The 57,671-nt window shown below is 61.2% G+C and carries 50 protein-coding genes (2 of these 50 running past the window's edge); 23 read left to right on the forward strand and 27 right to left on the reverse strand.

What is annotated here, in order from left to right; all coding sequences use genetic code 11:
• A protein-coding gene (locus tag HP556_RS08280; protein WP_175366585.1) for a hypothetical protein crosses the window boundary here: on the reverse strand, window positions 1-101 show its 5' portion. The gene continues 49 nt to the left of window position 1, outside the view; the window shows 101 of its 150 coding nt (coding positions 1-101); it begins with the start codon at window positions 99-101; the stop codon falls past the left edge of the window.
• Window positions 102-487: 386 nt separating this feature from the next.
• On the opposite strand from HP556_RS08280, the gene HP556_RS08285 reads away from it, so the two are divergent.
• Window positions 488-1,438 carry a hypothetical protein gene (locus HP556_RS08285; RefSeq protein ID WP_246297499.1) on the forward strand — a complete coding sequence of 317 codons (951 nt, stop codon included), beginning with the start codon at window positions 488-490 and terminating at the stop codon, window positions 1,436-1,438.
• A 120-nt stretch (window positions 1,439-1,558) separates the two neighbouring features.
• Complete coding sequence (locus HP556_RS08290; protein ID WP_246297501.1) at window positions 1,559-2,041, forward strand: MAPEG family protein; 483 nt, start codon at window positions 1,559-1,561, stop codon at window positions 2,039-2,041.
• Between the two features lie 3 nt (window positions 2,042-2,044).
• Here the strand turns inward: HP556_RS08290 and HP556_RS08295 are convergent, their stop codons facing one another.
• Window positions 2,045-3,913, reverse strand: a complete 1,869-nt coding sequence (locus HP556_RS08295; protein ID WP_246297520.1) for a BTAD domain-containing putative transcriptional regulator — start codon at window positions 3,911-3,913, stop codon at window positions 2,045-2,047.
• A 267-nt stretch (window positions 3,914-4,180) separates the two neighbouring features.
• Between HP556_RS08295 and HP556_RS08300 the strand changes: the two genes are divergently transcribed.
• The 4 genes from HP556_RS08300 to HP556_RS08315 all read left to right on the forward strand — a co-directional run bounded on the left by HP556_RS08300 (window position 4,181) and on the right by HP556_RS08315 (window position 5,839).
• Window positions 4,181-4,372, forward strand: a complete 192-nt coding sequence (locus HP556_RS08300) for a hypothetical protein (RefSeq protein ID WP_120291429.1) — start codon at window positions 4,181-4,183, stop codon at window positions 4,370-4,372.
• A gap of 408 nt (window positions 4,373-4,780) precedes the next feature.
• Entirely contained in the window at window positions 4,781-5,140 is a 360-nt protein-coding gene (locus HP556_RS08305) for a hypothetical protein (protein ID WP_175366587.1), read from the forward strand.
• Window positions 5,141-5,171: 31 nt separating this feature from the next.
• On the forward strand, window positions 5,172-5,351 hold the full coding sequence (locus HP556_RS08310; RefSeq protein WP_175366484.1) for a hypothetical protein: 180 nt from the start codon (window positions 5,172-5,174) through the stop codon (window positions 5,349-5,351).
• A gap of 68 nt (window positions 5,352-5,419) precedes the next feature.
• Entirely contained in the window at window positions 5,420-5,839 is a 420-nt protein-coding gene (locus HP556_RS08315; protein ID WP_175366588.1) for a DUF6647 family protein, read from the forward strand.
• A 113-nt stretch (window positions 5,840-5,952) separates the two neighbouring features.
• On the opposite strand, the gene thiD is transcribed toward HP556_RS08315, so the two are convergent.
• Window positions 5,953-6,753, reverse strand: a complete 801-nt coding sequence (gene thiD, locus HP556_RS08320; protein WP_175366589.1) for a bifunctional hydroxymethylpyrimidine kinase/phosphomethylpyrimidine kinase — start codon at window positions 6,751-6,753, stop codon at window positions 5,953-5,955.
• A gap of 153 nt (window positions 6,754-6,906) precedes the next feature.
• Between thiD and HP556_RS08325 the strand changes: the two genes are divergently transcribed.
• Entirely contained in the window at window positions 6,907-7,143 is a 237-nt protein-coding gene (locus HP556_RS08325; protein WP_068735543.1) for an Lrp/AsnC ligand binding domain-containing protein, read from the forward strand.
• 213 nt (window positions 7,144-7,356) lie between these two features.
• Here the strand turns inward: HP556_RS08325 and HP556_RS08330 are convergent, their stop codons facing one another.
• Complete coding sequence (locus HP556_RS08330) at window positions 7,357-9,741, reverse strand: transketolase (protein WP_175366590.1); 2,385 nt, start codon at window positions 9,739-9,741, stop codon at window positions 7,357-7,359.
• 152 nt (window positions 9,742-9,893) lie between these two features.
• On the opposite strand from HP556_RS08330, the gene HP556_RS08335 reads away from it, so the two are divergent.
• Window positions 9,894-10,355, forward strand: coding sequence for an Lrp/AsnC family transcriptional regulator (locus tag HP556_RS08335; RefSeq protein WP_175366591.1), 462 nt, complete (start codon window positions 9,894-9,896; stop codon window positions 10,353-10,355).
• Window positions 10,356-10,365: 10 nt separating this feature from the next.
• Here HP556_RS08335 and HP556_RS08340 read toward each other — a convergent pair whose 3' ends face one another.
• The 10 genes from HP556_RS08340 to urtA all read right to left on the reverse strand — a co-directional run bounded on the left by HP556_RS08340 (window position 10,366) and on the right by urtA (window position 21,857).
• Complete coding sequence (locus tag HP556_RS08340) at window positions 10,366-12,783, reverse strand: bifunctional diguanylate cyclase/phosphodiesterase (protein WP_175366592.1); 2,418 nt, start codon at window positions 12,781-12,783, stop codon at window positions 10,366-10,368.
• 248 nt (window positions 12,784-13,031) lie between these two features.
• A complete protein-coding gene (locus HP556_RS08345; RefSeq protein ID WP_374725716.1) occupies window positions 13,032-13,985 on the reverse strand; it encodes a DMT family transporter in 954 nt (317 codons plus the stop codon).
• Window positions 13,986-14,172: 187 nt separating this feature from the next.
• Complete coding sequence (locus HP556_RS08350; RefSeq protein ID WP_175366593.1) at window positions 14,173-15,012, reverse strand: aldo/keto reductase; 840 nt, start codon at window positions 15,010-15,012, stop codon at window positions 14,173-14,175.
• A gap of 68 nt (window positions 15,013-15,080) precedes the next feature.
• The gene (locus HP556_RS08355; RefSeq protein ID WP_068735531.1) at window positions 15,081-15,422 is read right to left on the reverse strand and encodes an FmdB family zinc ribbon protein; all 342 of its coding nucleotides are present in this window, start codon (window positions 15,420-15,422) and stop codon (window positions 15,081-15,083) included.
• Between the two features lie 189 nt (window positions 15,423-15,611).
• Window positions 15,612-16,841, reverse strand: a complete 1,230-nt coding sequence (fmdA, locus tag HP556_RS08360; RefSeq protein WP_093756657.1) for a formamidase — start codon at window positions 16,839-16,841, stop codon at window positions 15,612-15,614.
• Between the two features lie 49 nt (window positions 16,842-16,890).
• The gene (gene urtE / locus HP556_RS08365) at window positions 16,891-17,580 is read right to left on the reverse strand and encodes an urea ABC transporter ATP-binding subunit UrtE (protein WP_175366594.1); all 690 of its coding nucleotides are present in this window, start codon (window positions 17,578-17,580) and stop codon (window positions 16,891-16,893) included.
• A gap of 10 nt (window positions 17,581-17,590) precedes the next feature.
• The gene (gene urtD / locus HP556_RS08370; RefSeq protein ID WP_068735525.1) at window positions 17,591-18,346 is read right to left on the reverse strand and encodes an urea ABC transporter ATP-binding protein UrtD; all 756 of its coding nucleotides are present in this window, start codon (window positions 18,344-18,346) and stop codon (window positions 17,591-17,593) included.
• 9 nt (window positions 18,347-18,355) lie between these two features.
• Entirely contained in the window at window positions 18,356-19,501 is a 1,146-nt protein-coding gene (gene urtC / locus HP556_RS08375) for an urea ABC transporter permease subunit UrtC (protein ID WP_175366595.1), read from the reverse strand.
• 36 nt (window positions 19,502-19,537) lie between these two features.
• The gene (gene urtB / locus HP556_RS08380; RefSeq protein ID WP_089265233.1) at window positions 19,538-20,464 is read right to left on the reverse strand and encodes an urea ABC transporter permease subunit UrtB; all 927 of its coding nucleotides are present in this window, start codon (window positions 20,462-20,464) and stop codon (window positions 19,538-19,540) included.
• 133 nt (window positions 20,465-20,597) lie between these two features.
• Entirely contained in the window at window positions 20,598-21,857 is a 1,260-nt protein-coding gene (gene urtA / locus HP556_RS08385) for an urea ABC transporter substrate-binding protein (RefSeq protein ID WP_089265234.1), read from the reverse strand.
• 161 nt (window positions 21,858-22,018) lie between these two features.
• On the opposite strand from urtA, the gene HP556_RS08390 reads away from it, so the two are divergent.
• The 9 genes from HP556_RS08390 to HP556_RS08430 all read left to right on the forward strand — a co-directional run bounded on the left by HP556_RS08390 (window position 22,019) and on the right by HP556_RS08430 (window position 34,287).
• Window positions 22,019-25,393 (forward strand): ATP-binding protein, encoded by a 3,375-nt coding sequence (locus HP556_RS08390; RefSeq protein WP_175366596.1) that lies wholly within the window; start codon window positions 22,019-22,021, stop codon window positions 25,391-25,393.
• Window positions 25,383-26,306 (forward strand): response regulator, encoded by a 924-nt coding sequence (locus HP556_RS08395; protein ID WP_089265236.1) that lies wholly within the window; start codon window positions 25,383-25,385, stop codon window positions 26,304-26,306. The genes HP556_RS08390 and HP556_RS08395 overlap by 11 nt, the downstream gene beginning before the upstream one ends.
• Window positions 26,307-26,502: 196 nt before the next feature.
• Window positions 26,503-27,708, forward strand: a complete 1,206-nt coding sequence (locus tag HP556_RS08400) for an ABC transporter substrate-binding protein (RefSeq protein WP_175366597.1) — start codon at window positions 26,503-26,505, stop codon at window positions 27,706-27,708.
• A gap of 6 nt (window positions 27,709-27,714) precedes the next feature.
• Window positions 27,715-29,442, forward strand: coding sequence for an FAD-dependent oxidoreductase (locus tag HP556_RS08405; RefSeq protein WP_175366598.1), 1,728 nt, complete (start codon window positions 27,715-27,717; stop codon window positions 29,440-29,442).
• The gene (locus HP556_RS08410; protein WP_175366599.1) at window positions 29,442-30,209 is read left to right on the forward strand and encodes an SDR family NAD(P)-dependent oxidoreductase; all 768 of its coding nucleotides are present in this window, start codon (window positions 29,442-29,444) and stop codon (window positions 30,207-30,209) included. Before HP556_RS08405 ends, HP556_RS08410 begins: the two co-directional genes overlap by 1 nt.
• A gap of 26 nt (window positions 30,210-30,235) precedes the next feature.
• Window positions 30,236-31,021, forward strand: coding sequence for an IclR family transcriptional regulator (locus tag HP556_RS08415; RefSeq protein WP_175366600.1), 786 nt, complete (start codon window positions 30,236-30,238; stop codon window positions 31,019-31,021).
• 172 nt (window positions 31,022-31,193) lie between these two features.
• Window positions 31,194-32,516, forward strand: coding sequence for an ABC transporter substrate-binding protein (locus HP556_RS08420; RefSeq protein WP_175366601.1), 1,323 nt, complete (start codon window positions 31,194-31,196; stop codon window positions 32,514-32,516).
• Entirely contained in the window at window positions 32,513-33,472 is a 960-nt protein-coding gene (locus HP556_RS08425; RefSeq protein WP_231079844.1) for a carbohydrate ABC transporter permease, read from the forward strand. Before HP556_RS08420 ends, HP556_RS08425 begins: the two co-directional genes overlap by 4 nt.
• Window positions 33,473-33,474: 2 nt before the next feature.
• A complete protein-coding gene (locus HP556_RS08430; RefSeq protein WP_165826870.1) occupies window positions 33,475-34,287 on the forward strand; it encodes a carbohydrate ABC transporter permease in 813 nt (270 codons plus the stop codon).
• Window positions 34,288-34,409: 122 nt separating this feature from the next.
• Here the strand turns inward: HP556_RS08430 and HP556_RS08435 are convergent, their stop codons facing one another.
• The 7 genes from HP556_RS08435 to HP556_RS08465 form a co-directional block, all read right to left on the reverse strand.
• Window positions 34,410-37,118, reverse strand: coding sequence for a nitrate reductase (locus HP556_RS08435; protein WP_175366602.1), 2,709 nt, complete (start codon window positions 37,116-37,118; stop codon window positions 34,410-34,412).
• Entirely contained in the window at window positions 37,118-38,335 is a 1,218-nt protein-coding gene (locus tag HP556_RS08440; protein ID WP_175366603.1) for an FAD-dependent oxidoreductase, read from the reverse strand. The genes HP556_RS08435 and HP556_RS08440 overlap by 1 nt, the downstream gene beginning before the upstream one ends.
• A 9-nt stretch (window positions 38,336-38,344) precedes the next feature.
• On the reverse strand, window positions 38,345-38,770 hold the full coding sequence (locus HP556_RS08445; protein WP_175366604.1) for a globin family protein: 426 nt from the start codon (window positions 38,768-38,770) through the stop codon (window positions 38,345-38,347).
• An 85-nt stretch (window positions 38,771-38,855) separates the two neighbouring features.
• The gene (locus tag HP556_RS08450) at window positions 38,856-39,281 is read right to left on the reverse strand and encodes a globin family protein (protein WP_089265244.1); all 426 of its coding nucleotides are present in this window, start codon (window positions 39,279-39,281) and stop codon (window positions 38,856-38,858) included.
• A gap of 74 nt (window positions 39,282-39,355) precedes the next feature.
• A complete protein-coding gene (locus tag HP556_RS08455) occupies window positions 39,356-40,150 on the reverse strand; it encodes an ABC transporter ATP-binding protein (RefSeq protein WP_089265245.1) in 795 nt (264 codons plus the stop codon).
• A 27-nt stretch (window positions 40,151-40,177) separates the two neighbouring features.
• On the reverse strand, window positions 40,178-41,071 hold the full coding sequence (gene ntrB, locus HP556_RS08460) for a nitrate ABC transporter permease (protein ID WP_089265246.1): 894 nt from the start codon (window positions 41,069-41,071) through the stop codon (window positions 40,178-40,180).
• 51 nt (window positions 41,072-41,122) lie between these two features.
• Window positions 41,123-42,439 carry a CmpA/NrtA family ABC transporter substrate-binding protein gene (locus HP556_RS08465; RefSeq protein WP_089265247.1) on the reverse strand — a complete coding sequence of 439 codons (1,317 nt, stop codon included), beginning with the start codon at window positions 42,437-42,439 and terminating at the stop codon, window positions 41,123-41,125.
• A gap of 417 nt (window positions 42,440-42,856) precedes the next feature.
• Between HP556_RS08465 and HP556_RS08470 the strand changes: the two genes are divergently transcribed.
• A complete protein-coding gene (locus tag HP556_RS08470) occupies window positions 42,857-43,366 on the forward strand; it encodes a hypothetical protein (protein ID WP_175366605.1) in 510 nt (169 codons plus the stop codon).
• A 28-nt stretch (window positions 43,367-43,394) separates the two neighbouring features.
• Here the strand turns inward: HP556_RS08470 and HP556_RS08475 are convergent, their stop codons facing one another.
• Window positions 43,395-44,306 (reverse strand): intradiol ring-cleavage dioxygenase, encoded by a 912-nt coding sequence (locus HP556_RS08475; RefSeq protein WP_175366606.1) that lies wholly within the window; start codon window positions 44,304-44,306, stop codon window positions 43,395-43,397.
• 152 nt (window positions 44,307-44,458) lie between these two features.
• On the opposite strand from HP556_RS08475, the gene HP556_RS08480 reads away from it, so the two are divergent.
• From HP556_RS08480 to HP556_RS08490, 3 genes are all read left to right on the forward strand, one after another.
• Entirely contained in the window at window positions 44,459-45,712 is a 1,254-nt protein-coding gene (locus HP556_RS08480; protein ID WP_175366607.1) for a serine hydrolase domain-containing protein, read from the forward strand.
• Between the two features lie 621 nt (window positions 45,713-46,333).
• On the forward strand, window positions 46,334-46,705 hold the full coding sequence (locus tag HP556_RS08485) for a helix-turn-helix domain-containing protein (RefSeq protein ID WP_089265251.1): 372 nt from the start codon (window positions 46,334-46,336) through the stop codon (window positions 46,703-46,705).
• A 163-nt stretch (window positions 46,706-46,868) separates the two neighbouring features.
• On the forward strand, window positions 46,869-48,191 hold the full coding sequence (locus HP556_RS08490; protein WP_175366608.1) for a dicarboxylate/amino acid:cation symporter: 1,323 nt from the start codon (window positions 46,869-46,871) through the stop codon (window positions 48,189-48,191).
• A gap of 125 nt (window positions 48,192-48,316) precedes the next feature.
• Here the strand turns inward: HP556_RS08490 and HP556_RS08495 are convergent, their stop codons facing one another.
• The 4 genes from HP556_RS08495 to HP556_RS08510 all read right to left on the reverse strand — a co-directional run bounded on the left by HP556_RS08495 (window position 48,317) and on the right by HP556_RS08510 (window position 54,126).
• Window positions 48,317-49,384, reverse strand: coding sequence for an alcohol dehydrogenase (locus HP556_RS08495; protein WP_093756673.1), 1,068 nt, complete (start codon window positions 49,382-49,384; stop codon window positions 48,317-48,319).
• 124 nt (window positions 49,385-49,508) lie between these two features.
• Complete coding sequence (locus HP556_RS08500) at window positions 49,509-51,836, reverse strand: xanthine dehydrogenase family protein molybdopterin-binding subunit (RefSeq protein ID WP_175366609.1); 2,328 nt, start codon at window positions 51,834-51,836, stop codon at window positions 49,509-49,511.
• A 150-nt stretch (window positions 51,837-51,986) separates the two neighbouring features.
• On the reverse strand, window positions 51,987-52,862 hold the full coding sequence (locus HP556_RS08505; RefSeq protein WP_175366610.1) for a dihydrodipicolinate synthase family protein: 876 nt from the start codon (window positions 52,860-52,862) through the stop codon (window positions 51,987-51,989).
• Window positions 52,863-52,866: 4 nt separating this feature from the next.
• Window positions 52,867-54,126, reverse strand: coding sequence for an allantoate amidohydrolase (locus HP556_RS08510; RefSeq protein WP_175366611.1), 1,260 nt, complete (start codon window positions 54,124-54,126; stop codon window positions 52,867-52,869).
• Between the two features lie 152 nt (window positions 54,127-54,278).
• Here HP556_RS08510 and HP556_RS08515 point away from each other — a divergent pair, with 152 nt between their 5' ends.
• Complete coding sequence (locus HP556_RS08515; RefSeq protein ID WP_175366612.1) at window positions 54,279-54,776, forward strand: nucleoside deaminase; 498 nt, start codon at window positions 54,279-54,281, stop codon at window positions 54,774-54,776.
• 66 nt (window positions 54,777-54,842) lie between these two features.
• Here HP556_RS08515 and HP556_RS08520 read toward each other — a convergent pair whose 3' ends face one another.
• The gene (locus HP556_RS08520; RefSeq protein ID WP_175366613.1) at window positions 54,843-55,889 is read right to left on the reverse strand and encodes a hypothetical protein; all 1,047 of its coding nucleotides are present in this window, start codon (window positions 55,887-55,889) and stop codon (window positions 54,843-54,845) included.
• Between the two features lie 592 nt (window positions 55,890-56,481).
• On the opposite strand from HP556_RS08520, the gene HP556_RS08525 reads away from it, so the two are divergent.
• Window positions 56,482-57,671: the 5' portion of an ABC transporter ATP-binding protein gene (locus tag HP556_RS08525; RefSeq protein WP_175366614.1), read on the forward strand. It continues 379 nt past the right edge of the window; only the first 1,190 of its 1,569 coding nucleotides appear in the window; the start codon lies at window positions 56,482-56,484; its stop codon lies beyond the right edge, outside the window.

Consider the following 57,671-nt stretch of genomic DNA (forward strand, 5'->3'; position numbering starts at 1 on the left):
CGTGGCGACAGCGAGCCCGTTTCAGAGCAGAGTTGCGCGCCGATATCAGAGACCGTCCCGATTTTCTCCACGATATCGGCATCGGCCTGTACGAAGCGCATGCCGAAGCGTCACGGTTTTTCTGGGAGCCTTGGCTACTAAAGCGCCGCTAGTCCAAAATCACAATCCGATTGTTGCGGCGGACCTGCGCTCGACCAAGAGCATAACATTCGTCTTTTCCAACAACGATTGATCGGACGATCTAACGCTCATACTGCACGCATTCTTTTAACAGCACCTCTGCAGCGCCCAACTAAGACTTCGACAGGCTTCAACGGGTGCCACGCGAGGCCTGCGGCCGCACATTCGGGTCGCAAGAGTCTCTACCAGATAGCTACCGATTTCGGACCGATGCAATTCCAATGATTGCGATCGCGATTGCTTCGCGTTCCGCGGAGCACTTGAGAGGCCCGCCAGGGCAAATACGTAAACGAGGCAAGGGGCGCGCATGCAGATGGTTGGCAGGCTATTGTCCGCACTTGGCGGACAAGGACCAGCGCTTTTGGTGATCTCGCTTTGTGCAGGGCTGTTGATCCAACCTCTCGCTCATTTCGGCTACGATCTTTTGCCGTTCTCCGCATTTCTGCTGACACTAGGCTCGTTTCTCGCAGCCGGTCTCGCACCATCCGAAGCCAGGATTCGTCTGCCTCTGATGGCCCTGGTGATTGCCTGGGTCGGCCTGGCGCTTCCTCTGGCCGCTGCCGCTCTACTGTCCTTCCTTCCGCTTGATCCTGCGCTGCGGGCCGGTGTTCTGCTTTCGCTCCTGGCGCCGCCGGTCGGAAGCGCGGCCGCGATCGCTGGGATGCTTGGTCTGCGGACCCGTCTCGCTTTACTCGTGTCCATCGCACTAACCCTCCTCGCGCCGATTTCAATTCCATGTTTTGCCACAGTGCTCGGACTTGGAATTGAATTCGACATGGGCGCGCTGGCTATCCGATTGTTCAGCATCATCGGCGCTGCAGGCTTGGTTGCCTTTCTGGCAATACGGTTTCACCGGAATCTGATGCCCGTTCTGCCCGACCAACACGCTGCCACCGGGGTCGCCGTTATCGGACTCATCATCGTCGGACTGGCAACCTCACAGGGCATACGGACCCACTGGATCAGCAATCCGCTACGTTTCGATGTCATGCTCGCCGCGGCGGTCGTCTCCAACTTTGGACTGTGCGCGCTCGCAATTTTGACATTCGCGAGAATGGGGTTACAGACCGCTGGAACGATAGGCCTCGTGAGCGGAAACCGTAATGTCACTCTCGTGTGGGCAGCGGCCAGCTTTGGTCTGCCATCTCTCGCGGAGGGTTATGTCGCTGCGTGCGTCATCCCTGTCCTCGCGCTCCCTCTCATCGTCAAGCTTTGCCTCAAACTACCTTCCTTCAGCCGTCTCCTCCCGCAAAACTGATGACCAAGAGGCGACAGCCCCCGATCAACACTCGTACGGGGGGCCAAATCCCGCGTAAACAGACACAGACATTGTATTTCGCTGGGAAACGCGCTGGGCCATAGATACGATCTATGGCCTATGGGGGACGGCACATTGGACAAACTCACTCTGAACGATCCGCTATTCGCTGCCTACGTCATTGCCGCGAGCCTGACGATCCTCAAGGCTGTGGCGATGTCGTGGCTGACTGTAGTCCGTATGGTCGACGTCAAAGGCGGCTACCGTTCACCCGAGGATATCAAGAAGACGCCCATGAACCCCGCGCCCGACCCGGCGCAACTCTTGCCCAACGAGCGCGTCGAGCGGATCCGCCGGATCCAAATAAACGACCTCGAGAGCCTGCCCTACTTCCTGGTCGCGGGTTTGCTCTACATTCTCACGCAACCGTCCCTGCTGCTCGCCCAATGGCTGCTATACGGTTACGTCGCCTCACGTCTGCTTCACTTCGTCGCCTATCTCACCGGACAGATTCATGAGATACGCGCGACCTTTTGGACTGTGGGCTCGCTCATCCTGATCTTCATGACCGTCCGGACGTTGATATCTGCAGTCGGCGCGTGAAGTTCAAGCCGTAACGCCGGCTTCGCGCTGGGCCGATAGGTAACGTTCAAGATCGTCGTCCTGCTTGAAAAAGCGCATGGCACGAAGCTCTGTTATAGTTGTCTTTTGCACGGCATCGCGCTGACGCGTCACGTCGCGGGCCTCTTCCAATCGCCTGGCGGCTACAAGATTGGCTACCAGCATGCGATGGCCCGTACCGTTGGCCGGATTTTGCTGGATCGAGTTGCGCGCCCACAAGACACCATCCTCAGGGCGTCCGAGCGCAAAGCATGATGCAGCCAGGCCCGTCATCCAAAAATGGAGCATATTGTCGTAGGGGCTGAGGGCGATCGACCGGTGAAGGCATGTGACAGCATGCTCATAGTCGCCCCCCATGCTGTCGATCATTCCAAGAATGCCCCAGGCGAAGGCGGAGCTTGGATTGAGGCGCACAGCTTCCTTGCAGTGGATGCGCCCCTGATCGTTGTTGCCGACCGGACCAAACAATGTGAAGCCATAGACCGCATGGGCAAAAGCATCTGCGCCATCTTGCTCGACGGCGCGGCGCGCCAAGACGAGGGCTTCGACCAACGTTCCCGGCAACGCCGCCGCCCCCAGAGGCGAAGCCATGACAAGTGCCCAGGCAAGGGACGCCAGCGTGGCTGGGCGCAGCTGATCGCGGTTGAGAGACTGTCGCAACAATACGATCGCCCTCGTGATCCCGTCACGGGTTCCGTTCCATAGATGGGGAAGCGCTCGCAGGTAGATGTCGTAAGCCGAAAGATCAGAGAGCGGCTTGCGCCTTGCGCGCTCGACCTCGGCGCTCCGCACGGCCGGATCAATCACTGCAGCGACGCTTGCGCTGATGTCATCCTGCAGATCGAAAACATCGACGATGGCGCGATCGTAGCGATCAGACCAGACCTGAACCTCATCGCGGGCATGGGTTAGTTCGGCCGATACACGAATGCGGTTGCCCGCTTTGCGGATATTGCCGCTCAGGACGTATTGAACACCCAGTTGTTGCGCGATTTGCCGGCTGGTCAGCCTTCTATCCTTGAAGGCGAAGCTCGATCCGCGTGCGATGACCACGAATTCGCGAAAGCGCGACAAAGCGGTGATGATGTCCTCGGTGACGCCATCAGCGAAGTATTCCTGCTCCGGCTCGTCGCTCATGTTCCGAAACGGCAGAACCACGATGGATGGTTGATCCGCGACCATCATCAGAGCAGGCGCAAGTGGAGTCGATATCTCGATCTCGCCGACAGCCGCCGATTCGATCAGTGTCTGGGCTCTGCGTAATTCAGCAACGAGCGCTCTGGTTGCCTCGTCCGGCTCTGTGTTGAGCTCTCGCTTCAGAAGCCCAACGACCTCTTGATAGTATTTGAGCGCTTCAGCTTTACGCCCGGTTGCAGACAGAGCCTGCATGATCAGCCGGTGCGCATCCTCACGCATGTTGTTCAGTGCGCTGGCACGGTGCCCGGCCTTCAATGCGTGATCAGCGCGACCGGCGACCAGTTCTTTTTCGCCGAGCCCGACCATCGCAGTCAGAGCCAGCTCCTGAAATCGCTGGCGTTCGCCAGCCAGCCAATCGCTCCAGCCTTCTTCGGTAACTCCGATGTCATCGACGAAGCGCCCTCGATAGAGATCCGCCGCCTCACCCAGCGCATCACGGCCGCCCTCCCGCACCAGGGCCTCGAACCGGCTGATATCGCACAGGATCACCGTCGTATTCAGCGATACGAACTCGCCATCGCTCTTGAGAGCATCGCGACCCAGAATTTGACGTAGCTTGAACAGTGACTGACGGAGGTTCTGCCTTGCTTGCGCGTCGAAATAAGACCCCCAGAACAGGGTCGACAGTTTTTCGCGCGGCTGAGGCTCCGGTGCCATGCAAGCCAGATAAGCAAGCAATCCCGAGAGCTTCTTGTTTGGCAAGCCGACCACGCCGTTCGGCCCGGTGAGCACGACGCGTCCCAAAAGCGAAAGATTAAATTTTGGGCACACCGTCGGCTACTTCCAAGTTTTGAACAAATGCGTCCTCTGAATATACATTTAACTCAGATTGGCAACTTTGCGAGCAGTATTAACGCAGCGATGACGGCTGACTAACGCCGGTGAGACGGCGGCGGGTTCAAGTCAAAATGCGACGAGATGCGAATGGCATTCGGCGCAGAGCAACTTCACCCGGAAGCCGTCATGCGCACGCGTCACATCATTGCAGTCGTCGCTACCCTGACCGTGATCCTCGCCGGAGTTGATGTGGCGCTGACTTCCCTCGCCGCTCCGAAAGCCAGAGCGGCTTCGCACGCCACGCCTCCCGTCTCACCCCTCCTTTTCGGAGGCGACTGATCTCAGTTCGATTTCGAAGTAGCCGTCAAGCAGGAGGTCGCATTGACCAATACCGCGCAATTACGAGCGCGATCGTATGCCTTTCTCTCAACCGAAGACGAACGACGAGTCGTCGCGAGATGGAGAACTGGAGTGATCGCGTTCTATGGCTCGATTTTGTTGATTGCTTTGGCTGCAACGAGCCAAAGGCCCCGAGCCGATCAGCCTGACCTCGCTTCCGATGATTTCGTCACATACCACATGTCGAGCTTGCCGCTACCGTAGGCGAACAAAGCCAACGCCGCGGTAGCATCGCTGCCAATGCCAGCAAGCACAGCGAAGTTTCAATGCAAATTTCAAGGGTGTCAGGCGGGCCGAGCGGTCAGCAAGCTCACCTGCATCATCCCGTGAAGCATCAGGAAAAGAGTGATGAAGACCGACTTTCCGGCACCATCTCCAACACCTGTGCGGGCTTCGATGATCGTCAGCGCACTTCATGAATCCCGTCGCCGGCAGGCAATCAACGTCATTCATCGCTACCAGCATCTCATCTCCGACCGCATCGAAACCAACCTTGGCAAGCTCATTCCAGCGCCAGACGCGAAGATGCGCGTTCGTCAGACGCAGAATAATGAAAGGAAAAGAAGCGTGAAGCGATTGAGTGAGACGCACCTGATCATCCTGATCCTTATCGGCTTCGGCATTGTGCACGTGATTGGTGGCGTGCTGCTGGCACGGGCGGCGCCCGAGCACAGTCGCCCTGTGAATATAGCAGCCTGGGGCGACTGATCGCGGCAGGCGAAGACGGCATCAATCATCAATGGACGGCAACAATCGTGAGGCTGACATGACTGCAATCGCGAGCGCGATGTCCCGCGCGATTCGATCGATCACCGGAGCCGATGTGCTCAAGCATTTTCTGTTTTTCTGCGGAGCCGGAATTCTGGTGTTCGTGCTCTCGCTCACTTACGGCCTGGATTTGAGCTCGGGCCTTTTCTGATCCTCGCCACGATTACGCAACTGAAGCGTCCAGTTCCCCCGCAGGCCATACCCGCACGAGGTCACTACGTGAACGCTCTGATCGCCACCTATATCGCATGGATCATCGCCCAAACCGGCTTCGCCCCTCCGGCTCATCCGCCAATTCATTTCGCGACGTCAGCAGAAATGGCTGTGCTAAGTGGTGCACCGGAAAATAGCGGGCTCGAATTTCAAGCCCTCTACAGCCGCGAACAAGGCGCGATCTACCTTCCCCACGAATGGCAACCGGTCAATTTGCGGCAGAAGAGCGCGCTGCTGCACGAACTCGTGCATCACGTGCAACGAGCCAACAACGTCGAAGCTCCGTGTGTGGCAGCCCACGAACGCCAGGCCTATGACCTTCAGATGACATGGCTCCGCGAACAGGGGGTCGAGGATCCCTACAGCCTCATCGGCACGAATGAACTCACAATCTACATGGTGAGCGTCTGCCGCGACGGTTCGTAAGCGGCACACGACATTCCGTCGTCATAGGCCATGAGATGCAACGGGCTCGTGCGCGGACCGATGCTCACGCGATTGGAACGCGCCGAGGTTGGTTTGAGCCGATCTTGATACGCCTAATAGAACGCATGAAAGTGATGCACCGGGCCGTGGCCGTGACCGACCGTAAAACGATCCGCCGCAGCGATCGCAGCCGTGACATAGGCTTTCGCCGTACGCACGGCGGCTTCCATGTCCTGCCCCTTGGCAAGGCCTGCCGCGATCGCTGATGACAGCGTGCAGCCGGTACCGTGCGTATTCTTCGTGGACACGCGCTCTGCCGGCAATGCAATGGCGCGGTCTGCGGTGATAAAATAGTCAGTGCTCTCCGGGCCGGTCCCGTGGCCGCCCTTGATCAGCACAGCCTTGCAGCCGAGCGCGAGCAGACGCTTGCCCTGCGCCTCGATGGCCGCATCGCCCTCCGCCATTGGCTCATCCAGCAACGCGGCCGCCTCTGGCAGGTTTGGCGTGATGATATCGGCAAGCGGGATCAACGTGCTGCGCAGCGCGGCGATGGCCTCCGGCGCCAGCAGGCGATCACCTGACGTGGCCACCATCACGGGATCGAGCACCACATGTTTCGGCTGCCATGTCGCGAGGCCCGCAGCGATGGCCTCGATCACGTCACGCTGCGCGACCATGCCGATCTTCACCGCGCCGACCGCGAGATCGACGAACACGGCATTGATCTGCTCGCTCACGAACTCTGCAGGCACCTGATGGATGCCGGTGACGCCCTTGGTGTTCTGCGCGGTCAGCGCGGCGATCACCGACGCGCCATAGACGCCCAGCGCCGCGAAGGTCTTGAGGTCGGCCTGGATGCCGGCGCCGCCCGAGGAATCCGAACCGGCAATGGTCAGCGCAACGGGTGTGGGCATCGGAAAAACTCGCACGAGATCAAGGGATAAGCAGCCATACCAGTCCTACCCCGCCAGTCGTGAACCAGCAAGGCGGCGACATGCTGGCGGCTTGCGCCGCACCCTGTTTTGGGCTTGATGATCTCTAAAATCGCCCGTTTCCGGAGAATCCCGATGGTCCCCTTCTTTGTCCAGTTCAAGTGCAAGCTTGGCCAGTCCTACGCCGTCGCCAACGCGCTGGCCGAAGCCGAAATCGCCTCGGAGATCTATTCCACCGCCGGCCACTACGACCTGCTGGTGAAGTTCTATGTCGATAACGCCACCGACATCGGCCATTTCGTGAACGAGAAGGTGCAGACCATCCCGGGCATCCAGGACACGCATACGATCATCACGTTCAAGGCGTTTTGAGAAACGCACCGGCCGTGCGCTCCTTCTCCCCGCTCTGCGCGGGGAGAAGGGTGGGATGAGGGGCGAGGCACAATAGCCGTTCCAATTCACCCTGGGCATGTCGCACAGATTCCGATCCGCGAATTGCGAGTATATGGCGACGTCGTGCCATGCCCCTCACCCGCCGCGAAGACGCGGCGACCTCTCCCCGCAAGCGGGGAGAGGTTAAGAGACCTACACCGCCATCTTCCGGTGCAGCACGGGCACGCCGCTCAGCTCCTCCGCCGCGTCGACGATCGCATTCGCGTCGATGCCGTGGTTGCGATAGAGATCGCCAATGGTACCGGTCTGGCCGAATTGTTCGACACCCAGCGCTTCCATGCGATGACCGCACACGCTGCCGATCCATCCGAGCGTCGCCGGATGGCCGTCGAGCACGGTGACGATGCCACAATCGCGCGGCAGCGGTTGCAGCAGCTTCTCGATGTGGCTCAGATGCTGCGGGTTGCGCCTGTCGCGGCGGATTTTCCGCGCCGATGTCCAGCCGGCATGGAGACGATCCGCCGAGGTGATCGCCAACAGGCCTATGTCGCGATGGCTGTCGCCGAGCAATCCCGTTGCCTCGATCGCCTCCGGCGCCAGCGTGCCGGTATAGGCAATCACCAGATCGCAATTGGCGCCAGGCTTGCGCAACCAGTAGGCGCCATCGGTGATGCCCTGCTGCAGCTCCGGCGTCATCATGCGCTGCGGCTGCTCGATGGTGCGCGTGGAGAGCCGCAGATAGACCGAGCCGCCGGCACGCTGGCCGCTGTCATCAGTGCCCGCGTCGCGCTGCATGTGCTGGAAGCCCCAACCCATGATGACGGCGAGCTCATCGACGAAAGCCGGCTCGAACGATGCGAGCCCGTCTTGCGCCATGCCGATCAGCGGCGTCGCGATCGACTGATGCGCACCGCCTTCTGGCGCAAGCGTGATGCCCGACGGCGTCGCCGCCACCATGAAACGGGCATCCTGATAACAGGCATAGTTGAGCTGATCGAGACCACGCTCGATGAAGGGATCGTACAGCGTCGCGACCGGCAGCAGACGGACGCCGTTGATGCTGCTCGACAAGCCCAAGGCTGACATCAGGATGAACAGGTTCGCCTCGGCGATGCCGAGTTCGAGATGCTGGCCCTTCGGCGAAAAGTCCCAGTTGAAGGTGGACGGAATCTTCTCGCTGCGGAAGTGATCGGCCTTCTCGGCACGCGCGAACAGCCCGCGGCGATTGACCCAGGCGCCGAGATTGGTGGACACGGTGACATCGGGCGACGCGGTGACGATGCGCGACGCCAGTTCGGTATCGCCGCGTGCCAGCTCATGCAGGACGAGGCCGAAACCCTGCTGCGTCGACATTTCCGGCGATGGCTTGAACGACAGATGCGCGGGAACATCGATCACGTCAGCGCCCAGGCGCCGCGTGCCCTGCTGCACGAAAGGCACATCCTTGAGGAACGCATCGAGCATCAAAGCGTCCTGCGTCAGGCCCTCATATCTGTCCCATTCATGGCCGGGCCGGATGTTCTGCGCCGCGCGCCAGGTCTCCATCTGCGTCGGCGTCATTAGGCCGGCATGGTTGTCCTTGTGGCCCTGGAACGGCAGGCCGATGCCCTTGATCGTATAGGCGATGAAGCAGACCGGACGATCGTGATCGATGGCTTCAAAAGCCTCGACCATGCTGGCCATGTCGTGGCCGCCCAAATTGGACATCAGTGCCAGCAGCTCCTCGTCGCTGCGCGCTTCGATCAAGCGCGACACCGGACCCTGATCGCCGATCTCGTCGTTGAGCCGCTTGCGGAACGCAGCACCGCCCTGGAAGCACAGCGCCGAATAGATCTGGTTCGGACAATTGTCGATCCAGGTCTTCAATGCAGCTCCGCCGGGCTCGGCAAAAGCCGTCTGCATCAGCCGGCCATACTTCACGATCACCACATCCCAGCCGAAGTTGCGGAACATGGATTCGAACTTCTCCCACAGCCCCTCGCGCACCACGGCGTCGAGGCTCTGGCGGTTGTAGTCGACGATCCACCAGGTGTTGCGCAGCCCGTGCTTCCAGCCTTCAAGCAAAGCTTCGAAGATATTGCCCTCGTCCATCTCGGCATCGCCGACCAGCGCGATCATGCGGCCTTCGCGGCGGTCCTTCATCCAGCCGTGAGCCGAGACGTAGTCCTGCACCAGCGATGAGAACAGCGTCTGCGCGACGCCGAGGCCGACCGAGCCGGTGGAGAAATCGACATCGTCGATGTCCTTGGTGCGCGACGGATAACTCTGCGCGCCCTTGAAGCCGCGAAAGTTCTCGAGCTTCTCGCGCGTCTGGTTGCCGAACAGATACTGAATGGCGTGGAACACCGGACTCGCATGCGGCTTCACCGCAACGCGGTCTTCCGGCTTCAGCACCGCGAAATACAACGCCGACATGATCGTCGCCAGCGACGCCGACGAGGCTTGATGGCCGCCGACCTTGAGGCCGTCGGTATTGGGGCGGATGTGATTGGCGTTGTGGATCGTCCATGACGAGAGCCAGAGCACCTTGCGCGCCAAGGCGGTCAGGGTCTGCAGGCGATGATGATCGATCGGCATGGTGGGCTCCCGCGTCGGCCAGCTGCGCTGGTTCGTGATGAGGTCGCCATTCTAGCAGGCGCCTCCAAGGGATTTTCTCAATTCATCGCGACAACCACGGTCATATTGGTATAAATGAATGGTTCCAGCTCCCATTTCATGGAATTTTCCCAATGTCAGCCCTCGACGCAATCGACCGCAAGATTCTCGCCGCGCTGCAGATCGACAGCCGCATCACCATGCAGGAGCTCGCCGAGAAGGTCGGGCTCTCGATCTCGCCGTGCCATCGCAGGGTGAAATTGCTGGAAGAGCGCGGCGTCATCACCCGCTACATGGCGCTGGTCGATCAGAAATCAATCGGGCTTCCAGTCAGCGTCTTCATCTCCATCAAGCTTGTCCGGCAGAAGGAGGAAGATCTCAACCGTTTCGCGAAAGCGATCTCGAAATGGGAGGAAGTGCTGGAATGCTATCTGATGACCGGCAACCGCGACTATCTCTTGCGCGTCGTCGCGGCGGATCTGTCATCCTATGAGGCATTCCTGAAGAACAAGCTGACGCGGCTCGACGGCATCGCCTCGATCGAATCCAGCTTCGCCCTCAGCCAGGTGAAGTATTCGATCGCACTGCCGGTGTAAGGGCCCAGAGCTAGCTGGCTCGCTTCGCCGCGGCGGCGGTACCACTCGGGGCGCTGACGACACTTTGATAATGCGCAATCGGCTGCGGGCGGCCGATCAGGAAGCCCTGGATCTCCGCACAGCCCTCGGCGGCAAGAAACGACATTTGGGCGACGGTCTCGACGCCCTCGGCGATCACCGGGAGCTTCAACGAGCGGCCGAGCCCGATGATAGCGTGAACAATAGCCGCGGACTGCGGATTGTCCTCGAGATTGGCCACGAAGGTCTGGTCGATCTTGATCTTGTCGAAGGGGAAAGCCTGCAAATAGCTCAAGCTCGAATAACCCGTGCCGAAATCGTCCATGGCGACGCGAACGCCCAGTTCCTTGACGGCGTGCAGGATCGCGATGGCACCAGCAAAATCGTCAATCAGCACGCCTTCGGTGATCTCGATCTCGACACGCTTCGGGCAGAGACCGGTTTCCGCCAGAACGGCGGCGAGCATCCCGGGCACATCGCCGCGCTGAAAATTGACCGGCGACAGATTAATGGCGATCGACAGCGGATTGACCCAGGTTGCCGCCTCGCGACAGGCCTCGCGCACTACCCACTCGTCGATGGCGCCTATCAGACCGCTCTCCTCCGCCAGCGGAATGAACACCGTGGGCGAGATGATGCCGCGCTCGGGATGCCGCCAGCGCAGCAGAACCTCAAAGGCGACGACAGCGCCCTCGGTGGTCGCCTGCGGCTGAAAATAGAGTTGGAATTGCTTGTTCTCGACCGCCACCACGAGATCACGTTGCAGCAGTCGCTTCTCGCGGATGTGCTGATCCATCGCAGCCTCGAAGAAGCGGATGGTGCCGCGTTCCTCGGCCTTGGCGCGATCGAGCGCCAGATCCGCATGCGCAATGAGAGCTTCGATATCCTGGCCGTCCTGCGGATAGACCGAGATGCCGATACTACAGCGAACATTGACGTGCTGGCCGACGATCTGAAACGTATTATCGAGAATGCCCGACAACCGCGCACAGAGATCTTCCGCTGTTTGCGGCTCCGCGCCGAGATGAGACACGATCGAAAAGATATCGCCACTCGGCCGTGCCAGAAATGCACCGTTGCAGGCTTGCGACAGCCGCTTCGCCAGCTCGGCCAGTACGGCATCGCCGGTGGCCTGGCCGTATACATCATTTGTTTCTCTGAAACGGTCGATATCGATCCGCGCGATCGCAAACGAGCCGTGTCCCGCCGAGGCCTCTTTGAAGACGCGGGCCAGATGTTCGTTGAAGGCAACACGATTGGGCAGATCGGTGATCGGATCGTGCCGCGCGAGATGCACGATCCGCGCTTCGCTGAGTTTGCGGTCGGTGATGTCGGCATGGGTCGCGACCCAGCCGCCATTCTTCATCGGCCGGTAGCGCACATTGATGGCGCGTCCATCCGGCAGCTCGGCGGTCTGGCTGCTCGGCACGCGATCCGCGAGCGCCGTCCGCATCTTCATCTCATAACTATCCATATCGACGAACAGCGTGCCAGCTGCCGCGCGAATTGCCAGCACCTGATCCTCGGTCGCGCCGGCGAACATTTTCGCCGGCGCGATATTGTACATGCGCATGTAGCTTTCGTTCCACAATTCGAGCAGACCATCGGCGCTATACATGCACAGGCCCTGCTCCATATTGTTGAGCGCCGCATCGAGCTGCAGATTGCGCTTGCTCATGCTGCGGCGGGTGCGCTGATCTGTTACGGCAACGACGAGGCCCGCGATCACCACGGCGGCGGTGAAGGCCGCAATGGCCAGCGACAGTTCGATCGGCGACAGCAGACTTTGGGTCTCAGCGGCTGCGGCATTGTAGGTCAGATCGATCGCGCCCATGGCGACGAAGTGATGTACGCAGATCGCGAGCGTCAGAAGCAGTGCGGCAACGAGCAGCTTGCCGGACCGGTCGGCAGTCTGGGCGACGAGGATCGCCAAGGCGGCAATCACCATGCCGCCGACGACCGACACCGTCACGAGGTCCGGCATCCACTGGATGATGGCGGGGATGCGCAGCGACGCCATGCCCATATAGTGCATGCAGGCGATGCCGAGGCCAATCACCGCGCCGCCGGCCAGCGCGTTCCGTTTGGTTCGATTGAACAGCGCGATGGCGAAGCCGGCCGTGGTCATCACTGCAGAGGCGACAAGCGAACAGGCGGTGATGATGAGGTCGTAGTGGAGTTCGAAACCAGGCGTGTATGCGAGCATCGCGATGAAATGCGTCGCCCATGTGCCGAATCCGGTGACCGCGCCTGCGGTAATCAACCACGCAAGGCGCGTATCGGGCAATGCGGTGCGCGCACGCGTGAACAGGTTGACGGCAGCAAGGCTGGAGAGAAAACACACCGCTGCCGCCAGCAGGATCTGCCGCCAGTCATGCTGCAACTCGATGCAATTCCAGACTCGTAGCATAAAGATACCAACATATGACGAGATATCGAAGCATAGCGCGTGCAACGTTCGGAATGTTTAAAACTCACGGAAAAATTGCACAGAAGAGCAGTTATTCTTAAGCCGCGATAAAGCCCGAAATATGCCGGGTATCATCGTCCATGTTTGCGGAAAGATATGCAACACATTCGGATGTACCCACCGCAAGCGCCATGGCTCAGGGGAAGATCGAGCAAGGGGGACGACCTGTCTCGATCAACAGCTCATCACTAGGCGCTCGGATAAGGTTCCGCCGGTGCGGTGACCTGCGCGCGGCGCACGCGTTCGCGATGTGCGGTGTAGACACCGCTGGCGATGATGATTGCAGCACCGGCGAAAGTGACAGCATCGGGCACTTCGCCAAACAGGAAGAAGCCGATCAGCGTCACCCACACCAGCTGCACATAGGAGAACGGCGCCAGTACCGATGCATCCGCATAGCGGAAGGCCAATACGACAATCCAGTGGCCGACAGTAGCGGCGACGCCAATACCAACGCCGAGCGCGATCTGCGTCCAGCTCGGTACGATCCAGTAGAACGGCACGATGACACTGAGCACGAGAAAGCCGGTGATCGCCGAGAACGCCATCGTGGTGATGGCGCGATCTGCACCGCTTATTTTGCGCGTCAACACCAATGCGGTCGCCCAGCCCAACGCCGAAATGATCGGAAAGATCGTACCGGGCTGAAACGCCGCGGTGCCCGGCCGCACGATGATCAATACGCCCAGAAGCCCTGCGATGGTGGCGGTCCAGCGGCGCAGACCGACCTTTTCGCCGAGGAAGAGAACCGATAGCCCGGTGACGAATAGCGGCGAGATGAAGCCGGTTGCCGTCGCCTCCGCGATCGGCAGATAACCGAGCGCCATGATGAAGAAGATCGACGAACACAACAGGCCCAGCCCGCGAAATACCTGCAGCAGCGGCCGCGTCGAGCGCATCGGATTGCCCGAGGCCGGCGCCAGTACGATCGGCAGCAGGATCACGACGAACACCAGAAAGCGGATCCAGGCGATCTCCACCGATGGCATGCCCGTGCGCGACAGATACTTCGCCATCGCGTCCGATGACGCCAGAAACGCCGTCGAGCAAATGATCATCAGAATGCCGCGCAGCGGCCGGTCGGTATGGCGATGCGCCGATACAGGGGCAGCAGTCTTCGGCGGCGGAACATGGCTTGTCACGAGCGGGGACCAATATGCGGGCTCGTCGGTGCATGCGAGCCGAATCGAATACGGCTCACAAAACGACGATCACGAGGCCGGGACAACTGCCGATATCAGGACACGGATATGCAGGCAGGCAAAAAAGCCTATGCCGGCCGATGCATCAGCGGCCAGCGTGCAGCGCAGCATCGATTTTACCGCATCCCTACAGCATCGGTAGACTGGAAGGCTCCCGGCCGAGCGGGAATACCTTTCCAATATCAGCCAGTTCGGCCGCGCTGAGCGTCAATGCACTCGCCGCCGCGTTGTCCACCGCATGGGCGGCCGAAGACGCCTTCGGAATTGCGAAGACCGTTGGCTGACGGATCAGGAAAGCCAGCGCCACCTGCCGCGGCGTGGCCAGATGGGCATCGGCGATCTGCTGCAGGATTTTGCCGCCCGGCGAGCGCGTCGACGGGAAATCATTATGACCGAACGGCGAATAGGCCACGACGGCGACGCCATGGCTCTCGCACCACGGGATCACGCGATGTTCGATGGCGCGCTCCTGCAAATGATAGAGCACCTGATTGCAGGCGATAGCGCCCTTACCTGCAAGTTTCGACAGCTCGTTGAGATCGTCGACATCGAAATTGCTGACACCCCAGGAGGCAATCTTGCCGGCCGCCTTCAACTCTCCGAAGGCGGCGACAGTCTCGGCAAGCGGAACCTGACCGCGCCAGTGCAGCAGGTAGCAATCGAGCCGATCAGTCCCCAGCCGCTTCAGCGAGCGCTCGCAGGCGGCAATGGTGCCCTTCCGCGACGCGTTGCTCGGCAGCACCTTGGAGACCAGGAACACCTCGTCGCGACGGCGGGCGATGGCCTCTGCAATCACGAGTTCCGCGTCACCGTACATTTCGGCCGTGTCGATATGGCTCATGCCGGCATCGAGGCCGGCCTGCAGCGCCCTGACCGCCGCAGCGCGGTCACTGTGGTCGATATACCAGGTGCCCTGCCCGATGACTGAGACGTCGCGCTTGGTTTGGCCGAATGGATTGTGTCGCATGCTGCGCCTCCGCCTCCCGCGGCAATGAGGCACACGGGAGTGGACTTTAGCGCATCAATTCAGAGGAGTCAGTGGCTGATCATCCACGGCCGCGCTGTCGGGAAGCTCTTGGCGCCCGAGCGGGTCTGCTTCACCAGCCGCGACGGCTTCTTGCCGGAACAGCAGCCGCAACCGGCCCCGTGCGACGCCTTGTACTCCGCCGATGTCTTCGGCGCATTGCGGCTGCGCTCGTTGGTGGCGTGGGCCTTGCGCTTGTCGGAGGGCATGCAGAAAAACGCCGGCGCGGTCAGGATCACACGCGGCGCCTGTGTCGCGCAATGCGGGCAGTCCTGCGGGTCATCGCATTCGGCCATCGGCCGCATGTCGGTGAAGGGACCGCAATCGTCGCAGAGATATTCATAGACCGGCATGGGATGATCCATTGTGAGACAATGCCCTCTCCCCGTCAGTGCGAGCGAAGCGAAGCAATCCAGAAAGCCGCGAGCGAGGGAAGACTGGATTGCTTCGTCGCTTCGCTCCTCGCAATGACGGCGGAGAGTTAGCGAAAGAAAAAGGGGCTGCGGGGTCGTGACGCCAACCCCGCAGCCGAGTTGACCGCGTTACTTGTCCGGCGAGAGCGGCATCTGGATGTCGCCCTTGATATGTTTGATCGGGCCCGCCGACGACGGATTGATGTCGAAGTCGAAGATCTGCGTCGGCAGCCACAGTGTGGCGCAGGCATTGGGCACGTCGACGACGCCGGAGATGTGGCCCTGCACCGGCGCGGTGCCGAGGATCGAATAGGCCTGCGCGCCGGAATAGCCGAACTTCTTCAGATATTCGATGGCATTCAGACAGGCCTGACGATAGGCGATATGCACGTCGAGATAATGCTGCTTGCCCTGCTCGTCGACAGAGATGCCTTCGAAGATCAGGAAGTCATTATAGTTCGGCGTCATCGGCGACGGCTTGAACACGGGGTTCTTGATGCCGTATTTCGACACGCCGTCCTTGATGACATCGACCTTGATGTGCAGCCAGCCGGCCATCTCGATGGCGCCGCAGAAGGTGATTTCGCCGTCGCCCTGCGAGAAGTGCAGATCGCCCATGGAGAGACCGCCACCGGGGACATAGACCGGGAAATAGACTTTCGAGCCGCGCGACAGGTCCTTGATGTCGCAATTGCCGCCATGCTCGCGCGGCGGCACGGTGCGCGCGCCTTCGGCCGCAGCCTTCTCCTTCGCCTCGCCCTTCAGCCGACCCATATGGGCAGTCGGGCCGAACGGCGGATTGGCAAGGCCGGGCACGCGGGTCGGGTTCGTCGCGATCAGTGCAGTCTCGCGCTCGTTCCAGGTGGCAAGCAGTTTCGGATCGGGCAGACAGCCGATCAGGCCGGGATGGATCAGGCCGGCGAAGTTCACGCCCGGGATGTGACGCGACGAGGTGTACATGCCCTTGAAGTCCCAGATCGACTTCTGCGCTTCCGGGAAGTGATCAGTGAGAAAGCCGCCGCCATTCTGCTTGGAGAAGAAGCCGTTGAAGCCCCAGAGACTATCCTTCATCGGGCCGACATCGAGCAGGTCGACGACGAGGAGATCACCGGGCTCCGCGCCCTTGACACCGATCGGGCCGGACAGGAAGTGCACGATCGACAAATCGATGTCGCGCACGTCATCGGCGCTATCGTTGTTCTTGATGAAGCCACCAGTCCAGTCATAGGTCTCGACGATGAAGTCATCGCCGGGATTGACCCATGCGACCATGGGAATGTCCGAATGCCAGCGGTTGTGAATCATGTCGTTGTCGTAGGCCGATTGCGTAAGGTCGACCTTGATCAGTGTATCTGGCATTCAATGCTCCCCTTCGGTTACTGGTCTTGGTGGTTGGACGCGTGGTGAATTAGACGGACAGGTATTTGGCGATCTGCGCGGCATCGATGCCCTCGCGGGCTTCGTCGCGAACGATCTCACCATTCTCGATCACCAGCACGCGGTCGGCGACATCGAGCGCGAAACTCAGCACCTGTTCGGAGACAATGATCGAAAGACCCTTGGTGTCGCGGATGTGCTTCAGCGTGCGGGCCATGTCCTTGATGATCGACGGCTGGATGCCTTCGGTGGGTTCATCCAGCAGCAGCACCTTCGGCTTGGTGGCGAGCGCGCGGGCGATGGCAAGCTGCTGCTGTTGGCCGCCGGAGAGATTGCCACCGCGGCGGCCCTTCATTTCCAGCAGCACCGGAAAGAGCTCGTAGAGATCGTCGGGCACTTCCTTCTCACCGGAGGCGACAAGGCCGGTCTCGATATTCTCCTTCACCGTCATGTGCGAGAAGATCATGCGGCCCTGCGGGACATAAGCGAGGCCGCGCGCGACGCGCTCATAGCTCTTGAGCGCACCGAGCTCCTTGCCCTCCATGGTCACCGAGCCGGACTTGGTCGGCACGATTCCCATCAGCGATTTCATCAGTGTGGTCTTGCCCATGCCGTTGCGGCCCATGATGGCCACGATTTCGTTGGGCTGCACTGAGACATTCAGGCCATGCAGGACTTCGCTCTGGCCGTAAGCGACGTGGAGATCGTTGATCGCGAGCATGATGATCTCCTCAATGACCCAGATAGACTTCGATGACCTTGGGATCGTTCTGGACCTTCTCCATGGTGCCTTCGGACAGGATCTGTCCCTGATGCAGCACGGTCACCTTGTGGGCGATGTCCTCGACGAATTTCATGTCGTGTTCGATCACCAGCACCGAGCGGTTCTTGATGATCGTATTGAGGAGTTCGGCCGTCTTGACGCGCTCGCTGACGCTCATGCCAGCAACTGGCTCGTCGAGCATCAGCAGGTCCGGATCCTGGATCAGCAGCATGCCGATCTCGAGCCACTGCTTCTGGCCATGCGAGAGCACATCGGCATACATGTTGAGGCGATCCTTCAGGAAGATCATCTCGGCGACTTCCTCGACGCGTTCGCGCACCGCCGCATCACGCTTGAACATCAGCGAACCGAACACCGAGCGCCCACGCGGATAGGAAATCTCCAGATTTTCGAAGACGGTGAGATCGTCATACACCGACGGTGTCTGGAATTTGCGGCCGACGCCGGCCTGCACGATCTGGTTTTCCTTCAGCTTGGTCAGCTCCGTGCCACGGAACTGCACCGAGCCCGACGTGGCTTTGGTCTTGCCGCAGATCAGATCGAGGACGGTGGTCTTGCCCGCGCCATTGGGGCCGATGATGACGCGGATCTCATTCTCCTCCACATAGAAGGAGAGATCGTTGACCGCCTTGAAGCCGTCGAAGGAAACGGTGAGCCCTTCGACCGCGAGCAAAAACTCTTTGGGCTGATGTCCGATGAGCATGATGTCCCCTTACTCGGCCGGCGCGCCGTCGGCGGCGGATTTGATGGCCCAAGCCTTCTTGGATTTAGACGAGCGCATGGCAATCAGGCGATCGATGTGGCGCGCCACGTGATCGCGCCAGATGCCGGACAGGCCATTGGGGAAGAACAGCACCACGGCAATGAACAAGCCGCCGAGGCCGAACAGCCAGAGCTCGGGGAAGGATTCCGACAGCATGGTCTTTGCGTAGTTCACCAGTAGCGTGCCGTAGACCGCACCGAAGATGGACATGCGGCCACCCACGGCCGTGTAGATCACCATCTCGATGGACGGCACGATGCCGACAAAGGACGGCGACATGAAGCCGATCTGCAGCGTGAACATGGCGCCGCCGATTGCCGCGAACATCGCCGCGGCACAGAAGGCGAAGATCTTGAAATTGGCGACGCTGTAGCCGGAGAAGCGGACGCGGTCCTCCTGTTCGCGCATCGCCACCAGGATGCGGCCGAGCTTGGTCAGGCGGATAAACTGCGCGGTGATGATACAGGCGAACAGCACGAAGACTTCGAAGAAGTAGAGAATGACCTTGGCGTGATCGGTGCGGATGTCCCAGCCGTTCAGCGTGCGCAGGTCGGTCATGCCGTTGATGCCGCCGGTGTAACCCTGCTGGCCGATGATCAGGATGGTGGCGATCGCTGCGATGGCTTGGGTGATGATGGCGAAATAGACGCCGCCCACGCGGCGTTTGAACATCGCAGCGCCGATGATGAAGGCCAGTAGCGTTGGCACCACGAGAATGGCGATGATCGTCAGCGTCAGCGAGTGAAACGGCTTCCAGAACATCGGCAGCGACGTGATCTGGTTCCAGTCCATGAAATCCGGAATGCCGGGGGTCGACTGGATCTTAGTGTTGGCGACGCTGGAGGCTTCCAGCTTCAGGAACATCGCCATGCAGTAGCCGCCGAGGCCGAAGAACACGCCCTGCCCGAGGCTTAGGATGCCGCCATAACCCCAGCACATCACAAGGCCCAAGGCGACGAAGGCATAGGTCAGATATTTGGCGACGAGGTTGAGACGAAACACATCGAGAAACAGCGGCAGGATCACCGCGAGCAGCAGCAGCAGCGACAGGAAACCGAGAAGCTCCGAGCGGTTGAAGAAGCGTGAATTGATCATGTGATGATTGCCCTGCTCTGTCTGTACTGCACGCGCTTACTTGCGGACCTTGAGGGCGAACAGGCCCTGCGGCCGGATCATCAGGATCGCGACGATGGTGAGCAGCGTCAGCACTTTGGCCATCGAGCCGGACATGAAGAACTCCATGGTCGACTGCGCCTGGGAGATGGTGAAGGCCGAGGCAATGGTGCCGAACAGGCTGGCCGCGCCGCCGAACACCACGACGAGGAACGTGTCGACGATGTAGAGCTGGCCGGAGGTCGGGCCGGTCGAACCGATCATGGTGAAGGCGGAGCCCGCGATCCCCGCGATGCCGCAGCCGAGGCCGAAGGTGTAGCGGTCGACCTTCTCGGTATTGATGCCGACGGCGCCGGCCATCACGCGGTTCTGCACCACGGCGCGAACCTGACGACCCCAACGCGACTTGTACATGATGTAGGCGACCACCATGGTGATCCCCAGCGTCAGCACCATCACGAAGATACCGTTGATCGGCACCTCGATCGTATCGGTGACCTGCTTGGAGCCCATCATCCATTGCGGCAGCTCGACACCAACTTCGCGCGCACCGAACACCGAGCGATAAGCCTGCTGCAGGATCAGGCTGAGACCCCAGGTCGCCAGCAGCGTGTCGAGCGGACGCTTGTAGAGATGCCGTATCAGCCCCCATTCGACCAACATCCCCAGCGCACCGGAGGCGATGAAGGCGAGGATCATGGCGACGAAGAAGTAGCCGGAGAACAGCGACGGCAGATGCGACTGGAAGAAGCTCGACGTCAGCCAGGTAACGTAGGCGCCGAGGATCATGAATTCGCCATGCGCCATGTTGATGACGCCCATCTGCCCGAAGATGATTGCGAGGCCGAGTGCCATCAGCACATAGACCGAGAACAGGATCAGGCCGGCAAAGCCCTGCATTGCAAAGATGGCGCCAAGGTCGCCAATCGAATAGTCGCCGAACATCGATCCGTCCTCCGTCAGGGAAAGGGTCCCGCGCCGCGCGATGAGACGCGACGCGGGGTTGTCGTGCGCGGATAGGTCGTCCGCGCCAGGGAGAAGCTGCGCGGAGGCACGCTCCGCGCTTGAGGAGGAAGGCTTACTGGTAGCCCTTGGGGAACGGATCCGGCTCGATCAGTTCGGGCGTCTCGTAGACGACCTTGAACTGGCCATCGAGCTGGGCCTGGCCGACGCGGGCCTTGGACCACAGATGGTGGTTCGGATGGACCTTGACGTAGCCTTCCGGCGCCTTGGTGAATTCGATACCGGCAGACGCAGGTGCGATCTTGTCGATATCGAAGGAGCCGGCCTTTTCGACCGTCATTTTCCAGAGCCACGGGCCGAGATAGGCGGCCTGCGTCACGTCGCCGATCACGGTCTTCTCGCCCCACATCTTCTTGAAGGCAGCGACGAATTCCTTGTTGTTCGGATTATCCAGCGACTGGAAGTATTTCATACAGGCATAGGCGCCCGCGATGTTTTCACCACCGATGCCGTCGATCTCGTCCTCGGTTACCGAAATGGTCAGCATGGTCTGCTTCGACAGGTCGATGCCGGCCGCCTTGAGCTGCTTGTAGAAGGCGACGTTGGAGCCGCCGACCACGGCCGCATAGATCACGTCGGGCTTGGTCAGCTTGATCTTGTTGATCACCGAGTTGAACTGGGTGTGGCCGAGCGGGAAGTATTCTTCCCCCGACACTTTGCCGCCGAGCTTGCCCTCGATGTGCTTGCGGGCGATCTTCATCGACGTGCGCGGCCAGATATAGTCCGAGCCGATCAGATAGAAGCTCTTGCCGTTCTTGGTCTTGGAGACCCAGTCGAGGCCGGCGAGGATCTGCTGGGTAGCTTCCTGACCCGTATAGATCACGTTCTTCGACTGCTCGAGACCTTCATAGAAGGTCGGGTAGTAGAGCATGCCGTTATATTGTTCCATGACCGGCAGCACCGCCTTGCGGGAGGCCGAGGTCCAGCAGCCCATGATGGCAGCGACCTTGTCGTTGACCAGCAGCTTCTTGGCCTTTTCAGCGAAGGTCGGCCAGTCCGAGGCACCGTCTTCCTGGATGAACTTGATCTTGCGGCCGAGCACGCCGCCCATGGCGTTGATCTGGTCGATGGCGAGCTTTTCAGCCTGAACCGAGCCGGTTTCCGAGATCGCCATCGTACCGGTGACGGAATGCAGAATGCCGACGGTAACTTCCGTATCGGTAACCGCAAGGCCGGTGGTATTGATGGCCGAGGTGGCCGGCGCCTGCGCAAAAGATGTGCGCGGAAGCAGCGACATTGCCGGCAAAGCCGCCATGCCCATCAGCAGTTTACGCCGCAACGGCGAGTGCAAGCCCGGTTTCTTCTCGTCTGACATTTCAACCCCACTGGTTCGAGTACGCCTATTGGTGAGGCAAGCATTGCTGAACTTGTGCGGTGCACGGATACGCGAGATCGCGTATACTGCACCGCAAAATGCCGACGTAGGTTTTTGCATCACGCAAACATGCGTAGTTTGACAGGGTCAGGAGCGAAGTAGTGGCAGGGCGGCAGCGTATCGACCGCGTGAGACGCCAGTACAATCAATGGGTCGCCAACCAGACCCTGGAGGATTACGCACTCCGCTTTACGGCGAAGAGCGCCAGGCGCTGGTCCGCCGCGCGGGTCGCCAACACGGCATTGGGCGCCATTTCGTTTCTCGCCCTTGAGGCCATCGGCGGCACCATCACCATCAATTACGGCATGACCAACGCCACCGCTGCGATCCTGGTGGTCAGCGTCATCATCTTCTGCTGCGGACTGCCGATCGCGTATTATGCCGCAAAATGCGGCATTGATATCGATCTCCTCACCCGCGGTGCCGGTTTCGGCTATATCGGCTCGACTGTTACCTCGCTGATTTATGCGTCTTTCACCTTCATCTTCTTCGCCATCGAGGCGGTCATTCTCGCCTCGGCGCTGGAGATGTGTTTCGATATTCCACGCCCCATCGGCTACCTGATATCGGCCGTGGTCATCATCCCGCTGGTGACCCATGGCATTACGCTGATCAGCCGTTTTCAGCTCTGGACGCAGCCGATCTGGCTGGTGCTCAACCTGCTGCCTTTCGCGGCCATCGCCTATGCCAGCCGCGACTCCTTCGTGGCCTGGACCAAATTTCCGGGCGACCACGGCAGCGCCGCCGGCCATCTCGATCTCCTGCTGTTTGGCACGGCCGCTTCGGTCGTATTCTCGCTGGTCGCGCAGATCGGCGAACAGGTCGACTTCCTGCGCTTCCTGCCGCGCGACCGCCGCAGCTCGCGTGCGAGCTGGTGGGTGGCGCTACTGTGCGCGGGCCCGGGCTGGATCATTGTCGGCGCAATCAAGCTGCTGGCCGGCTCGTTCCTCGCCTATTTCGCACTGACCCACGGCGTTTCGGCCGAACACGCCGCCGAGCCCGCGCATATGTATCTCGAAGCGTTTCGCTATGTGCTGTCGCAGCCTGATCTGGCGCTCGCTTTGACAGGCACCTTCGTGATCCTGTCGCAGCTCAAGATCAACGTCACCAACGCCTATGCGGGCTCGATCGCCTGGTCGAACTTCTTCTCGCGCCTCACCCACAGCCATCCCGGCCGCGTCGTCTGGCTGGTGTTCAATGTGCTGGTCGCGCTGCTGCTGATGGAAATCGGCGTCTACAAGGCGCTGGAGCAGACGCTGGCGCTGTATTCCAATGTTGCGATTGCCTGGGTCGGCGCGCTGGTCGCCGATCTGGTCATCAACAAGCCGCTCGGACTGCGCCCGCAGCAGATGGAGTTCAAGCGCGCGCATCTCTACGACATCAACCCGGTCGGCGTCGGCGCCATGCTGGCCGCCACCGTGATGTCGGTCAGCGCCTTCTACGGCCTGTTCGGCCCGACGGCCAAGGCACTGTCGCCGTTCGTAGCCTTGCTTACCGCGCTTGTGACCGCGCCGATCATCGCCTTCGCGACAGGCGGGAAATACTACATTGCCCGCAAGCCGAAGCGCGCCTGGCAGAACATGGCAGCGATCCAGTGCTGTATCTGCGAACATTCGTTCGAGCCCGAGGACATGGCGCATTGCCCGGCCTATGCCGGCCCGATCTGCTCACTGTGCTGCTCGCTCGATGCGCGTTGCCACGATCTCTGCAAGCCGCATGCGCGGATCGACGCACAGATGTCGGCGACGTTCGGCAAATTGCTGCCGGAGCCGATCCTGGCCCGGCTCAATTCGCAGCTCGGCCATTATCTTGGCGTGTTCATGATCGCTGCCGGCCTCGTCGGCCTGACGCTGGGGCTCATCTATCTGCAGACCTCCGCCGCATCGCCGGGAGACAGTGCGCAGGTCTCGGAAGTGCTGTGGAAAGTGTTCTTCGCGCTTGCGATCATCATCGGCGTGGTGGCGTGGCTATTCGTGCTGGCCAAGCAAAGCCGTCGCGCCGCCGAAGCTGAGACCAAGCGGCAGACCACCCTGCTGATGCAGGAAATCGACGCGCACAAGCGCACCGACGCCGAACTGCAGCGCGCCAAGGAAGTCGCCGAATCCGCCAATCTCGCCAAGAGCCGCTATGTGGTCGGCCTCAGCCACGAGCTGCGATCGCCGCTCAATGCGATCAGCGGCTATGCGCAGCTATTGGAACAGGACGAGAGCCTGCAGACCCGCCCGCGCGATCAGGTGCGCGTCGTCAAGCGCAGCGCCGATCATCTCTCCGGACTGATCGACGGCATTCTGGACATCTCCAAGATCGAGGCCGGACGTCTGTATCTGTCGCGTGACGAAGTCCGTCTCACCGATTTCCTCGATCAGCTCGTCGGCATGTTCCGCCTGCAGGCCGCCGCCAAGGGCATCGATTTCGTGTTCCGGCGGCCGAACATCCTGCCCACCGTGGTCTATGCCGACGAGAAGCGGTTGCGCCAGATCCTGATCAACCTGCTCTCCAATGCCATCAAGTTCACCCAACACGGCAGCGTGCAGTTCGTGATCCATTACCGCAGCCCGGTCGCCGAATTCGAGATCATCGATACCGGCCCAGGCATCCGCCCCGACGATCTTGAACGCATCTTCGCGCCGTTTGAGCGTGGCGCGCTCGGCGCGGCGCAGCCGCATACGGGCACCGGCCTGGGTCTCACGATCTCGAAACTGCTTGCGGGTGTGATGGGCGGCGATATCCGCGTTAGCAGCGAGGTCGGCACCGGCAGCACGTTCCGCGTCAAGATGCTGTTGTCCGAAGTGACCAACCCGACGCGTATCGCGCCGGTGGACGCGCCGATCTATGGCTATCACGGTATCAGAAAGACCATTCTGGTCACCGACGACGATCCGACGCAGCGCGACCTCTTGCGTCAGGTGCTGACGCCGCTGGGCTTCATTCTTCTGAGCGCGCCCGATGGCCAGGCCTGCCTCAGCCTCGCCCAGCACTGCCGGCCCGATCTGTTCCTGCTGGATATTTCCATGGCCGGCATGGACGGCTGGACCGTCGCCGAAAGGCTACGGTCGTCGGGCCATCATCAGGCGCGTATCCTGATGGTCTCGGCCAGCGCGCTGGAAGCCCATGGCACGCCGCTCGCCCAGCCATTCCATGACGGCTACCTCATGAAGCCGATCGAACTGCCGCGGCTGCTGGAACAGATCGGACAACTCCTGAAGATCGAATGGCAATACGAACGCGACGAAGTGGCACCGCTGCCGCAATGGACGCCCAATAGCGGCACACGGCCGCCCGTGCATCATGTAGAGGAACTCATTAGCCTTGGGCAGATGGGGCACATCCGCGCCATCCAGTTAAAGCTCGACGAAATCGGCAATGAACATCCCGAACATACCGACTTCGTCACGCAGATGCGCTCGCTGATCGATCGCTTCGACCTCGATCAATACATGGCCACCTTGAAGACGCTGTACACCTATGACCACTGAATCGAAAAAACGCGACGTCGCACTGGTGGTCGATGACTCGCCGGAAACATTGCGGCTACTGACCGACGCGCTCGATGGCGCCGGCATGACCGTGATGGTGGCCATGGACGGCGCTGCGGCCATGCGGATCGTCGAACAGATCACGCCGGACATCATCCTGCTGGATGCCGTCATGCCGGGAATCGACGGCTTCGAAACCTGTCGCCGGCTGAAGCGCGACGCGGGCCTCGGCGACGTGCCCGTGATTTTCATGACCGGGCTGTCCGAGACCGAACACATCGTGCGCGGCCTCGAGGCCGGCGGCGTCGATTACGTCACCAAGCCGATCATCATCGAGGAAATGCTGGCGCGGATCCGCGTGCATCTCGCCAATGCGCGGCTGACGCAGAGTGCGCGCACCGCGCTCGATGTCTCCGGACGCTTCCTCCTTGCCGTGAGCAACAAGGGCAATATCCTCTGGGCCACGCCGCAGGCGCAGAAATTGCTCAGCGATCACCTGATCGCCGCCCCCAATGATGAATTGCTGCTGCCACCAGTCATGATGCAGTGGCTCGAGCAGATGCAGCGACCGGGCGCCAAGCCGGCACCGTCATCGGGCTTTCCGAGCAACGAGCTGCTGCGTCTGCAATATATGGGGAAAGTCGGCTCCGACGAATTCTTGCTGCGTCTCGCCAAGGAGAATGCGCCAACCGCTCCCGCCGAATTCAGCAAGGAGCTTGGCCTCACGGGCCGCGAGGGCGAAGTGCTATCCTGGCTCAGCAAGGGCAAGAGCAACCGCGATATCGCGCAGATACTCGGCCTCTCACCGCGCACCGTCGACAAGCATCTTGAGCAGATCTACGCCAAACTTGGCGTCGAGAACCGTACTGCGGCTGCGGCAATTGCGGTGAATGCGAGCCACAGGCGGCAATAGCCACGACGTGACCGTCGCGTAGTTCGACCGCTGCTCCAATCAGTCTGATACCGCACCGCACGCACGGCATCGCGGCGCGTGCTCACACCTTTCCACGCGCGAATTCGCTATTGACAAACCTTTTCGCCAATATCTAATTTGTCGAAAAACAGAGAATGACTGGCCCGACACGAGGCCGCATTGGGGAGAGAAACAGATGACACGCCAGTTCCTGGTGTGCGCAGCCGCGCTCACGCTTTGGACGTCCACCACCTCCGCTCAGGTCTCCGACGACGTCGTTCGCATCGGCGTTCTCACCGATCTCTCAAGCTGGGGGCGCGACAACAGCGGCCCCGGATCGGTTGAAGCCGCGAAGATGGCGCTCGAGGAATTCGGCCCGACCGTTCTAGGGAAACCGATCGAGATCATCAGCGCCGATCATCAGATGAAGTCTGACGTCGGCATCCAGATTGCTCGCAACTGGTTTGATGCCGGCAAGGTCGATGCCGTGGTCGATATCCCGAACTCCGCCATCGCCATCGCGGTTCATAATCTGGCGAAGGACCGCAACAAGATCGCGCTGCTGTCTGGCCCCGGCGCAAGCACGCTCACGGATGAGCTGTGCAGCCCCAACACGGTCCACTTCACCTACGACACCTATGCGCTTGCGAAGGTGACGGCCTCTGCTGTGGTCGCCGGCGGTGGAAAGTCATGGTTCTTCATCACGGCCGACTACGCCTTCGGCAATCAGCTTGAACAGGACGCGACGCGCTTCATCAAGGCGAGTGGCGGCACCGTGCTGGGCGGCGTTCGCCATCCGACCAATACCGCCGACTTCTCGTCCTTCGCGCTGCAGGCGCAGAACTCGAAGGCTGAAGTCGTCGCCTTCGCCAATGCCGGCCAGGACACTGACAATTCGATCAAGCAATCCGGTGAATTCGGCCTCGTCAAGGGTGGCCAGAAACTGGTCGGCCTGTTGATGTTCGACACCGACGTTCACGCAATCGGACTGGAGGCGGCCCAAGGCACCTACCTCACCACCGCGTCCTACTGGAACATGGATGACAAGACGCGCGCATGGTCGAAGAAATTCTTCGAACGCACCAAGGTGATGCCGACCATGATCCAGACCGGCGTCTATGGCTCGGTGCTGCACTATCTCCAGGCCATCAAGGCTGCCGGCACCGACGATCCGGCCAAGGTAATGACCAAGATGCGCGAGCTGCCGATCGAGGACACCTTCGTGCATGGCGGCAAGCTGCGCGAAGACGGCCGCGTCATTCGCGACATGTATCTGGCCCGCGTGAAGAAGCCGTCGGAATCCAAAGAGCCTTGGGACTATCTCGACATCATCAAGACCGTGAAGGGCGATGACGCCTTCCGGCCCATCTCTGAATCGAAATGCCCATTGCTGAAGAAGTAAGGTCTCATGGCTATTGATCCCAAAGCGAATATCGAGCTCTACGAATGCGACGTGCTGGTCGCCGGCTCCGGCTGCTCCGGCATGTCGGCGGCGATCACCGCCAAGCATAGCGGGCTCGATGTTCTGATCGTCGAAAAGGAGCCGCGGTTTGGTGGCACGACCGCGCGTTCCGGCGGCTGGCTGTGGATTCCCGGCACGTCACTGGCGCGCGCCTGGGGCATCAATGAAGGTCCTGATGAGGCGCGCACCTATCTGCGTCATGAGGCTGGCAACAGCTATGACGCCGCGCGTGTCGATGCGTTTCTCGCCGCAGGGCCCGAAGCCATCGACTTCTTCACCAGCAAGACGGCGGTGCGCTTCGACATGCCGCTGACCTTTCCCGATTACGATGCGGAGGCGCCCGGCGGCAAGCAGGGTGGCCGCTCCATGGTGGCCCGGCCGTTCGACGGACGCGAACTCGGCGACCACATCAAGGATATCGGTGCGCCGCTGCCCGAACTGACGGTGTTCGGCATCATGCTTGGCTCCGGCAAGGACATCATCCACTTCATGCGCGCGACAAAGTCACTGACCTCGGCGGTCTATGTGGCCAAGCGGCTGTCGAAGCATTTCCTGAACGTGCTGCGCTATGGCCGCGGCATGACATTGACCAACGGCAACGCCCTCGCCGGCCGGCTCGCCAAATCGGCCTTCGACCTCAAGATTCCGCTGTGGCTGTCGTCCCCGGTGCGTGAACTGATCATCGAGAACGGCGCGGTCCGCGGCGCGATCATCGAACGCAACGGCAAGCGCATCCGCATCTTCGCACGCCGCGGCGTAGTGCTCGCATGCGGCGGCTTCCCGCACGACATCGAAAGGCGCAAGGCGATGTTTCCGCATGCGCCGACCGGCCGAGAGCACTATTCGCCCGGCCCGACCGGCAATACCGGCGACGGTCTTCGTCTTGCCGAGTCCGTGGGCGCCCATGTCGAGGATTCATTACCGAATGCCGCTGCCTGGGTGCCGGTCTCGGTCACCCACCGCAAGAACGGCAGCAAAGGCGTGATGCCGCACTTCATCGATCGCGCCAAACCCGGCGTAATCGCCGTGATGCGCGACGGTGCCCGTTTCGCCAATGAGGGCAATTCCTACCACGCCTTCGTTCAGCAGATGATGAAGGCAGCGAAGCCCGGCGATGAGATCGCGGCCTGGCTCGTTTGCGACCACCGCGCCTTGCGCCAATACGGGCTCGGCGCCGTGCCGCCATTCCCGATGCCGATCGGCCAATATCTGAATTCCGGCTATCTCATCAAAGGAGATACACTCGAAGAGCTCGCGGCCAGGGCCGGCATCGACGCTGGCGGCTTCGTTACGACCATCGCGCAATTCAACAACACCGCCGCCGAAGGCCGCGATCCCGCCTATGGCAAGGGCTCCCGCGCCTATAACCGCTATCAGGGCGACGCCAACCACGGGCCCAACCCCTGCGTCGCGCCGATCGAACAGGGGCCGTTCTATGCCATCAAGATGGTGATCGGCGATCTCGGCACTTATGCCGGCATCAGGACCGATGCGCAGGCACGCGCGCTCGATGCCGGCGGTCAGGTCATCAATGGCCTCTATGCGGCCGGCAATGACATGGCGAGCATCATGGGCGGCAACTACCCCGGCGCGGGTATCACGCTCGGCCCCGCGCTCACCTTCGGCTATATCGCCGGCCGCCACCTCGCCGGCACACCGGTAAAGGCGGCATGATGGCCAGCTTCGCACCCGATCTGCTCAAGGGTCAATTGGCGCTTGTAACGGGTGCCGGCGCCGGCAACGGTCGTGCGATTGCGCTGGGGCTGGCTGCACATGGCGCCAATGTTATCGTGACCGACATCGACCGCGATGGCGCCGCACGCACGGCCGGCGATATTGCAGCCACCGGGCAGCGGTCATGGCATCATCATCTCGACGTCACGGATGTCGATGCCTGCCAAGAGCTCGCGCAGACCGTCAAAGCGAGCGCCGGCGACATTTCGATCCTGATCAATAATGCCGGCATCATCATTCGCGAGGGCATCGACTCCGAGCGCGCGGTGGAGAACTGGCGGCGCGTACTCGACGTCAACCTCAACGGCGTGTTTAATGTCACCCATGCCTTCCTGCCGGCCTTGCGCGCCCGGCGTGGCAGCGTGATCAATCTTGGCTCCATCGCCTCTTTCGTCGGGGTCGCCGATACGCTCGGCTATTCGCCCTCCAAAGGCGGCGTGAAGCTTCTGACGCAAGCGCTGGCGCGCGAAGTCGCCAAGGACGGCGTGCGCGTCAACGCCATTGCGCCGGGCGTGATCGAGACGGCCATGACCGAAGCGACACGCAACGATCCGGCACGGCTGGCGGGCTTCCTCGGCCGCACGCCACTGGGGCGCGTTGGCCAACCCGATGAGCTGATTGGCCCCGTGGTCTTCCTCGCTTCTCCCATGGCGTCCTATGTCACCGGCGTGACCTTGCCAGTGGATGGAGGCTTTCTGGCCGTGTAGTGTCGCGGCACTGGTTTGGGGCAAGCATGGCTAAAGAGAGTCGCGGCATTCAATCGATCGAGGTCGGGGGTGAATTGCTGCAAGCGCTGGTGCGCAATGGTGAACCGATGATGCTGCGCGATCTGGCACGCGAGGCCGGAATGTCACCGGCCAAAGCGCATCCCTATCTCGCCAGCTTTTCGCGCATCGGCCTGATCGAGCAGGACCCGTCCACCGGCCGTTATGAATTCGGTGCGCTCGCCCTCGAACTCGGCATCGTCACGCTGCGACGGCTGTCGGCGGTTCGCGTCGCAACGCCGGCCATCACGTCATTAGCCGGTACCATCGACCACGCCGTCTCGCTGGCGATCTGGGGTACCCATGGACCGACCGTGGTGCGCATGGAGGAGCCCAGCCACCCTGTGCACATCGCCATGCGTGTGGGCTCCACGGTGTCGCTGCTCGAGACTGCGACAGGGCGGATATTCGCGGCATTCATGCCACCCGCAACCATTAATGCCGCGCTCACCGAGGATCTCGATCGGCTCTCGATCGGCTACGATCCGAACCGCAAGATAAAAGGCCCGGCCGTCGACAAGATCCTCGCTGACATTCGCACACGCGGGCTGGCCCGCGCCGTTGGCGAGCCCTTGCGCGGCGTCAATGCCTTCTCCGCACCGGTGTTCGATCATAGCGGCGCGGTGGTCCTGGCCGTGACCGCCATGGGCGCGGTCGGGACGTTCGACGTCAACTGGAACAGCCCAATCGCCAGCGCCCTGCTCGATTGCACCAATGCGATCTCGCGTCGGCTCGGCCGCGACGTCAAGGACTGAGCAGCGCAGCAATCTGCGTAAGATGCGTGCAGGGTGCAAAGTTGTCTGACAACCCGACGCGTGGCCTTGTCGCCCCAGTCCATCGTGTTACGATCCCTTAGGCGCATCTCCGGTCCACGGGGAGCGACCATAAAATCACCGCCGGTCAAGGCGGCTCGAGGGAGGATGACACATGGCTCTTTACGGCCCGACACGTCGTGCCTTTGTGCAGGGGGCGCTCGCCACCAGCGCGCTTGGCCTCACCGGCATTCCAGCTTTCGCCGATCCCGCCTGGAAGAAGTATGCAGGCACCACGATTGAAGCCAACCTGATCAAGGGTCCGCGCGGCGAACTGCTGCAGAAATACGCCTCCGAATTCACGGAACTGACCGGCATCAAGGTCGAGTCCGAAGTGATCCCGGAGCAGCAGCAGCGCCAGAAGGCCGTGATCGAGCTCACCTCCGGCAAGCCCAGCTTCGACGTCGTGCATGTCAGCTACCACGTCCAGAAGCGCCAGTTCGAAAAGGCCGGCTGGCTCGCCGATCTCACCGGCTTCATGAAGGATCCGAACCTGACCGCGCCGGATTTGCGCGTCGATGACTTCTCCGCCGGCGGCCTGCAATTCGCCCAGAACGACAAGGGCGAGATGCACTCGCTGCCGTGGTCGGTCGACTATTTCATCCTGTACTACAACAAGGAGATGTTCGCGAAGAAGGGCGTCGCAGTTCCAAAGACCATGGATGAGATGGCGGTAGCTGCAGAAAAACTCAACGATCCCGCCAACGGCATCTACGGCTTCACCGGCCGGGGCTTACGCAATGCCAACATGACGCTGTGGACCAACTTCTTCCTGAACTATGGCGGCGAATTCCTCGACGCCAAGGGCAACATCCTGACCGATGGGCCCGAGGCGATCGAAGCGACCAAGATGTATCAGCGCCTCCTCACCAAGACGGCACCTCCCGGCGTCGCCGGTTTCAACTGGATGGAGTCGATGGCATCGCTGACGCAGGGCCGCGCGGCCATGTGGATCGACGGTGTCGGCTGGGCGCCGCCCATCGAGGATCCCAATGGGTCGCGCGTGGTCGGCAAGATTGGCTACACCGTCGTGCCCGCCGGACCGAAGGGGCAATTCTCCGCCGCCTATGGCGACGGCATCGGCATCGCCAAGACCAGCACCAAGAAGGAAGCCGCCTATCTCTATTGCCAATGGGCGGTGTCGAAGACCATGGGCGCCCGGCTGTTGCAGAGCGGCGGCGGCGTGCCGTTCCGCAATTCGATCCTCAATGACGAGACGGTGCGCAAGGGCGTGAAGAACCAGGAGTGGCTGGATTCGGTGATCGCCTCGGCCAAGATCAGCAAGCTCGGCCTGCCGGTCATCGTGCCTGTCGCCGAATTCCGCGACCTTGTCGGCGCCGCTGTGACTGCGACTTTGGCAGGCGCGGATCCGGCTACCGAGCTGAAGAAGGCCCACGAACAGTTCCGGCCGATTCTGGAGCGCAGCGAAAAATCGTGAGTGAACTGACAGCGGGAAAGGCAGTCGCCAAAACGACCGCAACGGTCGCGGCCGAAACGGCGACTGCGAAGAAGAACGAGTGGCGGCCAATTTCCTATTGGCCGTTCGTGATCCCAGCGATGATCGTCGTCATGGCGGTCATCATCTTCCCGTGGGTCTATACGATCTGGATGAGCCTGCACGAATGGAAGGTCGGCCAAGCGCCGACCTTCGTCGGCTTCGCCAATTATCTCAGGCTGCCAAGCGATGCGCGTTTCGTGGAATCCGTGGGGCACACCCTGGTCTACACGGCGCTGTCAGTCGCGCTGCCGCTGATCCTCGGCACATTGGCGGCAGTGATCTTCAACAACAAGTTTCCGCTGCGCGGCTTCTTCCGCGGGCTCTTCATCCTGCCGATGATGGCGACACCGGTCGCCATCGCCCTGGTGTGGACGATGATGTTCCACCCGCAGCTCGGCGTGCTGAACTATCTGCTGTCGCTGTTCGGCCTGCCGCCATCGCTCTGGGTGTTCCATCCCGCCACCGCGATCCCGTCGCTGGTGCTGGTGGAGACGTGGCAATGGACGCCGCTGGTCATGCTGATCGTGCTCGGCGGCCTCAGCGCTATTCCGACCGAGCCCTATGAAAGCGCGCAGATCGACGGCGCGACCCCGTGGCAGACCTTCCGCTACATCTCGCTGCCGATGATCATGCCGTTCCTGTTCATTGCGGCGATGATCCGCATGATCGACGCCGTGAAGAGCTTCGACATCATCTTCGCCATTACGCAAGGCGGCCCCGGCAGCGCCTCGGAAACCATCAACCTGTATCTCTACAGCGTCGCCTTCGTCTATTACGACGTCGGCTACGCCTCCGCGATCGTGGTGGTGTTCTTCGCGCTCATCGTCGCGCTCGCCGGCGCGCTCTTGCATCTGCGTCAGCGCACCCACTGGAACGAAGCCGGAGGCAGCGCCTGATCATGCGGGACTTTCTCAACAAACTCGGCCTGACCTTCGCCTTCATCGTCATCGTCTCGCCGGCGGTGCTGTTCTTCCTCTGGATGCTGTCGCTGTCGCTGAAATTCGAGATCGACAACGCCTCCTATCCGCCGGTCTTCATCCCCGAGCGCATCAATTGGGGCAACTACGCCGCGGTCATCGAATCCAAGCGGTTCATGACCTATTTCTTCAACACACTGATCGTCACCGGCTCGGCGACCTTGTTCGCTCTCGTCATCGGCGTTCCTGCCGGTTACGGCATCGCGCGCATGCGCGCGCGCAAATCCGCCATCGTGATCCTGATCGCGCGCATCACGCCCGGCCTGTCATATCTGATCCCGCTATTCCTGCTGTTCCAATGGCTCGGCCTCCTGGGTACGCTGTGGCCACAGATCATCATCCATCTCGTGGTCACCGTGCCGATCGTGATCTGGATCATGATCGGCTATTTCGAGACGACACCGATGGAGCTCGAAGAATCCGCCATCATCGACGGCGCCACCCGCTGGCAGGTGTTCCGCCACGTCGCGCTGCCGATTGCGCGCTCCGGCATCGCCGTTGCCTTCATCCTCTCGGTGATCTTCTCCTGGAACAATTTCGTGTTTGGCATCGTACTGGCGGGACGGGAAACGCGGACACTGCCGGTCGCGGTCTACAACATGATCTCGTTCGATCAGTTGAGTTGGGGGCCGCTGGCGGCGGCCGCCCTGATCGTGACGCTGCCGGTGCTGCTGCTGACGATGTTTGCGCAAAGGCAGATTGTGGCGGGACTGACCGCGGGCGCGGTGAAGTGACGCAAGGGCCCCTCCGCATCATTGCGAGGAGCCCTTGCGACGAAGCAATCCAGTCTTCGCTTGCGGCCCTCTGGATTGCCGCGTCGCTTCGCTCCTCGCAATGACGGCTGAAAGGCCCACGCTCAATTCGCAGCCGCCACCTTGCGCTGCTCATCCGGCGCCGTTTCGCTCGCGGCAATCAGGCGCTTGAGCTCCGGAATGCACGAGCCGCAATTGGTGCCGGCCTTGAGCCTGGTGCCGATTTCCGCCGCGGTTCCAGCCCCTGCTACAATTGCGTCGCAGATGGTGTTGCGGCCGACGCCGAAACAGGCGCAGACGATCGGACCGGCACTCGCAGCACCATCTGCGGACTTTCCAGAGAGCAGCGTACGGCGCTGGTCGTCGCTGACGGTCTCGGCGGCGAACAATTCCTTCACGGCGTCCCAGGAGAGCGCCCCCTGCGTCGGGCCGATGAACAGACAGGTCTCGATACGGTCATCCTTGAACGACACCGCGCGATACACACCTTGGCCCGCGTCTTCGTATTCAGCGGCATCATCGCCCAGCAACGGCTTCAGCCAGTTCTGCCAGGTCTCGACATCGGTATTGTCCGAGAGCAGATAGCCGACGCCGCCCGTGACTGCGACGCGCGCCCATTGCACGCCGAATGGCATCTCCAGCGGACTACGCGACAGCACGAAGCCACGCTGTGCAAACACCGCAGGTGCGATCGCCACCGGCGTGGCCTTGTTCTCGGGCTGACCGGAGAACGGGTCGGTGATCGGCGCGACAAGTCCACCGACACGCGCGAAACCCGCGGTCTCGTCGTTCCAGTGGATCGGCGCGAACAGCATGCCGCGCTGCTGGCGTTCGCTGACAATGACTTTCAGCACGCATTCGCCATGGTCGGTCGTCAGCCGCGCATGGCCACCATCGACGATCCCGAACTGCGCGGCATCGTCCGGATGGATCTCGACGAAGGGCTCCGGAATATGCTGGCCGAGCCGCGGGCTGAGACCCGTGCGCGTCATCGTGTGCCACTGATCGCGAACGCGGCCAGTGTTCAAACGCAGCGGCCGCTCGATCGACACCTGCGTGCGCAGCTCCGGCGCCTCCGGCGCGATGAAACGCGCGCGCCGGTCATTGGCGTAGAATTGGCCGTCGGCGAAGAAGCGCGCCTGCGGCTTCGTCGTGCCCTGACGCACCGGCCATTGCACCGGGGCCATGGTGTCGAAGGCCTCATCCGAGACTTTCATCAACCCGCCGATATCGAAATCGCGATTGCCGTTGTTCTCGAAGGCCGAAAGGGCGGCGTGCTCGCGAAAAATCTCGGCAGCCGATGTGTAGGCAAATGACGCACCATAACCCAGGCGCTTGGCGACTTCGCTCAGCGCCCACCAGTCCGGCCGTGCCTCGCCAGGCGCGCGCAGAAACGAGCGCTGCCGCGACACGCGGCGTTCGGAATTCGTCACCGTGCCGGACTTTTCGCCCCAAGCCAGCGCGGGCAGCAGCACATGCGCACCGGCATTCACGGTATCATTGGAGCGCACATTCTCCGACACCACGAATAGACCGAGCTTGCTCAGCGCCGCCCGCACGGCATCGGCATCCGGGAGCGACACCGCGGGATTGGTACCCATCACCCACAACGCCTTGATCTCGCCACGGCCGATGGCTTCGAACATCTGCACGGCCTTGAGGCCTTCATGGGTGGCGATATGCGGTGCCTTCCAGAACCGGCGCACACGGTCGATATCGACAGGCGTGAAGCCCATATGGGCTGCGAGCTGGTTGGCGAGGCCGCCGACCTCGCGGCCGCCCATGGCATTCGGCTGGCCGGTCAGCGAGAACGGCGACGCGCCGGTCTTACCGATGCGGCCGGTGGCCAGATGGCAGTTGAGGATCGCATTGACCTTGTCGGTGCCCTGCGCCGACTGGTTGACGCCCTGCGAATACAGCGTGACCACGCGCGGCGTCGCCTTGAACATCTGGAAGAAGGTCGCGACATCGATCTCGTCGAGTCCGGTCGCCTTTGCTGTCGCCGCCACACTGCCAGCGATGGTTCTGGCCCGCGCCAGCGCGTCGTCAAAGCCTGACGTATGCTCATCAATATAGCTGCGATCGAGCGCCCCGTTATCGGCAAGATAGGCGAACAGCCCGCTGAACAACGCGGTATCAGTGCCGGGCTTCAGGCCGAGAAACAGATCGTCATCGCCAACCGTGTCGGTGCGGCGCGGGTCGATCACGACGATCCGCGCGCCCCGCGTCTGCTTGTTGGCCAGCATGCGCTGATACAGCACCGGATGGCACCAGGCGGCATTGGAGCCGACCAGCACCAGCAGATCTGCCTGGTCGAGATCCTCGTAGCACCCCGGCACCGTATCGGCGCCAAACGCACGCTTGTGGCCAGCCACGGATGAGGCCATGCAGAGCCGCGAATTGGTATCGACATTGGCGCTGCCGAGAAAGCCCTTCATCAGCTTGTTGGCGACGTAGTAATCCTCGGTCAGCAATTGGCCGGAAAGATAAAACGCTACGGCACCGGGCCCATGTTCGGCGACGACCTTCCGAAATCCCTCGGCGACATGATCCAGCGCATCGCCCCAGGCGACCTGCACCATCTCGCCATCGTCGCCCCGCATCATCGGATGCAGCAGGCGCTCGTCGAGGCTCAGCGTTTCGCCGAGCGCCGATCCCTTCGAGCAGAGCCGCCCGAGATTGGCGGGATGCGCAGGATCACCCGCAATCGCTGCGCCACCGTTGCCGTCCGGCGTCGCCAGCACGCCGCAACCGACACCGCAGTAAGGGCATGTCGTGCGCGTGGCGTGCAAATGCGGATCGACCGCGTTCATTACGCTGCCTCCGCGCGGACGGCGAGTGCGCGGCCGAACATCATCTCGGCGCGGATATCGGAAATATCAGCGCCGCTGCGGATCAGTTCGAGATACCACAGCGCATCCTGCGTATCGCCGACCAGCACGGCACCAGTGAGCGCGCCGTCTGCGATCACCAGCTTCTTATAGGTGCCGCGGCGGACATCATTGAGCAGCAGCGTCTCGCTGCCTTCGCCCGCCATAAAATCTCCCGCGGAGAAAACGCTGACGCCGGAGACCTTGAGATTGGTAGAGAGCACGCTGCCGGTATAGGCAGCGGACTTGCCCGCGAGATGGCGCGCCAACACCCTGGCCTGTTCGTAGGCGGGCTCGACGAGGCCATAGCAGGTGCCGCGATGCTCGGCGCATTCACCGAGCGCGAAGACGTTGTCGGTGCCGGTTGCCATCTGGTCGTTGACGACAATGCCGCGATTGACCAGGATGTCCGCTTCCTTGGCGAGCGATGTATTGGGCCGAATGCCGGCCGCAAAGATCACCGCATCGGCGTCAAGCGTGCGGCCATCGGCGAGCTCGACGCTCTCGACACAATCGCTGCCGTGAATACGCGCCGTATTGGCATTGAGCAAAATCCTGACGCCCTTGCGCTCGACCAGCGTTTTCAGGAGGTTCGCTGCAGGTGCATCGAGCTGGCGTTCCATCAGCCGGTCCATCAGATGGATCAGTGTGACGTCAGCGCCCGCCTTGGCGAGACCATAGGCAGCTTCGAGACCCAGCAGGCCGCCACCGACCACGACGACACGCTTCTTCTGCGCAGCGAGTTCGAGCAGCAGGTCCACGTCGCGGCTGTCGCGGAACACATGCACGCCCTTGAGATCACCACCGGGCACCGGCAGACGCAGTGCAGATGAACCGGTGGCGATGACGAGTTTTGAGAACGGCACATGTTTGCCGGTGGATGTCGTGACCTCGCGCGCGGCCATATCGATGGCGGTCGCCGTTGCGCCGTATTTCAGCGTGACGCCGCGGTCGCGCCACCAGGCAGCGGGCTTCAGCTCGATCTCCTGGGATGTTGCCTCACCAGCCAGCACCGACGACAGCAACACGCGATTGTAGGCGAGCCGCGGTTCGTCTCCGATCACGGCGATGGCGTATCGACCGAGCGCGCATTTCGCCAGCTCGTCGACAAGCCGAGCCGCTGCCATTCCGTTACCAATGATGACCAGCGGCTCGCTCACGTCATATCCTTACTCGGCCGCCTGCGCTGTGCCGTAGGCTTCAGAAATCATGTAGCCGGACAGCGTGCCATAGGCCGCGGTCCAGGCTGCTGCGAGTTCGGGCGTCCAGGCGTCGCCGAGGCCCTTCTCCAGGGTCCACAGCAGCGCACCGCCAACGATCGGATAGTGTTCGGCCTTCACGCCATAAGCCACGTGCTGCTTCGCGAGCGCGCTCGCTGCAGGCAATACGGTTTCGAGTCGCGTCAGGCCGGTGACGACGACGCCAAGCGTCGCCATCAATTTGCGACCTTGTTCCTTCAGGTCGCCGCGAAACATCGGCTTCACTTGCGGGGCAACCTCGAAGAGGCGGCCGTAGAACAATTCCGCAGCCACATCGGAAATCGGTGCGACTTTCTTGAAACTCTCCTGAACCAGAGCGACGTCGGACGCATTCATGCTAACTCTCCTTGCAGTGAAAGGTGAGCTTGTGTGTCGCGCCGCGTGAGCAAATGTTCAGCGCGCGATAAAATGCGATGTGGTTCTAGTGATAGGCCGCAGAAATCATGCGCGCCGCCAGGAAATTGTAGACCTTGTGCCACGAGGCTTCGACCTCGGGCGTCCAGCGCTCGCCAAGCCCCTGCCCCAGACTCCAGAACAGTGCCTCGCCGACAGACTCGTAGTGCGCGGCTTCCACGCCATAATGCACATGGTCTTTCGCGAGCTTGCCGATCACCGACAACAGACCTGTGATATTGTCGAGACTGCCGACGATCACTGCAAGCGTTGCGATGAACTTGTGCTTGAGCTGCGCCATGTCGCCGCGAAACAGCGGGCGCGTTTCCGGCAATGTCTCGAACAGCCGGGCATAAAACAGATCCACCATGACCGAGGAGTTCGGCCACATCTGATCGAATGACGATTGCACGCGCATGATTTCTTCGCGCGTCAGGCCTATCGAACGACTCATGATTTGCAGCTATCCGGAAAGTCTGAGCCGCATTCATTCGGTTTATCCTCGGAAGTCAAGAGGTAACAAGATGCTTACGCGGCTTCGACGAACTTGTGGCGCTCATACAGGAATTCGAGCACGCGCTTGCGGCAGTCGAGATAAACCGGGTTACTCGCCAGTTCGAGACGCTGACGCGGTCGTGCGAGCGGCACATCGAGCACTTCGCCGATGGTCGCTGATGGGCCGTTGGTCATCATGACGATGCGGTCTGACAGCAGCACGGCTTCGTCCACGTCATGGGTGATCATGACGATGGTGTTGCCGAGCTTCTGATGCAGCGCCATTACCGAGTCCTGCAAATGCGCGCGGGTCAGTGCGTCGAGCGCACCGAACGGTTCGTCCAGCAACAGCACCTTGGGCTCCATCGCGAGCGCACGGGCAATGCCGACGCGCTGCTTCATGCCGCCGGAGATTTCCGAAGGGCGCTTGTCCTTGGCATGCGTCATCTGCACGAGATTGAGATTGTGCATTGTCCATTCGTCGCGCTCAGCGCGGGACTTGGTCTTGGCAAACACCTTGTCCACGCCAAGACGAACGTTCTGATAAACCGTCAGCCACGGCAGCAGACTGTGGTTCTGGAACACGACGGCGCGATCGGGGCCGGGCGAATTGACTTCGCGATCCTCAAGGATCACGCCGCCCATCGTTGCACGTGTCAGGCCGGCGATGATGTTGAGCATCGTCGACTTGCCGCAACCGGAATGGCCGATGATCGAGATATACTCACCCTTGCCGAGGCTGAGGTTGATGTCCTTCAATACTTCGGACGAGACCTTGCCGCGGGTGAACACCTTGTCGACGTGGTCGAGCTTCAGATATGCCTTCATGATATCTCTCCTTAGCTGACCAAAATGTTAGCTGACTGAAGTGCCGTGGGTGACGAGCTTGCCGAGGGCGGCGATCAGGCGGTCGAGCACGAAGCCGACGATGCCGACATAGAACAGCGCCAGGATGATCTCGCTCATATGCGAGGAATTCCAGGCGTCCCAGATGAAGAACCCGATGCCGACGCCACCGATCAGCATTTCAGCCGCGATGATGGCGAGCCATGACAGGCCGATACCAATGCGCAGACCGGTGAAAATATATGGCGCAGCCGCCGGCAGCATGACCTTCCAGAAAAATTCCACCGGATTGAGCTGCACCACGGCGGCGACGTTGCGATAGTCCTGCGGGATGTTGCGAATGCCGACCGCGGTATTGATGATGATCGGCCAGATCGAGGTGATGAAGATCACGAAGATTGCCGACGGCTGACCGTCACGGAAAGCCGCGAGTGCCAGCGGCAGCCAGGCCAGCGGCGGAATGGTGCGCAACACCTGGAAAATCGGATCGAGGCCACGCATCGCCCAGACCGACTGGCCAACCAGTGTGCCGAGGCCGATGCCGACCACGGCAGCGAGCGAGTAGCCGTAAGCCACACGCAGGAGACTCGCCGAAATATGCCAGAACAGCCCCTTGTCCAGACCGCCATTGTCGAAGAACGGATCGAAGATCAGTTCCTTGGTGTCCTTGTAGACCTTGGAGGGCGGCGGGAGCGTTGAGCCGGTGCGCCGGCACAAGAGCTCCCACATCACACCGAGCAGGAGGACGACGATCAGCGGCGGGATCACCCGCGCCGCTGTTTCCTTCGCCATCTTGGCGTATCTGTCGAAACTTACGGGCTGCTTGGGAGACAGTGCGACGCTCGCCACCGGCGGCTTCGCCAGTGCCGTTGCCGGCTCCGTCTTGATAGCTTGCATGTTCATCGCACTGTCTCCGTCATTTCAGCTAGTCCGCATCGGTCCCAAACGTGTGCCTCAGGCTTCGACGCGCTTGATGGCGAGCGACTTGAGGTAGGCTGCCGGATTTTCGGGATCGAAGACCTTGCCGTCGAAGAAGGTCTCCTTGCCGCGCGAGGTCGAAGTCGGGATTTCGGCGGCAGCGACGCCCATGGTCTTCGCCGCGTCACGCCAGATATCCTCGCGGTTGACCTTGGCGATCAGCGCCTTCGAGTCAAAGCCGGGCTCGTATTTGCCCCAGCGGATGTCCTCGGTCATGAACCAGAGGTCGTGGCTCTGGAACGGATAGGACGCGAAGTCCTTCCAGTACTTCATGATGTGCGGCGAGTTCTCGACCACCTTGCCGGTGCCGTAGTCGAACTTGCCGCGGGCGCGATCGAGGATGTCCTCGACCGGGCAGTTGATCCACTGCCGCTTGCCCATGATGGTGGCGAGCTCTTCCTTGTTCTCCATCTTGTCGGCCCACTGCTGGGCTTCCATGATGGCCATGGTGATGGCCTTCGCCGCCTTCGGGTTCTTGTCGACCCAGGCCGCGCGCATGCCGAGCGACTTCTCCGGATGCTTGTTCCAGATCTCGCCGGTGTTCACCGCGGTGTAGCCGATCTTCTGGTGCACGAGCTGGCCGGGCCACGGCTCACCGACGCAGAACGCGTCCATGGTACCGACCTTCATATTCGCCACCATCTGCGGCGGCGGCACGGTAATGGTCTCGACATCCTTGTCGGGATCGATGCCGCCGGCGGCGAGCCAGTAGCGGATCCACAGGTCATGGGTACCGCCCGGGAAGGTCATCGCCACCTTCACCGACTTGCCCGCAGCCTTCTTTTTCTCGAACGCTGCTTTCAGCGGCGCGACGTCGAGGCCAACCTTCAGATCGGCATATTCATTGCCGACCGAGATGCACTGCGCATCGAGATTGAGACGCGCGAGGATGTACATCGGCGTCGGCTGATTGTTCTGGGTGACCTTGCCGGACGAGATCAGATACGGCATCGGCGTCAGGATATGCGCGCCATCGATGCCGTTGCCTTCGGAGCCGAGCACCATGTTGTCGCGCAGCGTGCCCCACGAGGCCTGCTTCGACACTTCCACATCGGGCATGCCGTATTTGGCGAACAGGCCCTTGTCCTTGGCAACGAATAGCGGACCGGCATCGCTCAGCGCGATGAAGCCGAGCTTGGCGCCTTTCACTTCGGGCCCGGCATCCTGCGCGAAAGCGCCGCCGGGGAAGTTCAGTCGGGCGGCCGCGAGCAAGGCAGCGGTTCCCGCGCCGGCTTTCAGAAGCTGACGGCGGCTGATCTTGCGGCCCGGCTTGTTGGTCTCTGACTTCGTCATGTGCTGCTGTCGTCCTTTCGCGCCTCGGATCGCCTGCACCGTCATTGGCCCCTCGTCACAGCGCACCTTGGGTCGAAGGCGTACGGACATAGCGGCGCGTCTGGGGGAAGCCCCATGATGGCAATGCTGGCTGGTGATTGATTGTGACGGCTACAATGGCGTCGCTAAGAACTATTCAAAGTTCGTGCCAACCGCTGCCTGATGGAAATTTCGATAAATTGCAGCCACTTACCTAAAGGCAACGAGACCAGCGCAGAGAACCACGCGCATCGAAAATTTGCGGGACGCTCATTTATTGTGCGACGCACGCGGAATAGGCAGCGAATTGTGAGGTACTATTTTGCCGACTTCATCGGCATGCCGACCCGTGGATCGGTGCTATCAACCGGATCCAATTTCTAGCGAACGGACCGCTTCATGCCGACCATTCCGGTGATCACCGAACCTGCCCTCTCGTCGCTTCGAAAGGCAATCAGCACCCTGAAGGCGGCGACCGTGGTGTCCGCGGCAGCGATCCTGTCTCAGGGCAAAAGCGACCTCGAAGCGAATGCGGCGGCAGCGTTCGGTCATTTCGAGGATGTCTCACGGCAACTTCATATGTTCCGAAAAGCTGTCCTTGAGGACGCGCTGATACCGACCAAAGACAACGCTGTCACTGTGGATGTCGATATCGATGCTCTCGATCGCGCCGTCGACGATGTCGATCTACAGATCGCACAAACCAAGGGCGCACTCCACGCAGTCGTCGAGAGTTCTGATCGCAGCGGGCTCGAGGCGTTTGCCGAGCGCATCGGCGAACTCGGCCGCGCGCTGTTAGGCATGGTCACCCTCATCGCGCCATCGGCCGGCGATGCACCGTTCCTGTTCGATCAGTTCTTCCTGGAGTCGCTGCAGGAACTCTCGCAACGCGACTGGAGCGCGACCTGACCGCAGATCGCAAGACGGCTGGGATCGCTTACGCCTCGGCCTTTTCCGGCATCATCGGCTGCGGAACCGTGCCCTCGCCCGGCTTCATCCGGAAATTATAGGTCATCAGATGCCACGGCCCCGTGGCAGGCTGACCATCAGGCATAAAGGCATCGCTGCGCTTCTCGACGGTGGCGATCAGATCGTCCTTCACGCCGAACACGACATCGGAGTCGAGATATTCGTCGCCCTCGATGAAGACGTGAGTGATCAGCGGTTCATAGCCGGGAGCCGCGACGAGAAAGTGCACATGCGCCGGACGCATCGGATGACGTCTCGCCTTCAGCACCAGATCGCCCACCGGTCCGTCGGTCGGGATCGGATAGCTGCAGGGCAGAATGGTGCGGAAGAACAACCGGCCATCACTGTCAGTGATGAAGCGCGCGCGCGACGACGGGCCCTGCGTGGCATAGCCGGCCTTCTGCGAGTCGTAGAAACCGTCATCATCGGCATGCCAGATATCAACCGGCACTCCGGCCAGCGGTTTGCCGTCGAGATCGGTGACGCGGCTCTGCACGAACATGCGCTCGCCCGTGAGGCCCGGAGAGATATCGGCGCCATGCGCCATGACGGGATGCTCGCCGACATAGAACGGTCCGAGCACCGTCGTCTGTGTGGCCCCCTCACGCTCCCTGTGGTTGACGGCATCGACCAGCATCGAGACGCCCAGCACGTCAGAGAGCAAGATGAACTCCTGCCGGATCGGCGTGCATTTCTGGCCCGTGCGGGTCAGGAAATCGATCGCCACTTCCCATTCACCGAAGGTGAGATCGGTCCTGCGGACATAGTCGTGCAAAGACTTCACGAGTTCTTGCAGCAGGAATTTCGTGCGCGGATCGGGCGTCTTGTCGAAGCTCTGGATGACGGCCGCAGTGAGTTCAGTGTCATTGAATTGGGTCATAATTCCATCCTGAGCAACACGACGCGATTACATCTTTAAGGATACACCAAACAGAGCTTCGCGTAAGCTCGCGGCGCTACAAACCCATATGGACAACCGCTGATTTTCATCCATAGAAACGAGCCGCGTCCACACATCGGAGTGATGTTGCAATGCCGTCCCAAAGCCTGAGCCCTTCGTCTGCGTCACCCGAACAGGTCGGCATGTCGACCACGGCACTGGCCCGCGTCGAAGCGCATCTCAAACAGCGCTATGTCGATGCCGGCCGCCTTCCCGGCACACGCCTGCTGGTCTATCGCCGCGGCGAAATCGTGCACAGCACGGCACAGGGCTTTGCCGATGTGGAGCGCAAAGCCCCCGTCAAGGACGATACGATCTTCCGCATCTATTCGATGACCAAGCCGATCACGACAGTCGCCTTCATGATGCTGGTGGAGGAAGGACGTGTCGCGCTCGATGAACCCGTTCATAAATATATTCCCGAATGGGCAAATCTCGGCGTATTTCAGGCCGGCGTGACGGCACCATTCCTGACGAAGCCACCGGCCCGTCCGATGCAGATCGTCGACCTGCTGCGTCACACATCCGGACTCACTTACGGATTCCAGCAGCGCACCAATGTCGATGCCGCTTATCGTGCGCTCAAGATCGGCGAGGTTGAAAAATCCGGTACGCTGACGTCAATGATTTCAGATCTCGCCAAAATCCCTCTGGAGTTCTCGCCAGGCGACGCGTGGAATTATTCGGTCTCGACCGATGTGGTCGGCTATCTCATCGAGAAGATCGCCGGGAAACCGTTCGAACAATTTCTGCAGCAGCGCATCTTCAATCCGCTCGGCATGACTGATACCAGCTTCTTTGTGCCTTCCGACAAGGCGCATCGCTTCGCTGCCTGCTACGCAGCCGATGGCAAGGGCGGCCTCACTTTGCAGGACGATCCCGCGACGAGTTCATTCTTGTCCCCGCCCTCGATGATCTCCGGCGGCGGCGGCCTGTGTTCGACAACTGCTGACTATCTCACCTTCTGCCGCGCACTGCTCAATGGCGGCGCGCTTGGCGACGTGCGCTTGCTGTCCCCAAAGACCATCACATTGATGACCAGCAACCATCTCCCCGGCGGCCGCGATCTCACCGAAATGTCGAAGTCGATGTTTAGCGAAGCGAGCTATGCCGGCATCGGCTTCGGACTCGGATTTTCGGTGACGATGAATCCGGCCAAGACCATGATCCCCGGCAGCGCCGGTGAGTATGCATGGGGCGGCGCGGCGAGCACGGCATTCTGGATAGATCCGGCCGAACAGCTGATCGCAATCTTTATGACGCAGCTGTTGCCATCGAGCGCCTATCCGATCCGGCGCGAGCTGCGTACCATGATCTACTCCGCGATTACCGACAGCAATGTTTAGTAACGAACGGTATGATCAATATTGCTCAGTCGGTGCGCGCCACCAGGCACCGGTCGCGCTCAGCACGAATCAAATGAAATTCTCTCTCAGTGAGAATTTGGAATGAAACTTCCGGTGCGCATGGGACGTAGCAACAACCACCCACGGAATTGTGATATTACGTCGGTGCTACACAGGAGATCGTAAAGTGCGAAATTGCAGCTGGAAATCGCATGGAATGCTGCATGCCAGAGATTTGCAGCTTACGAATGCGAACGACTCTCAGTTATCCTGCGTGCGTCAGGCAAGTCACATGTGTATAGCATGATGACCAACTTGTACTTTCGCTTCCGCTGCAAGGCCCGTATCGATAGAAATTGAGTTCCGGTATTCGTTGGAAGTTTTGCAAGCAATGCGAAGTAGCAACAGAATACCGCAAGGTTTTTTTGTACGATTGGATGACCCTCGCGATTACGTGTCGATCAATTCGAGTATCGCGACGATTTCAGCCATCCCAATCGTCATGACGATGTGTATAACAGAGATGCCTTTGAAAGTTAGCTTTAAGGGCTCTCGGGCTAAGAAGCTCTAACAAGAAAATAAAACCAAACTCCCTTATTCAAACAAACTGAATGGTGACGAATGAAGCAACGTAGCGCCGGCAAACCCGACATTGAGATGGGCAAGAGGATCCGTCTGCGTCGTGTTGAGCAGAAAATTTCGCAGGCGGATTTAGGCGAAAAGCTGGGCGTCAGCTTCCAGCAGGTTCAGAAGTACGAAAAGGGTGTCAATCGCGTTGGCGCTGCGCGTCTTCAGCAGATTGCCACGGCGCTCGATGTGCCGGTCACCTTCTTCTACGATGGCGATGGCAAGAGCCGCGAAGTGGAAAGCTTGCTGTTCCTCGATAGCGCTTTCAGCCTCCGCTTGCTTCGTGCTTACAGCCGCATCAAGAGCCAGACGGTCCAGCGCCAGATGGTCGTCCTGATGGAAGCGATCGCCGACGAAGAGAAGTAATCGTCGCATGGCCGCCGGAACGACCCGGCCGCTGATCGGCTCGATTTCAATCCCCCTCGACACGAAAGGAACTCGCCGTAACCGCGGCGAGATTTTACACGTTTGCACCTAGCGGTGGCACAGTTGTTGCTGGAATATTCGTGAACCTCAGGGGGAGCGAACCATGTCTACAGCTACGATTACCGCCGTCGAACCAATCCGCAAGCCTCTCTATCAGTCGCTCTTCGTGCAGGTGCTTGTCGCCCTGCTACTCGGCATCGTCCTTGGCATCGCCGTGCCGGACTTCGCCGTCGGCCTGAAGGTCTTCAGCGACGCGTTCCTCAAACTCATCTCCATGATTGTGGCCCCCATCGTGTTCTGTGTGGTGGTGCATGGGATTGCGGGTGCCGGCGACCTCAAGAAGGTCGGCAGGGTTGGCGTCAAGGCACTGATCTATTTCGAGGCAATGACCACGCTGGCGCTCGTTGTCGGCCTGGTGCTGGCCTATCTGTTCGGCCCGGGCCACGGCATGAACATCAATCCGGCCTCGCTCGACGGCAAGGCACTCACGACGGTCGCAGACAACGCGCACAAGCTGCAGGGCGGCGGCATCGGCAGTTTCCTGCTCAACATCATTCCGACCACCTCGTTCGACGCTCTGGCGCGCAACGATGTCCTGCAGGTGCTGTTCTTCGCCATCCTCTTCGGCACCAGCCTGGCCCTGGTTGGCGGCGAGAAGGGCGAGCGGATTTCGAGCTTCATCGAAGCCGTATCGACCGTTCTGTTTCGCGCGATGGGATTGATCGTTCGCCTCGCCCCGATCGGCGTGCTCGGCGCCGTCGCCTATACGGTCGGACGCTACGGTGTCGGATCGCTGAAGCAACTCGTCTCGCTGGTGGTGCTATTCTATGTCTCGGTCGGGATCTTCGTCTTCGGCGTGCTTGGCGGTGTGATGGCACTGGCCGGGCTGAACATCATCAAATTCCTGAACTATCTGCGCGAGGAACTCACCATCGTGCTGGCCACCGCGTCCTCGGATGCAGTGCTGCCCCAGGTCATGCGCAAACTCGAACGGCTCGGCGTCAAGGACAATGTGGTCGGCCTCGTGATCCCGACCGGATATTCGTTCAATCTCGACGCGTTCTCGATCTATCTGACGCTGGCCGTCGTGTTCATCGCGCAGGCCACCAATACGCCGCTGTCCTTCGGCGACCTCATGCTGGTGCTGGGCGTCTCGCTGGTAACGTCGAAGGGCGCCCATGGCGTACCGGGCTCAGCGATCGTGATCCTTGCTGCGACGCTGAATGCCGTGCCGAGCATTCCCGCCATCGGTCTCGTGCTGGTGCTGTCGGTAGACTGGTTCATCGGCATGGCCCGCGCGCTCGGCAACCTGATCGGCAACTGCGTTGCCACCGTCGTGGTCGGTGCATGGGAAGGCGATCTCGACCATGCCAAGGCGAAGCGTGTGTTGGATGGCGAAGAGCTCGTGGACGTGACGGCGGGTTGAGGCGACCCCGCATGCTGTCATGGCCGGGCTTGTCCCGGCCATCCACGTCTTTCTACGTGGCGAAGACGTGAATGCCCGGCACAAGGCCGGGCATGACGACTTTGAGAGTGAATCCCGACTCTTCCCTACGCCGGCGTGAGGATCGCGCGGCCGACCAGCTTGCCGTCTTTCAGATCGTTCAGCGCCGCATTGGCCTTTGCAAGCGGCATCGGGCTCGTCGGGATCGGCTGCACCTTCTTGGTGCGCACCAGCTCCAGCAGTTCCTTGGTCTCGCGGAGATTGCCGACATAGCTGCCCTGGATGGTGAGTGCCTTCATGGCTATCAGCGGCAGCGCCCAGGTGGCGCCGCCACCGAACAGACCGACCATGATCAGCTTGCCGCCCTTGGAGAGCACATCAAAGCCGAGCTGCGTCGTCGACGGAGTGCCGACCAGATCGATCACCGACAGGATCGGCTGACCGGCGGCCTTGGCAAGCTGCTCGAGCGCGTCGGGCGCATTGCCGTCCACGGCCGCCAGAGCGCCGGCCTTGATCGCCGCCTCGCGCTTTCGCGCATCGATATCGACAACGATGGCGCCCTTGCCGCCCATCGCCTTCAACAGTTCAAGCGCCATCAGGCCGAGGCCGCCAGCGCCGAAGATCACGATCGGATTGCCAAGATCGCTCTCGATCTTCTTCAGCGCACTATAGGTGGTGACGCCCGAGCAGGCGTAAGGCGCGGCGATGACCGGATCCATGCCCTTGAGGTCGATCAGGTAGCGCGGATGCGGCACCAGAAGGTGATCGGAGTAACCACCGTCGCAATGTACGCCGAGGCAGCGCGGCGCGAGGCAGAGATTCTCGTCACCGGCGAGACAGACCGCACATTTACCACAGCCGATCCACGGATAGGCCAGCGCGATGTCGCCGATCTTGACGCCGCCAGCTTCCTGTTGCGCATCCGGACCGAAGGCAATAACTTCACCGACGGTCTCGTGACCCATGGTGCGCGGCAGCGTGATGCCGCGATCCTTCAGCGACAGCTTCTTGCGGCCGTGGCCGAGTTCATAACCGCCTTCCCAGATGTGCAGGTCGCTATGGCAGACGCCAGCAGCCTTCACGCGGATCAGCACCTGCGTGCCGGTCGGCTGCGGGGTCTGCTCGTCGACCTCGCCGAGCGGTTCGTTGAATTCGAGAACCTTGAAGCTCTTCATTGTGTTTTCTCTCCCGGTTGAAGTTTCTTGTTATCCGCAGGATGGGTCGAGCGAAGCGAAACCCATCGCATAGAACCCGATCATGATGGGTTTCGCGACGACGCTCTACCCATCCTGCAGGGTCTCAGCCATGCGTTGCGCTTGCGCTCCTGATTGCTTCCCACACCTTGATGGGCGACAGCGGCGTATTGAGCTGCGTGATGCCCAGTGGTTGCAGCGCATCCAGCACGCCATTGACGATGCAGGGCGGACCACCGATCGCGCCGGATTCGCCGCAGCCCTTCGAGCCGATCGGGTTGGTGACGCAGGGTGCCGAGCCGTCCAATGTCACTGACAGGGGTGGCAGATCACCCGCGCGCGGAATGCAGTAGTCCTGATAGCTCGCGGTGATGAGCTGGCCATCCTCGTCGTAATGAACGTTCTCGAACAGCGCCTGGCCGATGCCTTGCGCCACGCCGCCGTGGATCTGGCCTGTCACCAGCATCGGATTCACCGCCACGCCGACATCGTCGACCGTAGTGTAGCGAACGACATTGGTGATGCCGGTCTCCGGATCGATCTCGACCTCGCAGATATGCGTTCCGTTCGGCCAGGTCGGGCCGTCCGCCACGCCGGTGGACTCGACGCTGAGCTGTTCGCCGTCTTCGGCTTTCGCGATTTCGAACAGGCCAACGCGCTTGTCGGTGCCGACGACGGTGAGGAAGCCTGCGGAATACTCGATGTCCTCCACCGAAGCTTCCAGCATGTTGGCCGCTTTCTCACGCGCCTTGGCGATCATATCGGCCGCCGACACCACCGCGGCAGTACCGCCAACGAACAACGAACGCGAACCGACACTACCCATGCCGACGATCACGTCGGTATCGCCCTGGATCACATCGATCTTGTCGATGCCGATGCCGAGCGCTTCAGAGACGAGCTGCGAATAGGCGGTCTGCAGGCCCTGCCCCATTGCCATGGTGCCGGAATGCAGGATGACGCGGCCATTGGCCGTGGCGCGCAGGCGAACCTTTTCGGTGGTGCCCGGACCGCCGGTCCATTCGATATAGCTGGTGAGCCCGCGGCCGTAGAGCAGACCCTTCTTCTTCGCCGCCTTCTTGCGCGCGGCGAAGCCGTCCCAATCCGACAGTTCGGTGGCACGGTCGAGCATGTGCGCGAAGGCGCCGCTGTCATAGGTCTGACCGACGGCGTTCTTGTAGGGAAACTGCGTCGGCTTGATGTAATTCACCTTGCGGATGGCGCGCGGATCCATGCCCATCTGCCGTGCGGCGGCATCCATCAGACGCTCGATGATGAAAACCGCTTCCGGACGCCCGGCACCGCGATAGGCGCCCACCGGCGCGGTGTTCGTGATGACCGCCTTGATGTCGTAATGCACGTTCTGCAGGTCGTAGACACCGGTCTGCACGAACGGCCCCAGCACCAGCGGAATGATGACAGCGGTCGCCGACATATAGGCACCAGTGCCGCCGATCGAACGGACGCGATAGGCCAAGATCCGCCCCTTGGCATCGAGCGCGAGTTCTGCCGTCGACGTCAGATCGCGACCATGAGTCCCGCCAACGAATTCGTCGGTGCGATCTCCGCGCCAGCGGATCGTCTTGTTCAGCTTCACGGCTACATAAGCGACGACGCCGTCTTCCGGATACAGGCTCGTCTTCTGGCCGAAACCGCCGCCGATATCGCCCACCACCACGCGGATCGATTCCTTCGGACGCTTGAGCACAGCGTCCGCAAGGATATCGCGGGTCGATGCCGGGGTCTGCGACTGCACGTACAGGGTCAGCTTGCCGGACTTCTTGTCGACTTCAGCGATGGTCGAGCGCGGCTCCATGGCCGATGGCACGAGACGCTGGCTCGCGATGTCCAGCGACACCGTATGCTTGGCAGCGGCAAAAGCAGCCTCCACCTTGGCAGGATCGCCATAGCTGGTGGCCGCAACGATATTGTCCGGTGCATCCGGCCAGACCACGGCCGCACCGGGCTTCATCGCCTCGACGGGATCGACCACCGCAGGCAGGACGTCATAGCTGATGTCGATCGCTTCGGCCGCGAGCTGGGCAGCGGCGCGCGACGTGGCGACGATCGCCGCCACTGCTTCGCCGGCGAACCGCACGACCTCGTGCGCGAGCAGCCGGCGCGGCGGAAAGGTCGCTGCGGAGCCGTCAGGACGCTTGAAGATCGGCAGCGTCGGCAGCGTGCCGACATCGTCGGCCACGAGATCCGCGCCGGTATAGATCGCCTCGACACCGGGCATCGCCTTGGCGGCGGCCACGTCAATCGCGGTGATCTTCGCATGGGCATGCGGCGAGCGCAGCAGATGCAGCCACAGCGCGCCGTCTTCCGGCTTGTCGTCGATGAATTTGCCCTGCCCGGTGAGAAGTCTTTGATCTTCAAGGCGCTTGGGAGAAAGACCGGCGCCGAAGCGCAGATTGCCGGGCAGAATGTTCATCAGACGTCCTTCAATGGCGAGCCTTACGGGCGGGCTGTATGGTTTCTAGCCCAGAAAGACCGCGTGAGCCAACAGGCCAGCCGCACAAGGCTGAGCGACAAAATGTGCATGAGCGCTGCTCGTTTGCGCGTCTGGCGGCAACGACATCGATCAGCCGACATCCCGCAAGACGGTCTCGATCACCTTGCGCTCGTCCGCGGTCAAGGCCGGCTGCGGCGCTACGGGATCGCCGACATCGTAGCCCTGGATCGCCAGGCCCGTCTTGATGCAGGCGGCCAGATTATAGCGCGCAAAGGCCTCGTTGAGACGCCACATCCGCCGTTGCAGAACCATGGCTTCGTCCCAGCGATGCGCCTTGCAGAGATTGTAGAGTTCGACGCTCTGCTTCGGCACGACGCAGGCCGGGCCCGCCATCCAGCCGACGCCGCCGATCAGCATGACGGCTGACGGAATATGCGCCGAGGCGGCAAACACTTTCAGTTTGTCGCCGCAGCGGTTGATGATCGACAACAGCCGGCCGGTATTGGTGGAGGCATCCTTGATATACTGAATGCGCGGATGTTCAGCGAGCCGCGCCACGACGTCGAGTGTCAGATCCGAACGCTGGAATTGCGGATTGGTGTAGATCACCACGGGAATATCGACGGCATCGGCGATGGCGCGGAAGTAGGATTCGATCTGCGCATCCTTGAGCGGGAAATACGCTTCGAGAATAGCTAGGATGCCGGTGGCGCCGAGCTTCTGATACGACTTCGCCTGCGCCACCGCATCGACCGTCGAGGTCGATGCCACGCCTGCCACCACCGGCACGCGCCCGCCTGCCGCCTCGATCGTAGCCTGCACCACCGTCCTGCGCTGCTCGCGATTGAGATAGGCGAATTCGCCGGTCGAGCCGAGCGGCGTCAGACCATGCACGCCCGCGCTGATGAGATCCCCGCACAGGCGGCCCAGCACATCGGTGCGGATACGCCCCTCGTCGTCAGCAGGCGAGACGAGATAGGGAAACACGCCGTGGAAATCTGCCATCGCATCAGGCCTTCGGCTTGAAATTCTCGATCACGCGCAACAACACGCGCGCACCGACCTCGACATCCGCATCGTCCACATGCTCGGCAGGATTGTGGCTGATCCCGCCGCGACAGCGCACGAACAGCATCGCCACATCGGCAATATCGGTCATCGCCATGCCGTCATGGCCGGCCCCGCTCGGCAGCTCGAACGCGCGATAGCCCTCGGCAGTAATTGCATCGGCGATCTGCTTCTGCAGCCAGGGCGCACACGGCACCGTGCGATTCTCATGGGTGATGTTGATCTGCAGATCGAGCTTGCGCGCTTTGGCGATCGACTCGATCTCACGCACCATGTCGGTGATGGCGAGCTTGCGATAGGAATCCTTTGGCGACCGGATATCCATGGTGAACGATACCAGCCCGGGAATGACATTGGTCGCACCCGGCATCGCATTGATATAACCCACGGTGCCGACAAGACCGCCGCGGTCCGACTGGCAGAACTCCTCGATCGCAACGATACATTCGGCGGCGCCCACCAGTGCATCGCGCCGCATCGCCATGGGTACCGTGCCGGCATGACCGGCCATGCCGTGCAATTCGACTGCGAGACGCGTCGCACCCGAAATGGCAGTCACGACCCCCACCGGCAGCTTCTGCGCTTCAAGCACCGGCCCCTGCTCGATATGCAGTTCGAGATAGGCGAGCAATTCGCCGGGCGCGCGCGCTGCGGCGCCGACGTGATCGGGATCGAGGCCGAAGGTGATCATCGCCTCGCGCATCGAGATGCCCGCTTTGTCGCGGCCGGCGAGCACGCTCTCGACAAAAGTCCCGGCCACCGCGCGGCTGCCGAGCAGCGTCGAGGCGAAGCGTACGCCCTCCTCGTCGGCGAAAGCAGCGATCTCGATCGCGAATGGCAGGCGCGCGCCACGGCGATTGAGATCGCCGACGCAGGAAATCGCCGTGATGACCCCGAGCGGCCCGTCCCAGCGGCCGGCATCGCGGACGGTGTCGTAATGTGAGCCCAGCATTAGGCACGGCAGACCGGGCCGGTCGCCTTCATAGCGTCCGCAGACATTGCCGATCGCATCGATACGCGCCCGCATGCCGGCTGCCTGCATCCAGCCGATGATCAGTTCGGCGGCAGCACGATGTTCCGGTGTAAGGAATATTCGCGTGATGTTGTCCGGCGCTTCCGAAATAGCAGCCAGCGCGTTGATGCGTTCGACGATCTCGCCGCCGAGCGATTGGCCGGAAGCTCCGACGACTTTCTCTTCCATCGCAATCATGCTTCTTTGTTCAGACCAGTGGCCCGGCTGGGACTTGAATGATCCAGCTCGTAAATACTAGTGCGGCCAGCAGGGCAAAGCGAATCCGCGTTTGACCTCGCGGGAAGCTAGCAGATTTCGACACCCGGACGACAGGAGCCCCGATGGCCAGGCAAGACTCGTCGAGTAGAGATGAGGCCCTTCTCAGACTTTCTTTCGACGCCGCACGCAAAGCCATGGAGCGCGGCAACCATCCGTTCGGCGCGATCCTGGTCGATGCACACGGCAAGGTCCTGATGGAAGCCGGTAACGCCTTCATGCCGTCCCATGACGGCACCGCCCATGCCGAACGGCTGCTCTGCAGCGAAGCCTCGATTGCCTATGACGAGAGCGAACTAAAGACCTTCACGCTGTATTCGTCGGCAGAACCCTGCGCCATGTGCGCCGGCGCGATCTATTGGGTCGGCATTGGCCGGCTGGTTTATGGGCTCGGCGAAGCAAGGCTCAAGGCGATCACCGGCGACCATCCGGAGAATCCCACGCTGGATCTGCCTTGCCGCAATGTCTTTGCTGCCGGGCAGAAGAGCATCGAGGTCGTCGGACCGCTGCTCGAAGACGAGGCAGCCGTGCAGCACGAGAATTTCTGGGCGCAACAGGGCTAGTCATGTCGACATGAAAACGACGCCGCGATTCACGCAGCGTCGTTTTCGTATTGAAGTCAGCTCAGATCAGAACTTGACGGTGACGCCGGAATAGAGCGAGTCCTCGCGGCACGATCCGGGCGCAAACGTGGTGCACGGCAGGCTGGCATTCTCATCCAAGCCGAACTTGTTCCGCCAGAGCCGATAGGCCACCCACACGTCGACATTGTGAGTGTATTTCGGTCCCCAGATCGCCTTGCTGGCGTCGAAGGTCAGACGGATCGGTTCGGCGTTGATCTCCATCTTGGTTGCCGTGCCGATGATCTGGCCGTTCTCCGAACCTTTCGGCCCGTAGAAGCCGGCCCGGCCGCTGATCGCGAAATAATCCATGCTCGGCGGCAGGAAGCCGAGATCCATGTAGTAATTGAGTTCAACGGCCCAGGTCGGGTTGAACTGGCGGTTGCCGTCGATGTTGCACGAGACGCCCGGGATTTGACCGGGAGCGCCGGCGTAACCGCACTGCGTAAAGGTGCTGCGGTTGGCGAACTCGTAATAGAACAACGGATTGACGTTGAAGAAGCCCTTGTAAGGCAGGTCGAAAGCGAATTGCAGACCGGTCACGACGTCGCGCTTGGATGCGGAGAAGAACCGGTTTTCAGTGCTGCCATCCGCACCGATGACGAACGACACGTTGCGCAGCGGGCCCATCGAGAAGGCCTTGGTGTTGAAGACCTCGTTGAAGCCGATCGTGCTACGGATCAGGCCGTAGATTTCTGTTGCGCCTTCGCAGCCCGTGATCGGACGCAGCGGATCGGCGCACGGATTAGCCGGGCTGCTCTTGCCCGCCTTCTCGAGGCCGATGTTGAAGAAGTTGGTGCCGTAGGTCCAGACGTCGAAGTGGGTGAAGGCGAAGACCTGTTTGGTGGTCTTGTTGGTCACGCCGGGATCGACCGCCCCCCACTGATAGGCATAGGTGAAGCGGTTATCGATCAACAGGAAGAACGGAAGATCCGGGATCGGCTTTGCCTTGACCGGCATGGCCGCCATGTCGGCGGCGCTTGCCGAGCCTGTCGGCACCATGGCTGTTAGCGACAGCAACGTCGCGGCTGCGATTGCGCGGAAACGATTGGCCATTGGAATTACCCCCACCTGTTGACAATGATTGCGTGCCTCTCGCGAGAGAGTTGTTGCAATCAGTCCGAGTGAGAAGCCTCAACTTTTTCCAATAGTTGCCACGGATTTCATCAGGGATGCCCAGTGAAATCAGTATTTTATGCTTGAAGCATCGTGTTTTCGGGATGGTGAAATGACACCATGCGAGCGCGTGTAAGACACGCGCTTAGAGACTGTAAAGATTGGTATTTTGCGACGTTCTGTCGCAGGTTTCCGAACGAAGCTCCGATGGTGAATTCACACTGTGATTCCGTGTTTGCACCGCAAGAAAATCACTGCCCAACTTCTCAACACACGAGAAAATCCGGATATCGAATTCGTTGCACATGTACCAGAACTGCAACACTTCAGACCAAGTATACAATGCGAAAGTCGAATAAACGTCATTCAATCAACGAAAAGCCCGAGCTCACGCGATTGCGTCGACAGGAATCGCCCAAGAAAGCGATCCAGTCCAAAAATAAGGCAGACGCTGGCGCTTATTCGAGATTTACGCTGCATTCCAATCCGGCACACACTTGCCGCAAACCTCCTTTTCACGCGTGAGTAGCGAATGTTGGATTCGGGATCGGGACACGCGCGTTCGGGGACGGTGCTTCTGCAGACCATCGGTCTGACCAAGCGCTATGGCAGTTTCCTCGCCAATGACGCCATCGACATCGCGATCCGTCCGCAGGAAATTCACGCGCTGCTCGGCGAGAACGGCGCCGGCAAATCCACGCTCGTCAAAACCATCTACGGCCTGATCCAACCAAGCGAAGGCGAGATGCTCTGGCAGGGCGAGAAGATGGTGCTCGCCGGCCCGCACGATGCGCGCGCCCGCGGCATCGGCATGGTGTTCCAGCATTTCTCGCTGTTCGACAATCTCACTGTCGCCGAGAACGTTGCGCTCGGTCTCGACGGCAAGGAATCCTTCAAGGCGATGTCGGCGCGGCTCGAACAGGTGTCGCAGCAATATGGCTTGCCGCTCGATCCGAAGCGCGAGGTCTGGCAGCTCTCGGTCGGCGAACGTCAGCGCATCGAGATCGTGCGCGTGCTGATGCAGAATCCGAAATTCCTGATCCTCGACGAGCCCACCGCCGTGCTGACGCCGCAGGAGGCCGATCAGCTCTTCGTCGTGCTGGAGCGCCTGAAGTCGGAAGGCCGCGCGATCCTTTACATCAGCCACAAGCTCGACGAGGTGAAGCGGCTCTGCGACACCGCCACCGTCCTGCGCGGCGGCAAGAAGATCTCGACCTGTCTGCCGCGCGAAGAAACTGCCGCATCATTGGCGCGCATGATGGTCGGCACCGAGATCAAGCAGGTCAAAGCCGCCGCCAATCGGCAAACCACCGTGCCGCGGCTCGTGGTCAACGATCTCAGCCTCGCGCCCGACGAACCACATGGCGTGCATCTGAAAAACATCTCGCTGGAGCTGAAGGGCGGCGAGATCCTGGGGATCGCTGGCGTCGCCGGCAATGGGCAGGACGAGTTCTTCGCGGCGCTCTCCGGCGAGCGTCTCGCCAAAGATCCCGGCACCATTGTCATCGACGGTCACGCAGCCGGACATCTGTCGATCACCGCGCGCCGCAAGCTCGGCGCCGCCTTCGTGCCCGAAGAACGGCTCGGCCACGGCACCGCGCCGCGCATGCGCCTGTCGGAGAACGCGCTGCTCACCGGCCACGCCGCATCCGGCATGGTGCACAACGGTTTCATCAATACGGCGGCAACGCTCGCGACCGTCGACCGCGCCACCGCGAGCTT

The sequence above is a fragment of the Tardiphaga robiniae genome, assembly GCF_013359755.1.
Classification (GTDB): Bacteria; Pseudomonadota; Alphaproteobacteria; order Rhizobiales; family Xanthobacteraceae; genus Tardiphaga; species Tardiphaga robiniae.

What these genes read in the sequence shown, in the direction of transcription:
- HP556_RS08285 (WP_246297499.1), top strand. Translation starts at nt 488, where the DNA reads ATGCAGATGGTTGGCAGGCTATTGTCCGCACTTGGCGGACAAGGACCA.
- HP556_RS08290 (WP_246297501.1), top strand. Translation starts at nt 1,559, where the DNA reads ATGGGGGACGGCACATTGGACAAACTCACTCTGAACGATCCGCTATTC.
- HP556_RS08295 (WP_246297520.1), bottom strand. Translation starts at nt 3,913, where the DNA reads ATGGCACCGGAGCCTCAGCCGCGCGAAAAACTGTCGACCCTGTTCTGG.
- HP556_RS08300 (WP_120291429.1), top strand. Translation starts at nt 4,181, where the DNA reads ATGGCATTCGGCGCAGAGCAACTTCACCCGGAAGCCGTCATGCGCACG.
- HP556_RS08305 (WP_175366587.1), top strand. Translation starts at nt 4,781, where the DNA reads ATGAAGACCGACTTTCCGGCACCATCTCCAACACCTGTGCGGGCTTCG.
- HP556_RS08310 (WP_175366484.1), top strand. Translation starts at nt 5,172, where the DNA reads ATGGACGGCAACAATCGTGAGGCTGACATGACTGCAATCGCGAGCGCG.
- thiD (WP_175366589.1), bottom strand. Translation starts at nt 6,753, where the DNA reads ATGCCCACACCCGTTGCGCTGACCATTGCCGGTTCGGATTCCTCGGGC.
- HP556_RS08325 (WP_068735543.1), top strand. Translation starts at nt 6,907, where the DNA reads ATGGTCCCCTTCTTTGTCCAGTTCAAGTGCAAGCTTGGCCAGTCCTAC.
- HP556_RS08330 (WP_175366590.1), bottom strand. Translation starts at nt 9,741, where the DNA reads ATGCCGATCGATCATCATCGCCTGCAGACCCTGACCGCCTTGGCGCGC.
- HP556_RS08335 (WP_175366591.1), top strand. Translation starts at nt 9,894, where the DNA reads ATGTCAGCCCTCGACGCAATCGACCGCAAGATTCTCGCCGCGCTGCAG.
- HP556_RS08340 (WP_175366592.1), bottom strand. Translation starts at nt 12,783, where the DNA reads ATGCTACGAGTCTGGAATTGCATCGAGTTGCAGCATGACTGGCGGCAG.
- HP556_RS08350 (WP_175366593.1), bottom strand. Translation starts at nt 15,012, where the DNA reads ATGCGACACAATCCATTCGGCCAAACCAAGCGCGACGTCTCAGTCATC.
- HP556_RS08355 (WP_068735531.1), bottom strand. Translation starts at nt 15,422, where the DNA reads ATGCCGGTCTATGAATATCTCTGCGACGATTGCGGTCCCTTCACCGAC.
- fmdA (WP_093756657.1), bottom strand. Translation starts at nt 16,841, where the DNA reads ATGCCAGATACACTGATCAAGGTCGACCTTACGCAATCGGCCTACGAC.
- urtE (WP_175366594.1), bottom strand. Translation starts at nt 17,580, where the DNA reads ATGCTCGCGATCAACGATCTCCACGTCGCTTACGGCCAGAGCGAAGTC.
- urtD (WP_068735525.1), bottom strand. Translation starts at nt 18,346, where the DNA reads ATGCTCATCGGACATCAGCCCAAAGAGTTTTTGCTCGCGGTCGAAGGG.
- urtC (WP_175366595.1), bottom strand. Translation starts at nt 19,501, where the DNA reads ATGATCAATTCACGCTTCTTCAACCGCTCGGAGCTTCTCGGTTTCCTG.
- urtB (WP_089265233.1), bottom strand. Translation starts at nt 20,464, where the DNA reads ATGTTCGGCGACTATTCGATTGGCGACCTTGGCGCCATCTTTGCAATG.
- urtA (WP_089265234.1), bottom strand. Translation starts at nt 21,857, where the DNA reads ATGTCAGACGAGAAGAAACCGGGCTTGCACTCGCCGTTGCGGCGTAAA.
- HP556_RS08395 (WP_089265236.1), top strand. Translation starts at nt 25,383, where the DNA reads ATGACCACTGAATCGAAAAAACGCGACGTCGCACTGGTGGTCGATGAC.
- HP556_RS08400 (WP_175366597.1), top strand. Translation starts at nt 26,503, where the DNA reads ATGACACGCCAGTTCCTGGTGTGCGCAGCCGCGCTCACGCTTTGGACG.
- HP556_RS08405 (WP_175366598.1), top strand. Translation starts at nt 27,715, where the DNA reads ATGGCTATTGATCCCAAAGCGAATATCGAGCTCTACGAATGCGACGTG.
- HP556_RS08410 (WP_175366599.1), top strand. Translation starts at nt 29,442, where the DNA reads ATGGCCAGCTTCGCACCCGATCTGCTCAAGGGTCAATTGGCGCTTGTA.
- HP556_RS08415 (WP_175366600.1), top strand. Translation starts at nt 30,236, where the DNA reads ATGGCTAAAGAGAGTCGCGGCATTCAATCGATCGAGGTCGGGGGTGAA.
- HP556_RS08420 (WP_175366601.1), top strand. Translation starts at nt 31,194, where the DNA reads ATGGCTCTTTACGGCCCGACACGTCGTGCCTTTGTGCAGGGGGCGCTC.
- HP556_RS08430 (WP_165826870.1), top strand. Translation starts at nt 33,475, where the DNA reads ATGCGGGACTTTCTCAACAAACTCGGCCTGACCTTCGCCTTCATCGTC.
- HP556_RS08435 (WP_175366602.1), bottom strand. Translation starts at nt 37,118, where the DNA reads ATGAACGCGGTCGATCCGCATTTGCACGCCACGCGCACGACATGCCCT.
- HP556_RS08445 (WP_175366604.1), bottom strand. Translation starts at nt 38,770, where the DNA reads ATGAATGCGTCCGACGTCGCTCTGGTTCAGGAGAGTTTCAAGAAAGTC.
- HP556_RS08450 (WP_089265244.1), bottom strand. Translation starts at nt 39,281, where the DNA reads ATGAGTCGTTCGATAGGCCTGACGCGCGAAGAAATCATGCGCGTGCAA.
- HP556_RS08455 (WP_089265245.1), bottom strand. Translation starts at nt 40,150, where the DNA reads ATGAAGGCATATCTGAAGCTCGACCACGTCGACAAGGTGTTCACCCGC.
- ntrB (WP_089265246.1), bottom strand. Translation starts at nt 41,071, where the DNA reads ATGAACATGCAAGCTATCAAGACGGAGCCGGCAACGGCACTGGCGAAG.
- HP556_RS08465 (WP_089265247.1), bottom strand. Translation starts at nt 42,439, where the DNA reads ATGACGAAGTCAGAGACCAACAAGCCGGGCCGCAAGATCAGCCGCCGT.
- HP556_RS08470 (WP_175366605.1), top strand. Translation starts at nt 42,857, where the DNA reads ATGCCGACCATTCCGGTGATCACCGAACCTGCCCTCTCGTCGCTTCGA.
- HP556_RS08475 (WP_175366606.1), bottom strand. Translation starts at nt 44,306, where the DNA reads ATGACCCAATTCAATGACACTGAACTCACTGCGGCCGTCATCCAGAGC.
- HP556_RS08480 (WP_175366607.1), top strand. Translation starts at nt 44,459, where the DNA reads ATGCCGTCCCAAAGCCTGAGCCCTTCGTCTGCGTCACCCGAACAGGTC.
- HP556_RS08485 (WP_089265251.1), top strand. Translation starts at nt 46,334, where the DNA reads ATGAAGCAACGTAGCGCCGGCAAACCCGACATTGAGATGGGCAAGAGG.
- HP556_RS08490 (WP_175366608.1), top strand. Translation starts at nt 46,869, where the DNA reads ATGTCTACAGCTACGATTACCGCCGTCGAACCAATCCGCAAGCCTCTC.
- HP556_RS08495 (WP_093756673.1), bottom strand. Translation starts at nt 49,384, where the DNA reads ATGAAGAGCTTCAAGGTTCTCGAATTCAACGAACCGCTCGGCGAGGTC.
- HP556_RS08500 (WP_175366609.1), bottom strand. Translation starts at nt 51,836, where the DNA reads ATGAACATTCTGCCCGGCAATCTGCGCTTCGGCGCCGGTCTTTCTCCC.
- HP556_RS08505 (WP_175366610.1), bottom strand. Translation starts at nt 52,862, where the DNA reads ATGGCAGATTTCCACGGCGTGTTTCCCTATCTCGTCTCGCCTGCTGAC.
- HP556_RS08510 (WP_175366611.1), bottom strand. Translation starts at nt 54,126, where the DNA reads ATGGAAGAGAAAGTCGTCGGAGCTTCCGGCCAATCGCTCGGCGGCGAG.
- HP556_RS08515 (WP_175366612.1), top strand. Translation starts at nt 54,279, where the DNA reads ATGGCCAGGCAAGACTCGTCGAGTAGAGATGAGGCCCTTCTCAGACTT.
- HP556_RS08520 (WP_175366613.1), bottom strand. Translation starts at nt 55,889, where the DNA reads ATGGCCAATCGTTTCCGCGCAATCGCAGCCGCGACGTTGCTGTCGCTA.